The organism is Rhodococcus sp. B50, assembly GCF_013602415.1.
Classification (GTDB): Bacteria; Actinomycetota; Actinomycetes; order Mycobacteriales; family Mycobacteriaceae; genus Rhodococcus.
In genome coordinates, this window is sequence record NZ_WPAG02000002.1 from 57,672 (window position 1) to 115,342 (window position 57,671).

Here is a 57,671-nt window from a genome sequence, read left to right on the forward strand (position 1 = left end):
CATCTCCCGCGCACGACCCGCGAGCCCCGGACTGCTCGCCGCCGTACCGGAGGTACCGAAGCTGACGGCACCTCCCATCGCCGGAGCGGGAGATCCTCCGCTCGTGCCGATCCCGGGTGCGCGTGTCGGGTCGGTCGTCGCGGTGTCCGAACCCGACGGCCAGAGTTTCCATGTGGTGCTCGAGAAGGGTGTGCAGGAGGTCTCGCCGGCCACCGCACACCTTATCCACTTCTCCGATTCGCAAGGGGCACCGGAGATTCCGGTTGTACCGCCCGACATCCTCGCGGCCGCGCCGACGGTGCACGAACTCCCGGTCGACACGTTTCCCGAGGTCGTCCCGCGGATCGTCGATCCGGGGGACAGACCGGTGGCCTGCTCGACCTGGCACCCCGACGCGGGTGAGGACGACCGGCATCGGTCGGCCCTGCGGCTCTCCGCGGGGACCGCGCTGCCCACGGGGAAGGACGCCGTTCCCGTGACCCCGGCACAGGCCGACGGCGCGGGACCACAGGTCGACGCGATTCACATCCCGCCGGGCCGTGGCCGATACGTGCAGGCCACCTCGTTGACATCCGGCACCGACCGCCTCGGGTCGTTGTTCTTCGTCGCCGACACCGGTGTGCGATACGGCATCACCGATGCGGACGCCGCTGTGGCACTCGGCTTCACGGATCCACCCGTCCGGGTCCCGTGGCCCGTCCTGCAGTTGCTCGCCCCGGGACCCACGCTCGGCCGGGAGCAGGCGCTGCTCGCACACGACGGTGTCGCCGCCGACCCGGGAGCGGTCCCGGTACGGGCGGGCAACTGAGGCCTTCAGGTCCGTGACCGGGTGAGGCGTCGTGCCGGTGCGGTGAGGACGAGAACGAGGACGGTCGCGACCGCCACAGCCGCAGCCGAGGCCAGCGCGATACTGCGCGGCCGGTGATCCGGCACCGGGGCGGGGCTCGGTTCGTCGACGGGCACCGCCGGCACCGGCTCCGCGCGATCGGTCGGAAACGGCGCGGTGACGGCCGCGAGCGGATCCACGACACCATGCCCCACCTGCGGATTCCACCCTTCCGCGGGGGAGTGGGCGGTGCTCTCGACGCGCGCCATCACCTCCCGAGCGGACAATTGCGGATGCCGAGACCGCACGAGCGCGACCGTCGCCGCGACGAGTGGTGCCGCGAAACTCGTTCCGGACACCGGCCGGCCGCCCTGCGGGCCGGGAATCAGATCGGCCAGGCCGTCGGTACCGGGATTGAGCGACACGAGCCCGCTCCCCGGTGCGGCGACATCGACCCACGGACCGGGAAGGCTGTACTCGGCGGGTGTGCCGTCGTCCTCGACCGCGCCGACGGCGAGGACGTACTCGTCGTACCAGGCGGGAGACGCCAGGGTGACGACCGAATCCCACGTATCGGCAGCGGGATCGACCGGATCCACCGAGGCCGGATTGCCCTCGCGGCAGGTGTCGGTGTTGCCGGCCGCCGCGACGACGACCGCGTCGTGCACATCCGTCGCGTACTGCACCGCTGCTCCCAGTGGACCGTCGGCGAGGCCCTCGGCGACGGTCCGGCACGCGACCTCCGAGATGTTGACGACGGTGGCGCCGAGATCCACAGCGCGACGGACGGCCGCGGCGAGGGTCCGCACGTCGCCGTACCCGGTGGCGTTGCGCGCGGCATCGTCGTCCGACCGGGAGCGATCGGCGAAATGGCCGCTGGACTGACGGATGGCGATCACCTCCACCTCGGGGGCGCCGCCGGCGAAGCCCGAGCCGGGTGCCGTGCGCGCCGCGATCAGTCCGGCGACGAGGGTGCCGTGCGCATCGCAGTCCTCGGTGCCGTCGCCCGTGGACACGTAGTCGCCGCCCGGCATCGGAGCCGGCAGGCGCGGGTGCGGATGGACTCCGGTGTCGATGACGGCGACGACCTGTCCGGCCCCGCGTGTGATCGGCCAGACCGACGCGAAGTCGAGGATCCGTTGTGCCCGGGGGATCTGCGGCCCGTCGGGGGCGTCGGGGAGTTCCGCGCACAGCACCCGTAGTTCGGTGGCCTCGGGAGGGGCGGGTGCCGCTCCGGAAGGCAAGTGCGCGGGGTCCGGTACCGGCGGCGCGGCGGCCGCGACACCCGACGTGGCGGATGCCAGCAGGACGGCCAGGAGGAGGACCGCGAACCGACGTGGCGGATGCACCGTCACAGTCCGCGGATCGCCGCGTACACGCCGGCGACCCAGCACGCCAGTGGCACGACGGTTGCGATGGTCGCGTACTCGACGATCTCGGCGATCCGGCGTTGCACCGGGGTGAACGTCCGTCGTGGTGCGACCACACCGAAGAGAAAGCCGGCACACGCGAGTCCGGCGGCCGCCGTGAACACCGCCCACGGGGGCAGCACCCCACTCGCTGATGCACCCGCAAGCAACCCGAGCAGAAGCACCGCGCCGCCTGCCACGAGCGGAGCGGCCTGTGCGGTCGCGGTGTAGGTACGTCCCCGGAAGACCAGTACGACGGCCGCCACGACGGCCAGGGCCACCGCGGGAACGAAGACCTCTCCGCCCCAGGGGTATGCGGCGCACCACGCTCCGCCCGCCGTGAGCACGACCACGGCGTGGACGATCCCGGTGAGGGCGCCCCGCGCGCGGTCGGCGCGGTGTTCGAGCTCCGCCGGTGACGGCAGCCCCGACATGTTCCCGTCCTCGGCGGTCTCCGATTCGAGCGGGGCGCCGGGTGCGGGGACCGGTGGGATGGGCAGTTTCGCGAGCATCCCCGCCAGGCGAGGTGCTGCCCCGGCGAGCAGCAGTGCCGTCGCCACCGTTCCGGCTCCGAGGGCGCGCGCATCGAGACCGGTGGTCGAGGCGAGGACGGCGTTCACGACGACACCCGCAGCGGTCGCGGCGACCGCCGTGCACGACGCGAGGCCGATGCGGGTGACGCGAACGGCGATCACCGCGACCGCGCCGGTGAGTGCCGCCGCGAGAACGAGGCGAGGCGCCGGCGAACTCCCGGGGACGAGCAGCGCGCCGGCCGTCGACGCGAGCGGGAAGGCGCACCACAGCAGCGCGGTGGCGGTGCGTCGATCGTCGTGGAGTCGCGCGAAGATGCCCGCGGCGAGCAGCAGCAGGAGCGGCAGCACCGCGCACATCGCACCCAGGACGAGGCGGCCCGCACCGTCGGGCAGGAACAGCAACGGCAGGCATCCCGCAGCGAGGGCGACCGGGCCCAGGACCGCTGCGACGAGACCCGACGGACCCGCACCCCACGGCGTCGCCGTCCGGTCCGAGGACGCGACGCTGTACATGACGTCGTCGAACAACGGTGGAGGAGCGGGTGACCCGGCGTCCTCCAGGACGAGGATCTCACCGTCGCGGACGCCGTGTTCGTCGAGGCTCAGCGCACCGGACAGGGGAGCCCGGCCGACGCGTGCGAGCGCCCAGCCGTCGGGTTCCGTGCGCTCGGGTGTCGCGTCGAAGTCGTTGTCCGGCCGGTGCCCGGCGACGAGATCCACGATCCCCGGCAGCAGCAGCGCCACCGGAACGTCGAGGGGCAGCGCGAGATCGACCTCGGTGTGGCGGGCGAGCACGGTGATCCGGCACAGATCCGGGGCTCCCACCTGCCCCGGGGTCTCGGATCGCGCACGCACAGATGTCATCGGCCTCGGTTCCCCCCGTCACTGCAGTCCGAACGACGCAGACCATACGACATCGTCCCGGCCGGTGTCCCGTCCGAGTTCCCCGTCGAGGGACCGCCTGACGAGGAGGGGTACGGAAGGTCGCAGCTGTAGGTGGGGACGGACGCAGCCGTAGGTTAGTCTTCCACGACCGTAGGGCCGTAGGGGGCGGCCGACGGCCTTCCGGGGGGTGGCGAACGTGAGCACCGTACGTTTCGTGCGCAGAGCACGGCGGGAGGCACCGCGCGTGCCCAGCGGCGAAGTGAGTGTCCAACCGCCGCCGGACATCCCCCGGGCCACACCCGGCAACCTGGTGACCAAACTGCTCCCGCTCGTGATGGTCGCGGCGATGATCGGGATGGTCGCGTTGATGTTCACCACGGGAGCCGCGCGCAGCCCCATGGCGATGATCTTCCCGCTCATGATGGTCGTATCCCTGGTGGGCATGCTCGCCAACGGTGGTCGCGGCGGCGGGACGAAGACCGCCGAGGCGAACGAGGACCGCAAGGACTATCTGAGATATCTCGATCAACTCCGGCGCGAGGTCACCGAGACGGCGCACGAACAACGTCGGGCGCTCGAATGGACGCATCCCGATCCGGCCCTGCTGTGGACCCTCGCCGGCACCGTCCGGATGTGGGAGCGGCGCACGGCCGATCCGGATTTCGGTCATCTCAGGGTGGGGCGCGGCGGTCAGCGACTCGCGACCCGGCTCGTGCCACCCGACACGGGACCTGTCGAGGATCTCGAACCCGTCGCCGCCGTCTCGCTGCGCCGGTTCGTGCGCGCACACTCGGTGGTGCCGGCACTGCCCACGGCCGTGTCGCTGCGAGGTTTCGCCGCGATCGGTATCGACGGTGACCGTGAGGCGGCACGCTCGCTCGCGCGGGCGATGCTCGCGCAGGCGTGCACCTTCCACGGACCCGACATGCTGCACGTCGCCGTCGTGTGCGGGCCCGACACCGCCGCGGAATGGGAGTGGATCAAGTGGCTGCCGCACGCGCAGAACCCGGTCCTGCGCGACGGTGCGGGCAGCGCCCGTACGGTGTTCGGCTCGGTACTCGAACTCGAGACGGATCTCGCGGTGGTCCTGGCCGGTCGCAGCAGGTTCGTCCGGAACGCTCCGGCCGCCGAGGGAGCAGCGCACCTCGTCGTGGTCGTCGACGGCGGGGTCACGGGTTCGGGTTCGGGCGTGCTCGACGACGGTCTCGACGCGGTGACCGTGCTCGACCTCTCCGGATACGCCGCACGGCTGAGCGCGACACGCGGCCTGCGTCTGGTGGTCGAGGAGGGACATGTCGGGGTCGCGACCGGCACCGCCGTCGACGTCTTCGCCGATACCGACGGCATCGCCGCCGCGCAGGCACAGACGCTGGCGAGGCGGCTCGCCCCGTATCGGGTGACGAGCGGCGCGGTGGACGACAGCGCCGTCGACGACCGGCCGTCGAGCTGGCAGGAGTTGCTCGGGCTCGGGGACGTGGCCCGATTCGACCCCGAGCAGGCGTGGGTTCCGCGCCGCGGACGCGACCGTCTGCGGGTGCCCATCGGCGTGGGCATCGACGGTGCGCCCGTCGAGCTCGATCTCAAGGAGGCGGCCGAGAACGGTATGGGTCCGCACGGATTATGCATCGGCGCAACAGGGTCGGGGAAGAGTGAGTTCCTGCGGACACTGGTCCTGGGCCTCGTGGCGACGCACCCACCCGAGGCGCTCAACCTGGTCCTGGTGGACTTCAAGGGCGGCGCGACCTTCCTCGGTCTCGAACAGATCGAGCACGTCGCGGCGGTGATCACCAATCTCACGGACGAGATCGCGATGGTCGACCGCATGAAGGACGCCCTCGAGGGTGAGATGAACCGCCGGCAGGAACTGCTGCGGACCGCGGGGAACTTCGCCAACGTCGGCGACTACGAGAAGGCCAGGGCGGCAGGTGCCCCGCTCGATCCCCTGCCCGCGCTGTTCATCGTGGTCGACGAGTTCTCCGAACTGCTCTCGCAACAACCCGAATTCGCCGATCTCTTCGCGGCGATCGGACGACTGGGACGATCGCTGCACATGCACCTGTTGCTGGCGAGCCAGCGACTCGACGAGGGCCGGCTCCGCGGCCTCGACAGTCACCTGTCGTACCGCATCGGCCTGAAGACGTTCTCCGCCAACGAATCGCGGAGCGTCCTCGGCGTTCCCGACGCATACCACCTGCCGTCGACGCCCGGCGCGGGATACCTCCGGACCGATTCCGCCGACATCCAGCGGTTCTCCGCGGCGTACGTCTCCGGACCGTACGAACCCGGCCGTCCCTCCCGGCGCACCCGTTCGGCAGCGCCGGCCGGTGCGTCCCGGCCCCGCGTCTTCACGGCCCGGGCGGTGCCGATCGAGTCCGGCCCGCCCGCTCCGGTCACCGAACCGCTCCCGGTCCCCGCCGCGGGCGACGGACGGAGCGTTCTCGAGGTGGTCGTCGACCGGATACGGGGACACGGCGCACCGGCACACGAGGTGTGGCAGCCCCCGCTCGACGAATCCCCGTCGCTGGACATGCTCCTGCCCCGGTCGGTGCTTACCGGCGACGTGCCGCGTCACGCTGCGCTACGCACCGTCGTCGGTGTCGTGGACCGGCCGTTCGATCAACGCCGCGACCCGCTGGTGGTGGACCTGTCGGGGTCCGCCGGCAACGTCGTGGTCGTCGGTGGCCCGCAGTCCGGCAAGTCCACCCTGGTGCGCAGCCTCGTCCTGTCGATGGCCCTGACGCACACCGCCGAGCAGGTGCAGTTCTACTGTCTCGACTTCGGCGGCGGCACGTTGTCGGGTCTGGCCGGCCTGCCACACGTCGGTTCCGTCGCGGGACGGCACGACACCGATCGGGTGCGCCGGACCGTCGCCGAGATGATGTCGCTGCTGCGCCGCCGCGAACGGTCCTTCGCCGAGAACGGCATCGAGTCCATGGCCCAGTTGCGACGAATGCGCGCCGACGGAATCGCACTCGCCACCGACGATCGGTTCGGCGACGTCTTCCTCGTCGTCGACGGGTGGCCCAGCGTCCGGCAGGATTTCGAAGCGCTGGAGCAGACGATCGGGATCCTGGCCGCGCAGGGCCTGTCCTACGGCATCCACGTGGTGCTCAGCGCACCGCGCTGGGGTGACGTCCGGCCCGCCATGCGCGACCTGCTGGGTACACGACTCGAACTCCGGCTCGGCGATCCGTCCGACTCCGAGTACGGCCGCAAGAGAGCGGCGACGGTGCCCGAAGGGCGACCCGGACGCGGCATCGACCGCGACGGTCTGCATATCCTGGGCGCGTTGCCCCGGGTGGACGGTAGCTCCGATCCGGCCGATCTCGCGGTCGGTGTCGCCGCGGCGGTCGAGGCCGTCCGCGCTACCGCGCCCGGGCGGTCGGCGCCGCCGGTCCGCATGCTGCCCGAGCGCATCGACCGGTCCGATCTCCTTGCGGCAATGCCCACCGGATGGCCGCCGCCGGTCGACGCCTCCCGGCCCGCCCGGCTCTGCATCCCGATCGGCATCGACGAATCCGAACTCGCGCCCGTATCGGTGGATTTCGCCGACAGCCCACACCTGCTGATCTTCGGCGACTCGGAATGCGGCAAGACGAACCTGCTCCGGGGACTGTGCCGCGGGTTGACCGAATCCGGCAGCGGCGCCGAGATCAGGATCGTCATCGGCGACTACCGCCGGACCATGCTCGGTGTCGTCGGCGGCGACCATCTCGGGGGATACGCGCCGTCGGCGACGGTCCTCGCCGCCATGGTCCGGGAACTCGCCGCCATCTGCGAGCGGCGGCTGCCGGGCCCGGACACCACACAACAACAGTTGCGCGACCGATCGTGGTGGACCGGGCCCGAGGTGTTCGTGGTGATCGACGACTACGACATGGTCGCGACGTCGGGTCAGAACCCTTTGCTGCCGCTGCTCGACTACCTTCCGCAAGGGCGGGACATCGGACTGCACCTGGTGGTCGCGCGCCGCTCGGGCGGCGCGGGACGGGCGATGTACGAGCCGATCCTGGGACGCCTGCGGGAGCTGTCGAGCCCGGGTCTGATCATGAGCGGAAGCCGCGACGAGGGAACGCTCGTCGGCGCGGTGCGCCCGTCACCGATGCCACCGGGTCGCGGCACGCTCGTACGACGTGGCGGCACGTCGCTCGTCCAGACTGCATGGGCGCCGGAGGCGTGATGACGAGTCGGGACGAGGCGGTGGTTGCTGCGGTCGCGTTCACGCTGACATCCGGGTCGATCCACGTCGGATGGCCCGGAACGACGCGCAGCGTGCCCGCTCTCGCGGCAGAGGTGGGCGACCATCGGGTATTCGGAGCCCCCGCCGGGGAGGCGCCGGGGCCGCTCGACGTCGCAGGGCTCGTGGATGCGGCGGCGGTCGGAACGGAACGCGAACTCGGAGAGCTGCTGACCGGACTCGTCGCGTACGCTGCGGCGACCGCGGGTGCGCCCGGCATGGGTGGGCCGGCGTGCGCGATACACCCCACCTGGTGGAACGAGCGGCGACGCGATCTTCTCCGGACCGCCGTGCGGCAGGTCGCGGGGGACACGATCCTGCTCCCGGTCGCGGTCGCCGCCGCGCGTGCCGCCGCCACCGCTCCGCACGAACGGTGCGCGGTGCTCGAATTCGCCGCCGGCGGAGTCACCGCGGTGAGTGTCGCTCGGTCCGCCCTCGACGGGCCGACCGTCGAGCGCGTTGCGCGGGACCCGGATCTGTCGCTGCACGCTCCGGACGCCGCGGCGTGTCTCGAGAGCCTGCTGACATCGGTGTGCGGTGGGGCCGGGCCCGAGGTCGTGGTGGTGACGGGCGGTCCGGGCGAACCGTCCGGTGTCGAACCGCTCGCCCTCGCAGTCGATCTCGTGGGCCCGGGCCGGCGGGTCGTGCCCGTCGCGGCCTCGGAGATGCTCGTCGCGGTGACCGGTTCCCCGTCTGCCCCGACTACCAGCGGCTCGGATGCACAGGTCACGCCGGCCGCACCGACGATCGACGGACCCGACCGGGCGTTACCGTGGCTGAACGAGGTACGCGCACGCCCGGATTCCGGTCGTCCCGGGCGGGACGGCATGGTGCGCACACTGTTCGTGGCCGGCGCGGTGGTCCCGGCCCTGCTCGCCGCCGCGATATTCCTGTGGCCGCTCCTCTCGAGAGGAGGCGACGAGGACTTTCGGAATCCGCCCGAAGTCGTTGCGGCGGAGGAGATACCGAGAACTGTCGAGTCGCCCGCGGTGGTGCCCACCGGTAACCCCGGACCTCCGGCGTCGACTCGGGTCGACGTCGGTCCGATGAATCTCGAACTGCCCGTCGGCTGGCGCATCCGGGATCCCGAGACCGTGATCGACGGTCGTGCGGAACTGATACCGGTCGGCGGGGCCGATCGTCGGATCCTGGTCGTGTATCGGAATCTTCCCGAGGAGGCGGACGAGGGTGCCGTCGCATCGGCGTTGGCTGCGCGGGCTGCCGAACGTGCACCCGTCATCCGCGATCTCGACGTCGACACCACCTTCGCCGACCGCAAGGTCGTGGCGTACACGGAGGTTCCCGACGACTACTCGGTGGTGCGGTGGTCGGTGCTCGTCTTCCCCGGCCTCCAGGTCTCGGTGGGATGCCAGCACCTCGAGGAGGAGTGGACTCGTATCCGCAGTGAATGCGAGCAGGCCGTCCACACCCTCCGGGTCGGCTGACGAAGAAGATCTGCACATTTCGGGAATCCGTGGAACCGATACCGCACCGGGCGCGTCCAACCACATGTAGGAGCGAAGACCGGCTCGACGCCGAGCCGGGTGATCCACGCACGAGCGAAGGAGTACGCCGTTGAGCCAACCGACCGGCAATTCGAATCAACTCACCACCGATGTGGCGACCATGGAGGTCGTCGCGGGACAACTCCAGGACTCCCGCGCCGAACTCGATGCGATCCTCGGGCGGCTGACGGGTGTGGTGCAGTCCGCGCCGGCAGTCTGGCGGAGCCGTTCGGCGGAACAGTTCGCCGGAATCATGGAGCGCTGGAACGTCAACCACACCAAGCTGTCCAACGCGCTGGACGAACTGGCCGAGGCCGTGCGCACCAGCGGACGGTCGTACGCCGCCGCCGAGGATCACCAGGCTCGGTCCCTGTCGGCGATCGACCCCGACGGCGGTTCGGTGCTCAACGGCTCGTTCACCTGATCCCCGGTCTTTCCGGCACACATTCGAGAACAAGGAGAACGATCCGTGTCCGAGATCTATCAGAACTTCGCGGGCGTCGCCGACCTGCACGCCCAGCTCGTGTCCGGTCAGAAGGCGATCGAGGCGACGCTCGACCGCATCGAGGGGCAGGTCGTGCCTCTCGTCGCCGGCTGGGACAGCGACGCGAAGGAGCGTTACGCCGCCACGCAGGCCCGCTGGAACGAGGCCGAGGCCGGTCTCATCCAGGTGCTGCACGACATCGGCCGGGTGGTCTCGACCGGTAACGACAACATGCAGGAGGTCGAGCGACTGAACCAGCAGCGCTTCCCGGGCTGATCCGGGTTCGTCGGATCCGACGCTGTCACGTCCCGGTGGTGGAGAGGCCACCGGGACGTGACGCGTCTCCGGGGCAGCGTGCTCCCTGCACAGGGGGAGTGCCGAGGCGCTTTGACCCGTCCGGTGTCGGCCCGGTAGAGTGTCCCCTCGGCGTGTCGCACGTCGTCGTGCCCTGTGGCGCGACGAACATCTCTCCCGGGTCTCAACTGGCCGCCGGGCGTGACCATCGTCGACATGCAGGCCAGCAGCGAAACGATAGACGAGGAAGATCTGTGTCTACGTACACACCGAAGGCCGGCGACGTGACCCATCAGTGGCACGTCATCGACGCCACCGACGTGGTGCTCGGCCGCCTCGCGGTGCAGGCGGCAAACCTGCTCCGCGGCAAGCACAAGCCCACATTCGCGCCGCACGTCGACGGTGGTGACTTCGTCGTCATCATCAACGCCGACAAGGTTGCCATCTCCGGCAACAAGCGGACCGACAAGTTCCTCTACAGCCACTCCGGTCACCCGGGCGGTCTGCGGGCTCGTTCGGTCGGCGAGGTTCTCGAGAAGAACCCCGACCGCCTCGTGGAGAAGGCCGTCACCGGCATGCTCCCGAAGAACAAGCTCGGTCGCGCCATCGCGAAGAAGCTGAAGGTCTACGCGGGCCCGAACCACCCCCACGCCGCGCAGCAGCCGGTGCCGTTCGAGATCAAGCAGGTGGCACAGTGACGACGCCCGAGGAACAGAACGTGAACCCCGAAGAGTACGTCGAGAACGTCGAGGTCGCTGCCGAGGAGTACGTCGAGGACGTCGTCGAGGCACCCGCTGCCCCGATCGTCTTCGACCGTCCGGTCCAGACCGTCGGTCGCCGTAAGGAGGCCGTCGTCCGCGTCCGCCTCGTGCCCGGCACCGGCAACTTCACCCTCAACGGCCGCACCATCGAGGACTACTTCCCGAACAAGGTGCACCAGCAGCTCGTGAAGTCGCCCCTGGTGACGGTCGAGCGCACCGAGTCGTTCGACATCCACGCACGCCTGCACGGCGGCGGCCCGTCCGGCCAGGCCGGCGCGCTGCGTCTCGCCATCGCGCGTGCACTCACCGAGGTCACCCCCGAGGATCGCCCCGCGCTCAAGCGTGCCGGCTTCCTCACGCGTGACCCGCGTGCCGTCGAGCGCAAGAAGTACGGCCTGAAGAAGGCCCGTAAGGCATCGCAGTACTCCAAGCGCTGATGTGCCGCCGACGCTGATTTCGTCAGAGTCGGCACCTGTTCCACCACGAGAGCAGGCGTCGGTAGACATTTCCTACCGGCGCCTGCTTTCGTGCATTCTGTCCTCTATCGACACCCGCGGCGGGGCCGCACACGACTGGGAGGCTGTGTACATGGGTCGGTTGTTCGGCACCGACGGAGTCCGGGGCTTGGCCAATGCCGAGCTCACAGTGGAGCTGGCAGTGCGCCTCGCAGGCGCTGCAGCAGCGGTCCTGGCCCGTCGGGCCGCCGAGCGGCGACCGCTGGCGGTCGTGGGTCGCGATCCCCGTGCGAGCGGCGAGATGCTCGAGGCGGCCGTCACGGCCGGACTCACCGCCGCCGGAGTCGACGTCCTGTCGGTGGGCGTGCTGCCCACCCCGGCCGTCGCATTCCTCACGGGTGACTACGAGGCCGACCTCGGTGTGATGATCTCCGCGTCGCACAATCCCATGCCCGACAACGGCATCAAGATCTTCGCGGCCGGCGGGCGCAAGCTCGAGGACGAGGTCGAGGATCGGATCGAAGCGGTGCTGCACGGCGACGCCGAGACGGCCGCACGCCCGACCGGTGCCGGCATCGGCCGCGTCCGCGCCGTGTCCGACGCACTCGACCGTTACCTCGCGCATCTCGCGACGGCCGTGCACCAGCCCCTCACCGGTACGACCGTCGTGGTCGACTGCGCGCACGGTGCCGCCTCCCAGGCAGGCCCGGCCGCTTACGCCGCCGCAGGCGCGACGGTGATCGCGATCAATGCCGAACCCGACGGACTCAACATCAACGACGGGTGCGGCTCCACGCACCTGTCCGTGCTGCAGGAAGCCGTGCTCGAGCACGGCGCCGACCTGGGCCTTGCGCACGACGGCGACGCCGATCGCTGCCTCGCCGTCGACGCGACCGGCACGGTGGTCGACGGCGACGCCATCATGGCGATCCTTGCCCTCGGCATGCACGAAGCCGGTGAACTTCCCGACGACACCCTCGTCGCCACGGTGATGAGCAATCTCGGTCTGCACCTCGCCATGCGGGCGGCGGGGATCGAGGTGCGCACCGTCGGTGTGGGCGACCGCTACGTGCTCGAGGAGCTCCGGCGCGGTGGCTACGGCCTCGGTGGTGAGCAGTCGGGTCACATCGTCCTTCCCGCACACGGCACGACCGGCGACGGCGTGCTCACCGGCCTCCGCTTGATGGAACGGGTCGCGACGACGGGTTTGCCCCTCGCGAAGCTCGCCTCGGTGATGACCTCGCTCCCGCAGGTCCTCGTGAACGTGCGAGTCCACGACAAGGTCGCCGTGGCGAACGATCCTGCGGTGGCGGCTGCGGTCGCGGAGGCCGAGAGCGAACTCGGTGAGACCGGCCGGGTGCTGCTGCGTCCGTCGGGCACCGAACAGCTCGTGAGGGTCATGGTCGAAGCCGCCGACGACGATCACGCTCGCGCCGTCGCCGACCGTCTCGCGGAAGTCGTCGCCGCCGTCTGAGCGCAGGCGGAACCGGATCGCCGCTCGCTGCGTCCAAACCCTTCGAGAGGGTTCGTCGGGACGGAGAGCGGACATGGACATACGGCACGGCACGGACGCCCGGCAGGGCAGGATCCGGTTCGACGGTGACGCGGTGCGCGTGGTCGCGGCACGTCTGGCGGAGGTGGCGGAGGACTCCGACCGCGAGATCCGTCGCAGGTTCGGCGATCTCGGGTTCGACGGGTCCGGTGCCGGATCGCTGCACCGCTCGCCCGGCGTCTCCGTCGAGACCGGCTACCGCAGGATGCGTGCTGCGTGCGAGAGCTGGGTGGCCACCGTGCAGGCGCACGCCGATGCGCTGCGCGTGGTGGCGGACGGCTATCTGAACGAGGACCACACCGTCGAGATCGCACTCACCGCTGCGGCGGCGCGTGCCGAACTCGACGACCCGGGAGACCGGCGGTCGTGAGGAACCCTTCCGAGGAGGCGGCCGACATCCTCGATGCGGGGGCGCCCGGCCTGGCCCGCCTGACCGACGACCTGCAATGCCTGCACGCTCTCGGCTGTGCGACCGGCCGTACCGTCGCGGACGTCCGGTCCCGGTACGACGAGCACCGTGCCCTCTCCCTGCCGGCGCTCACCGACGATGCGGCCGCGACGCGTTCGCTCGCGGCATCCCTCGGTCGTCGGACCGACGAACAGCGTCGCCTCCTGCTGCGACTCGACGAGGCGTGGGACGGCTCCGCCGCGGAGCATGCCCGCACGGATTTGGCATCCACCATCGCCGGGGGAATCGGATTGTGCGCGTCGCTGGCCGATCTCGCGGTCGCCCTCGACACGGCCGCCACGGAGATCGCGGACACGCTGCGCGAGAAGGCCCGCGTCGTCGGGGATCTCGCGGAGCGCACCGTGGACGGCCGTACGAGAGACGAGATCGGCACGATCGTCGCCGGGGCGAGCGGTGGCCCGCACGGACCGACCCCGGAGGAGAGGTCACGCTGGTTCGGCGACCAGCCCGGCGGGGAAACGACCGACCCTGCCGTCGAGTGCCGGCGGTGGATCGAGGAACGACTGGTACCGGCCGTCCGGGACGCCGTCGACGCGCTGGTGCAGGTGTGCGACGATGCCGGCCGCCGGATCGCGGCCAGTCTCACCGGCCTGTCGACCGCCACGGAACGCGCGGCAGACGGTGCCGAGGCGGCCGCCGGCGCGTCCGGTGCCGAAGCGGCCGCCCGTCCTGGCGCCGAGGACGGGTCCGTGCAGGACGTACCTGCCACACAGGACATATCGACGACGCAGGACCGCGCCGAACACGGTTCGGCCGTGCCGATTCCCGGTGCCCGGCCGGGCGAGCGGAAACGCGAGCACACACCCGCATCCGTCCAGGAGGGCCGTCCGCAGGACGAGAACGACGAGAGAGGTGACGGCGTCGTGCTCGCCGAAGCCGGACCGCTGTGACGCGAACGACGAGGCGCCGCGCTGTCAGCGTCCGAGGAGCAGATTGACCTGCGTACCGAGATCGCGGTCGACGGCGTCGGGATCGGTGATCACCGTGGAGCCGGGCAGCTCGGTGGTGGGGTCGGAGAAGATCGCGTACGTCTTGTCGCCGGTCAGGCGATGGAGCAGGAAACCGGTGAGCACGGCGCGGGTGCGTTCCTGTGTGCGGCGCTCCGCACCGCCCACACCGAGGGCGCCGAGCAGCCGACGACCCTCGACGAGCCCTTCATCGTCGGCCTTGTCGACCACACGCAGCTGCACGTCGTCGCTGCCCCAGCCCTGGGCCACCGCGACGGCGTCGCTGGTCATCGAACCGATGCTCTTCTCACCGACGAGGACGAGGCCCGGTGCCCGGACGCGGGCGGCTGCCTCGGATGCGGTGGGGGAGACGGGCGAGGGATAGAGCGCGGCGACGGCCGCGACCTCGCGTCTCGCGGCGGCGAGAACTGCCGCACCCGCGCCCGAGCCGTGGCCCACCAGCGCGAGCTTCGACGGGTGGACACTGATCCGTCCGGTGCCGAGACGTACACCGGTGCAGATGTCGAGGGTGGTGAGCAGGTCGGTCGACAACCCGATCGCCGACGGCATCGGTCCGCGCTCGGTGTTGGGAGCCCCGACCACGATTCCCCAGGACGCGAGGTGCTCGAAGAGCTTCGTGTACTTGGTCACCCCGGTGAGCCAGCCGTGCCCGAATGCGATCGCGGGCAGGTCGAAACCTTCCGCGGGGGTGTACACGACACCGGGCTGACCGGCGAGCGCCAGGTCGCCGCGCAGCACCGTGTGCGGGCCGCGCCGGGAGAGTTCCTGAGCTAGTTTCTTGGGGTTCGCCGCCACGGGCTGAACGTTAGCGGATGGCGCTGTCCGCCGGGGTCGGTGCGTACCGGACGGCGTGCCTCGATGCAGGTGCGCGGCCCCACCGGTGTGTTGTTCCCGGCCGGGGGTCGACCAGTACCCTGCTAGGCATGTGCGGAATCGTGGGCTATGTCGGGCACCGTCGTGCTCTCGACGTCGTGGTGGAGGCGCTGCGGCGGATGGAGTACCGGGGTTACGACTCGGCGGGCATCGCCATCCTGGACGGCAAGGGTGGTCTGGCCGTCGAGCGGAAGGCGGGGCGGCTGGTCAACCTGGAGGCCGAGCTCGCCGAGATCGGCGAGGAGCATTTCGCCGGTACCGCGGGGATGGGGCATACCCGGTGGGCCACCCACGGCCGTCCCACCGACCGCAACGCGCACCCGCATCGCGACGCGACCGGCAAGGTCGCGGTGGTGCACAACGGCATCATCGAGAACTTCGCGCCGCTGCGCGAGGAGCTCGAGAAGTCGGGTGTGGAGCTGGCCAGCGACACCGACACCGAGGTCGCGGTGCATCTGGTGGCCCGCGCCTACGCGGAGGGCCCGACGGCGGGCAACTTCGTCGACAGCGCTCGCAGTGTGCTGCGCCGGCTGCAGGGTGCGTTCACGCTGGTCTTCGCTCACTCCGACCATCCGGGCACGATCGTCGCCGCCCGCCGGTCGACGCCGCTGGTCGTCGGTGTCGGCGACGGCGAGATGTTCATCGCCTCGGACGTCGCGGCGTTCATCGAGTTCACCCGTGAGGCGGTCGAGCTCGGTCAGGACCAGGTCGTGGTGATCACGAACAATTCCTACGAGGTCACCGACTTCGAGGGCAACACCGATGTGGCGACGCGTCCGTTCACCATCGACTGGGATCTCGCCGCCGCCGAGAAGGGCGGCCACGACTACTTCATGCTCAAGGAGATCGAGGAGCAGCCGGCGGCGGTCGCCGACACCCTGCGCGGCCACTTCGTCGACGGCTGCATCGTGCTCGACGAGCAGCGTCTGTCCGATCAGGAACTGCGCGACATCGACAAGGTGTTCGTCGTCGCCTGCGGCAGCTCGTACCACTCGGGCCTGGTCGCCAAGTACGCGATCGAGCACTGGACCCGGCTGCCCGTCGAGGTCGAGCTGGCCTCGGAGTTCCGCTACCGCGACCCGGTGCTCGACCGGTCCACGCTGGTCGTGGCGATCTCGCAGTCCGGCGAGACCGCCGACACACTCGAAGCGGTCCGGCACGCCAAGGACCAGAAGGCGCGCGTGCTGGCGGTGTGCAACACCAACGGCGCCCAGATCCCCCGCGAGGCCGACGCGGTGCTCTACACCCGCACCGGCCCGGAGATCGGTGTTGCGTCGACGAAGGCGTTCCTGGCGCAGATGGCCGCGAACTACCTCGTGGGTCTGGCGCTGGCGCAAGCCCGCGGCACGAAGTATCCCGACGAGGTGGCCCGCGAGTACCAGGACCTGGCAGCGATGCCGGAGAAGATCGCCGAGCTGCTGACCGGGATGGAGCCGGTGCGGGCGCTGGCGCGGGAGCTGTCGGCTTCGCCGGCCGTGCTGTTCCTGGGCCGCCACGTGGGTTACCCGGTCGCGCTCGAGGGCGCGCTCAAGCTCAAGGAACTGGCGTACATGCACGCCGAGGGCTTCGCCGCCGGGGAGCTCAAGCACGGCCCGATCGCGCTGATCGAGGACGGCCTGCCGGTCATCGTGGTCATGCCGTCGCCGAAGGGCCGCGCCGTGCTGCACAGCAAGCTGCTCAGCAATATCCGGGAGATCCAGGCTCGTGGGGCGGTCACCGTCGTCATCGCCGAGGAGGGCGACGAGACGGTTCGTCCGTTCGCCGACCACCTCGTCGAGATCCCGTCGGCGCCGTCGCTGCTGCAGCCGCTGCTGTCGACGGTGCCGCTGCAGGTCTTCGCCGCGGAAGTCGCGCAGGCCCGCGGATACGACGTCGACAAGCCCCGTAACCTCGCCAAGTCGGTCACCGTCGAATAGCGGCCCCCCTGCCGCCGGTGCAGGAGGGACGGTGCAGGAGGGACGGTGCAGGAGGGACAATGCGCAGTTATCACCCGTCCGAGGTGGTCCGTGCGGCGGAGGCCCCGCTGCTGGCGTCCCTTCCGGAGGGGACGCTCATGCGGCGGGCGGCCTACGGGCTCGCGCGGGTCGCGGCCTCCGAACTGCGTGAACGCACCGGTGGGGTCGCCGGCCGGCGGGTGAGCCTACTCGTCGGGTCGGGCGACAACGGCGGCGACGCGCTGTGGGCGGGAACCTTCCTGCGCCGCCGCGGCGTGTCCGTCACGGCGCTGCTGCTCGACCCGGACCGCGCCCATCCTGCGGGCCTGCGGGCGCTGCGGCGGGCCGGCGGACGGGTCGTGCCGGCGAGGAGCGACCACCTCGGCGATCCCGACCTCGTGCTCGACGGGATCGTCGGCATCTCGGGCCGCGGGTCGCTGCGACCGGCCGCTGCCGCCCTGGTCGACGCGATCTCCGCGCCGATCGTCGCGGTCGACACACCCAGCGGCGTCGACCCCGACACGGGTGCGACGGACGGACCTGCCGTGACGGCCGCGGTGACCGTCACCTTCGGCGCCTACAAACCGGTGCATGCCCTCGCTCCGACGAGGTGTGGACGGGTCGAACTCGTCGATATCGGACTCACCCTTCCCGAAGCGCGGCTGGTCGCGGCCGAGCCGCCGGAGGTCGGCGCGATCTGGCCGGTGCCCGGCGCCGACGACGACAAGTACAGCCAGGGCGTGGTGGGTATCCGCGCGGGCAGCGCGAGATATCCCGGCGCCGGCGTGCTGTGCACGGGCGCGGCCGTCGCCGCGACCTCCGGAATGGTGCGCTACGCCGGGTCGGGCGCCCCCGAGGTGCTCGCGCGGTTCCCCGAGGTCGTCGTGTCACCCTCGGTGGCCGAGACCGGACGGGTGCAGGCCTGGGTCGTCGGCCCCGGTGCCGGTACCGACGAGGAGGCCTGCGCGACCCTGCGCGACATCCTCGCCACCGACCTGCCGGTGCTCGTCGACGCCGACGGACTGACTCTGCTCTCGCGCGTCCCCGATCTGGTGCGGGGACGATCCGCGCCCACGCTGCTCACGCCGCACGCCGGTGAGTTCGCACGTCTGACCGGGCATCGTCCCGAACCGGACCGGGTCGCCGCGCTCCGTTCCCTCGCCGCCGACTGGGGTGTGCACGTGCTGCTCAAGGGACGCGCGACGCTCGTGGCACGGCCCGACGGGCACGTCTTCGTCAACGACGCCGGCGGGTCATGGGCGTCGACCGCGGGGGCGGGCGACGTGCTGGCCGGCATCATCGGGTCGCTGCTCTCGTCGGGCATGCCGGTGGACCTGGCCGCGGCGGCCGGTGCGCGTGCCCACGCGCTCGCCGCGAACCTCGCGGCGCAGGACTCCGACTCACCCGGAGCGGCACCGATCTCGGCGAGCGCGATCCTCTCGCGCCTCGGCGACTCGATTCGCCTGCTGCGCACCCATATTGCCGAATCGTGACGTGGCACACGGGGACACGACGTCGGCGTCCGGCGGCACAGTGGCAGGATCGACAGACGTGACCACGACCCAACGCACCCCGCGACCTGCACGTACCGTCCTTCCCCAAGCGGAAGCCGTCATCGATCTCGATGCCGTGGCGGAGAACGTGCGAGTGCTGCGCGAGTACGCGGGTCCGGCCGCGGTCATGGCCGTCGTCAAGGCAGACGCCTACAACCACGGGGCCGTCCCGGTGGCGCGGGCCGCGCTCGCCGCGGGTGCCCGCGAACTGGGTGTGACGACGCTCGGCGAGGCCCTCGAACTCCGCGCCGCGGGCATCGAGGCGCCGATCCTGTCGTGGCTGCACACCGCCGACTCCGACTTCGCTCCCGCGGTGGAGGCCGGGATCGAACTGGGTCTGTCCTCACCGAGGCACCTCGCGGCCGTCGTCGAGGCGGTCCGGCGGGTCGGGGTCACCGCGACCGTCACAGTCAAGGTCGACACCGGCCTGAACCGCAACGGTGTGGCGGTCGACGAGTGGGGTGACATGCTCCGCGATCTCGGCCGGGCACAGGCCGAGGGCGTGGTTCGCCTGCGCGGTGCCTTCTCGCACCTCGCTCACGGCGACGAGCCCGAGCATCCGGGCAACGCCGAGCAGCGCGACCGGCTGAGCGAGGCCGTCGCGGATCTGCGGCGGCATTCCCTCGCACCGGAGGTGGTGCATCTGTCCAACTCCGCAGCCACTGTCACCCGCTCCGACCTGCGATTCGACATGGTTCGGCCCGGAATTGCGATGTACGGGTTGACACCGATCCCGGAACTCGGAGACATGGGCTTCCGGCCGGTGATGACCGTGCGGGCGAGGGTGGTGCTGGTGAAGAAGGTGAAGGCGGGGGACGGCGTGTCCTATGGGCACACCTGGACCGCTCCCGCGGATACGACGGTGGCGCTGCTGCCCATGGGATACGCGGACGGGATCCGCCGTAATCTCAGCGGGCGCATCGAGGTGCAGCTCGGCGGACGCCGGTGCCCGCAGATCGGCCGCGTGTGCATGGATCAGGTCGTCGTCGACCTCGGTCCCGACGGCGGCGGAGTAAGCGAGGGCGACGAAGCGTTGTTCTTCGGTGACGGGCGTCGCGGAGAGCCGAACGCCCAGGACTGGGCCGACGAACTGGACACGATCAACTACGAGATCGTGACCGGGATCGGCGGACGGACCGTTCGGACCTATGTCGGGAGCGAAGGGAGCGTGACGTCATGTCCCTCGTGAGCAGGATGGGACTCCTCGGTGCGAGCCTCGCGACGCTCGCATCGTCGGCGGGGCTGTACGCGGTCAGGACCGCGGGAGCGCCTGCCCCCGAGATCTATCGAAGCGAGGACTTCGACGAGATCCTCCGGCTCCCACGCCGCATCGTCACCACCGAGGACGGTATCCCGCTCGTGGTCCGCGAGAGCGGCTCGACCCTGGCTCCGCTCACCGTCGTGTTCGTCCACGGCTACTGCCTGCGGATGCAGTCCTGGCACCTGCAGTACCGGCATCTGCGCGAACAGTGGGGACGCGACGTGCGCGCCGTCTTCTACGACCAGCGAGGCCACGGCGAATCCGGCTTCTCCGGTTCGTCGAAGTGCACCATCGCGCAGCTGGGCCGCGACCTGGGCCGGGTGATCGACGAGGTCGCGCCCACCGGTCCGGTGGTCGTCGTGGGTCACTCGATGGGTGGCATGACCACGATCGCCCTCGCCTCCCAGCGACCCGAACTGTTCGGCGACCGCATCGTGGGGGTCGGACTCCTGGCGACCACCGCGGCAGGCCTCAGTAAGAGCGGCATCGGACGCAATCTCGAGAATCCGGTGATCGACGCGTTCCGTTACGCGGCGCGCACCGCCCCCGGTTTCGTGCAGTTCGCGCGCGGCGCGGCCCGTGCCGTCGTGACACCGATCCTGCGTGCGGCGTCCTACGGCACGGTCGTGAGCCCGCGACTGGTGCAGTTGTCCGACCGGATGCTCGACGAGACGTCGGTGCTGACCATCGTCAACTTCCTTCGCACCCTCGAACTTCACGACGAGTCCGCGGCGCTACCCGTCCTGGGCACCGTTCCCGTCCTGGTGCTCTCGGGAGACGCCGACATGGTCATCCCGTACACGAGTTCCGAGGCGCTGGCGGACGAGCTGCCCGACGTCGAACTCGAGCGGGTGCGAGGTGCCGGGCACCTGGTCCAGCTCGAGTTCCCCGAGGTGGTCGACCGTGCCCTCGATCGCCTGATCCAGCGCGGTTTCACGCGGGGAGTGACCGGAAGGCAGATCGCAAGTGGGTGAGTCGCAATCGGATGGGACGCAGGTGGGCGGGCAGAGCATCGAACTGCCGACCGTGGAGGACACCGAGGCCTTCGGCCGTCGTCTGGCGGCAGAGCTGCGTGCCGGCGACCTCGTGGTGCTCGACGGCCCTCTCGGCGCGGGAAAAACGGCGCTGACCCGCGGAATCGCCGCCGGACTCGGCGTCGAGGGACGCGTGACGTCGCCCACCTTCGTCATCGCACGCGAACACCGGCCGGGTAGTCCGGAAGGCCGCGAACCGGTGGGGCTCGTCCACGTCGACGCCTACCGTCTCGGCGACGGCCCGGACGCCCTCGACGAACTCGACGCCCTCGACCTCGACACCGATCTGACCGACACGGTCGTGGTGGTCGAATGGGGTGGTGGTCTGGTCGAACAGCTCGCCGAACGGCACCTGCGGGTCCGGCTCCGGCGCGATCCGGGGACCGACGTCCGGCGTGCGGCCTGGGAGTGGGTGGGCTGACCCAGCGGAAGCCTCCGGATCGCCCTGCCTGCCGGTGGCTTCGGTCACTGTGCGCCGACCGGGCAGGTCGCGCGGGGTAGGCTGGTACATCGTGCTCGTGCTCGCCGTCGATACCGCCACCCCCGCCGTGACCTCGGGAGTCGTCCGTCTCGACCGCGGTCGAGACGACGCCAGGCCCGAGGTGATCGCCGCGCGCGTCACCGACAATCCGCGAGCGCACGCCGAAGTCCTCACCCCGCAGATCCTCGAGTGCCTCGCCGAAGCCGGCGCCGCACCCTCGGATCTCGACGCGATCGTCGTCGGTGTCGGTCCCGGTCCGTTCACCGGTCTCCGCGTCGGCATGGCCACCGCGGCGGCGTTCGGTGATGCTCTGGGAATCCCTGTGCACGGTGTGTGCAGCCTCGATGCGATCGCCGCGGATGTCCACCGCGACCATGATCTCGACGGTGATCTTCTCGTGGTCACCGACGCTCGTCGTCGCGAGATCTACTGGTCGCGCTATTCCGGTGGTCGCCGCGTCGAAGGACCCGAGGTGCGCAAGCCCGCCGACGTACCCTCCGAGCCGTCGGTGCGTGCCGCCGGATCGCCGTCGCATGTCGCGCTGTTCGACCTTCCGGCCGTGGACGTGCAGACCCCGTCACCGGCAGGACTGGTGACCGTCGCGGCCCACGCCCTGCGCGCGGGTGCCGAACCGGCCCCGCTCGTGCCGCTGTACCTGCGCCGGCCCGACGCGGTGGAGACCGCGAACCGCCGAGCATGAACGCGACCCCCGAGGAGAACACGGCTGCGGGCGACGCGGTCGTCATCGACGGGCTGCGTCCGGAGGATGCGCCCCGCTGCGCGGAACTCGAGCAGATCCTGTTCCCCGGCGACGACCCGTGGAGTGCCGATGCCTTCCGTTCGGAGTTGGCGTCGCCGCACAACCGCTACTTCGCTGCGCGCGATCCGCAGGGACGGCTGATCGGGTACGCGGGGCTCGCGCGCCTCGGTACGGCGATCGACCCCGAGTCCGAGGTGCACACCATCGGCGTGGATCCCGCAGCGCGCCGCCGGGGAGTCGGCGGAGCCCTGCTGGGCGAGTTGCTGGCCGTGGCCGACCGCTGGGGAGGGCCGGTCTTCCTCGAGGTGCGCACCGACAACGAACCGGCGATCGCCCTGTACCGGCGCGAGGGCTTCGAGATCGTCGGAACCAGGAAGCGTTACTACCAGCCGAGCGGCGCGGACGCGTACACGATGCGTCGTCCGGATCCGCGAGAGGAGTCACCGGCGTGAGCACCACCAGTCCCCGATTCGAGCTGCCCGAGCGCCCCGTCGTGATGGGCATCGAGAGTTCGTGCGACGAGACCGGTGTCGGCATCGTCCGCTGGGTGGGCGACGGCACCCTCGAGCTGATGGCCGACTCCGTGGCGTCGAGTGTCGACGAACATGCCCGATTCGGTGGCGTGGTGCCGGAGATCGCGTCGCGTGCCCACCTCGAAGCGATGGTGCCGACGATGCGGCGCGCGCTCGACGAGGCCGGGATCGAGAAGCCCGACGCGGTGTGCGTGACGATCGGCCCGGGTCTCGCAGGGGCACTGCTCGTCGGTGTCGCGGCGGCCAAGGCCTACGCGGCGGCATGGAACGTGCCGTTCTTCGCGATCAACCACCTCGCGGGCCACGTCGCGGTCGACACACTCGAGCACGGGCCGATGCCGCCTTGCGTGGCGCTGCTCGTCTCCGGTGGCCACACCCATCTGCTGCACGTCGAACATCTCGGCAAGCCCATCGTCGAACTCGGCACCACCGTCGACGACGCCGCCGGTGAGGCCTTCGACAAGGTCGCCCGTCTGCTGGGGCTCGGCTACCCGGGAGGCCCCGAGGTCGACCGGTTGGCCCGCGAGGGCGATCCCACGGCGGTCGTCTTCCCCCGGGGCATGACCGGTCCGCGCGACGCACGCCACGACTTCTCGTTCTCCGGTCTCAAGACCGCGGTCGCCCGGTTCGTCGAAGCGAAGGAACGCGCGGGCGAGCCGGTGCCGGTCGCCGATGTCGCTGCGGGTTTTCAGGAAGCGGTGGCGGACGTGCTCACCATGAAGGCGATACGGGCGGCCCAGGATCTCGGCGTCGACACGCTCGTCCTCGGTGGTGGAGCGACAGCCAACAGCCGGCTGCGCGAACTCGCCGAGGAGCGTTGTGCCGCCGCCGGGATCACCCTGCGGGTGCCCCGACCGAAGCTGTGCACCGACAACGGCGTCATGATCGCGTCGTTGGGTGCGCACCTCATCGCGGCGGGCGCGCAGCCCTCCTCGCTGGGAACCGCGACGGATCCGGGCCTGTCGGTGTCGGTCTCGCAGGTGGTGGCCTGACCCGTTCCGACCGGGCCGTCCGGGCTCAGGTGGGGGCGATCTCCGAGGTGCCGGCGCCTGTCGTGGTGCTGGCGCCTGTCGTGGTCTCCGCAGTCGTGGTCTCCGCTGACGTGCTCTCCTCTGTGACCGACGCGATCGTCGAGGACACATCGGTCGGCGACGCACCGGTGGGGGACGCGGACGGCGACTCGACCGGCGGCGTGCTCGACGGTGGCGTCGGGCTCACACCGGGGCTCGGTTCGGTGGTCTCCGGATCGGTGGGAGCCGGGCTGGTGGTCACCGGCGGAGTGCTCGGTTCGGTGGTGTCCGGAGCTGTCGTGTCGGGAGTCGTCGTGTCGGGGGCGGTGGTGTCCGGGCCGGTCGGGTCCGGGCTCGGCGTGGTCTCGGAATCCGGCGTCGTCGGCGGCCTCGCGGGGTCGAATTCTTCCGCGGCGGACAAGCCGGGTGTCGGCACCTGATCGATCGGCGTGGGCGTCACGGTGGTACTCGACGATTCGGGCACGGTGGGCCACGCATCTCGGGTGGCCGGAGCGGTGGGTTCGACGGTCGGCAACGGCCACGGAACCGCCGTCGGTGCGGCTGGGACGTCGTCGGCGTCGCGGGACGTCACGGGTTCGGGCGGGGCGTGGGACGGGATGTCCGGCTCACCTGGGCCGGCCTCCTGTGTAGGAACGTCTCCGCTGGTGAAGCGCGGCGATACCTGGGCCTCGCTGCTCTCGCGTCCGGTGAAGTGCTGGGTGGCGAAGCCGGCCATGATCGCGCTGAGCACCAGCAGCCCGGCGACCGCGCCGGAGACGCGCCCCGAAGATCTGCTCACGCTGTTCGGCAGCGCGCCGACCACGGCGTATCCGGCAGAAGCGGGGGAGTCGCCCGACAGCGCCGCGCCGATCGCGGCGGCCGCTGCCGGCTCGGGAACGGTGACGACCTCGCCGTCGAAATCCGCGGAGACGGCTGCGGCGAGCGCGGGGGAGGCGGCCGCACCGCCGACGAGTGCCATCGTGTCGGGAACCGGATCGGTGCTCGAGCAGATGCGCCGCGTGAAGACCGCGGCTTCGGCGGCGAGCTCGGCGGTCAGTTCGTCCAGTTCCGCGCGGGTGAGGGTGACGGATGCGTCGGGTCCGGCCTCGGCAATGTCGATGCGGGTCGACGACGCGGTGGCGAGAGCTTCCTGGGCGCCCTGGCACCGGGCAGCGAGCAGTTCGGGGTCGATCTGCCGGCGGGTACGCATCCGTTCGGTGGCGTTGCGGACATGATCGAGTACACGGGCGGCCAGGGCGTCGCCGCCGACCGTCTCGGTGCGTGCGGACCGCAACAGGGTGCCGGTCTCCCGGTCGAGAACGGAGACGGTCGTGCCGGTGGCTCCGATGTCGACGAGTGCGATGGCGCCGGGTTCGCGTCGGACCCCCACGGTGTGGAGGTATTCGAGTGCAGCAGTGGTCTCCTGAACGAGGCGGACCATGTGGCCCGTCCTCTCCGCCGCCATGCGGATCTCGGTCGCCTGTTCCTCGGTGCGGTATGCGACGGTGATGACGTCGGGTGCACCGGACCCTCGGGAGGACGTGAGCGAGACGGCGTCGAAGACGAGATCGCCGAGATCGCGCCCGGGTTGGGACTCGGCCGCGAGTCTGCGGAATTCCGTTGTGGGCGCGGTTGCAGCATCGACGCGCAGGGCCGAGCCGACGCCGGAGGCGCCGACAGAGATGCCGAGCGACGTGGGCATTGTTCACCTTCCGTGCGTGATCGACGACCAGGCGGTCAGCGCCCTACCTCAGCTGAGGTCACCGAACGATCACGCTCATCGGTTTCCGTTATTCAACCGTAACATAGCGATGGGTTTCGTGCAGGTCGGCGTGTTTGCACCCGCTGCCCTTGAGCGCTGGCACTCGCATGTATAGAGTGCTAGTGACACCGAGCGCCGACCCGGCACCCGCGACGACGGGACGCGTGCGGAGTCACCGTGATGACTGAACACACCCGTGTTCGAGAACAACGATTCTCGGACCCCAATACCCCTGAAAGTGGAGGGCTCATCGTGGCGAGCGTGAACATCAAGCCGCTCGAGGACAAGATCCTCGTCCAGGCCAACGAGGCCGAGACGACGACTGCCTCCGGCCTGGTCATCCCGGACACGGCGAAGGAGAAGCCCCAGGAGGGCACCGTCGTCGCCGTCGGCCCCGGCCGCTGGGACGAAGATGGCGACAAGCGCATCCCGCTCGACGTCAAGGAAGGCGACGTCGTCATCTACAGCAAGTACGGCGGAACCGAGATCAAGTACGCCGGCGAGGAGTACCTGATCCTCTCGGCTCGCGACGTCCTGGCTGTCGTCGCCAAGTAGGCCGCGTACCTTCCGCCCCGGTGTCCCGCAACGGACCCGGGGCGGAGTCCGTTCGGGAACATCCGAGTCCAGGAGTAGTCGCAGAACATGTCCAAGCAAATCGAGTTCAACGAGACCGCACGGCGGGCTCTCGAGCGCGGTGTCGACCAGCTGGCCGACGCTGTCAAGGTGACACTCGGCCCGCGGGGTCGGCACGTCGTGCTCGCCAAGGCCTTCGGTGGTCCCACCGTCACGAACGACGGCGTGAGCATCGCCCGGGAGATCGAGCTCGAGGATCCTTTCGAGAACCTCGGCGCCCAGCTCGTCAAGAGTGTCGCGACCAAGACCAACGATGTCGCGGGTGACGGCACCACGACGGCGACCGTTCTCGCGCAGGCGCTCGTCAAGGTCGGCCTGAAGAACGTTGCCGCAGGCGCCAATCCGATCACGCTCGGTGCGGGTATCGCCCAGGGTGCGGAGAAGGTCACCGAGGCTCTGTTCGCAGCCGCCACTCCCGTGGAGGGCAAGACCGCCATCGCGCAGGTCGCCACTGTGTCCTCGCGCGACGAGGAGATCGGTGAGATGGTCGGCGAGGCGCTGACCCGCGTCGGTGAGAACGGTGTGGTCACCGTCGAGGAATCCTCCACGCTGAACACCGAACTCGTCGTCACCGAGGGTGTGCAGTTCGACAAGGGCTTCCTGTCGCCCTACTTCATCACCGACATCGACGCGCAGGAAGCCGTCCTCGAGGACGCGCTCATCCTGCTCTATCGCGAGAAGATCAGCTCGCTTCCCGATTTCCTTCCGCTCCTCGAGAAGATCGCCGAGTCGGGCAAGCCGGTTCTGATCATCGCCGAGGACATCGAAGGCGAGCCGCTGTCGACCCTGGTGGTCAACGCGATCCGCAAGACCCTCAAGGCCGTTGCCGTCAAGGCTCCGTACTTCGGTGATCGCCGGAAGGCGTTCCTCGAGGACCTTGCCGTCGTCACCGCAGGTACGGTCATCAACTCCGATCTGGGTCTGTCCCTCAAGGAAGCCGGACTCGATCTGCTCGGTTCGGCCCGGCGCGTCGTCGTGACGAAGGACAACACCACCATCGTCGACGGTGCCGGCACCGCCGAGGACATCGAGGCGCGTGCGGCCCAGCTGCGCCGGGAGATCGAGGCGACCGAATCCGACTGGGACCGCGAGAAGCTCGAAGAGCGTCTGGCGAAGCTCGCCGGTGGCGTCGCGGTCATCCGCGTGGGTGCGGCGACCGAGACGGAACTGAAGGAACGCAAGTTCCGCGTCGAGGACGCCGTCAACGCTGCGAAGGCCGCCATCGAGGAGGGCATCGTCCCCGGTGGTGGTTCGGCTCTCGTGCAGGCCGCGCGCTCGCTCGAAGAGCTCCAGGCATCCCTCTCCGGTGATGCCGCGACGGGCGTCGCTGCGCTGCGTACCGCGCTCGCTGCCCCGCTGTACTGGATCGCCACGAACGCAGGCCTCGATGGTGCTGTGGTCGTGAGCAAGGTCGGAGAGACGGGACAGGGCTTCAATGCCGCGACCCTCTCGTACGGCGACCTCGTGGCCGAGGGCGTCGTCGATCCGGTGAAGGTGACGCGCTCGGCCGTCGTCAACGCCGCGTCGGTGGCGCGCATGGTGCTCACCACCGAGAGCGCCGTCGTCGACAAGCCGGAGGAAGCAGCCGAGGCCGGACACGGCCACGGGCACGCCCACTGAGCGACCGGCTACGCCTACGGACCCGTCGTCCGGGTCCGTAGGCCGCACCGGACGCGAAAGTCGTTCCGGTCGGCACGAATACAGCGAGGCCCCGCAAGGAATGTTCGCATTCCCTGCGGGGCCTCCGTCATGTCGGCGCATGGTCGCAATCGCATCGTCACCGGTCGCACCGTCACGGTCCTGTCAACGCACGGTCACGACCGTGTCGGCGTTGTCACGGAACCGGTGACGGTCTCACACCGCAACCTTCCGCCGTCGTTGCCTCGTGTACATCTCGCGCTCGGTCTCGGACATGCCGCCCCAGATCCCGTACGGTTCGGCGACGGCCAGAGCATGGTCGCGGCAGCGGGCCAGTACAGGGCAGGTGCGGCACAGCTCCTTCGCGCGGTTCTCCCGCTGGGCACGGGCGCGACCGCGCTCACCGTCGGGGTGGAAGAACACCGAGGAGTCCACACCACGACACTTGCCGTGCATCTGCCAATCCCAGAGGTCGGCGTTGGGGCCGGGCAGTGTGTGTGGTGCAGGCATGTGGCACTCCTTTGCAGCAAGCTCGCGTGAGTGGGGCGAGCGGACCGTGGACACATCGGGATTCCCGCTGTGATCCGAATCAAACAAACTCACCGTAGGATCTGTATCGATTCGTCGTCAATATTTTCGATGAGTGGGATAGCACATAACCGAGCGGGCAAGATTTAACCGCGGAAATATTTACTTTCACAAGAAGTCGTGCCTTCGCCCTGCGAACAGGGGTGATCCGGAGTACTCTCCGCCGACGATACGGGTAGAAGGGCCCTTACTTGCTGGTAACGGGGCTTCCAGGGGGTGGACGAGGTCCCCTCTCGTGCTCGGAGGGCCGCGACGGCACCCTACATGCAGCACGCATGTTTTAACCCGATGTTTAACAAAATGTTCGGAAATCTCTTCCGGGGAGCGTGTGTTCCAATAGCCAAGACTATTTGCGCTCAGGGTGAGAATTTCTCCGGCAAATGTCCGGCTCCGCCCCGGAGGCTCCGTGTTCCGCCGGGATACGGGGGTGCGATGATTCCGCGATGGCATCTCCCGACCGCCGGTCGCATACGACATCGAGCACGTCCGACCGCCACGCGGTCCTGGTCGCTGCGGCCTTCGGCCCCACACCGGGGCTGCATCCGTTGCCGGCAGCGCACGGACCCGAACAGAGTTGGTTACGCGCTGTCGCGCTGGGTGGTCAGGGACGCTATGCCGCTGCACGGGCCGAGCTCGCCCGAGTGCGGAGAAGCGGGGGAGTGTGGTCCTCGTCGGGAGCGAGCACCGAGGCCTCCCTGCTCCGGCAGCTGGGCGGACACCGCGTCGCCTCCGTATCGGACGGGCGTGCACTCGCCGAGGCGAGTGCGCTGCGGACCGGGTCCGAGCGGGTACTCGGCGCCTGGTGCGATGCCGCGACCGGACTGGCCGCCGATGCACTCGGACGGGGTCGCCTCGCCGTATGTGGATCTCTCCTCGACCGATGCGCGTCCGCCCTGGACGCCGCCGAAGCAGAGGTCGGCGAGCGGGCCTTCGTGCGGCAACGGATCCGGCTCTCGTGGGTCGGGGCCGAATCCGCTCTCGCCGCAGGGGACTTCACCCGTGCCCGCAGTCACGCGGACCGCGCTGTGGAACTGGCGGACGGATTCGGGTCGATCCGGCACGAGGTGAAGTCCGATCTCGTCAGGGCGGCATCGCTGACCGGACTGCCCGACCGTGGCCCGGCGACGAACCTGGCCGCCGATGTCCTCGCGCGCGCGCAGGAACACGGACTGATCCCGTTGCAGTGGGCGGCGGCGATGCTCCTCGACGGACTGGGCGCCGGAGACGATGCGGGTCGCATCCGTGATCTCTGCGCGACCACCATCGGGCGGCGTGGTGGTCGGTTCGTGACCCCGCCTGCCTGCTGAGTTCCACTCGCGCGCGGGGGGTGACCCGATAGGTCGGTCACTGTAGTTACTCTGGGGGTGTTCCACGGTCAGGTGGAAGCCCGCCCGGGGGGGTGGTGCCGACTGTAACGCCAGGACTTGCGCAATCGATGACTGTTATGGGTGAGGAGTTGGACTCCGCGGTTGCTGCGGCTGCACAGGGCGACCGGGCGGCTCTCGCTCAGGTTCTTGCAAGTGTCCGGCCCCTCGTCGTGCGGTACTGCCGCGCACGGGTCGGATCTGCAGAGCGCGGCCAGCTCTCTGCAGACGACGTTGCACAGGAGGTGTGCCTGGCCGTGATGACCGCTCTGCCGAGATATCAGGACCAAGGCCGCCCCTTCATGGCATTCGTATACGGAATCGCTGCTCACAAGGTCGCCGATGCGCACCGCAGTGCAGCCCGCAACCGTGCGGAACCGGTGGCGGATGTGCCGGAAGTGATGTCGCTCGACGACAGCCCGGAGGAACACGCGATCAACTCCGAGGCGGGCCGGCAGATGAAGCAGTTGCTGGCCATCCTGCCCGAGAAGCAACGCGAGATTCTCATCCTCCGTCTCGTCATGGGGTTGTCGGCCGAGGAAACGGCCGCAGCGGTGGGTAGTACTGCAGGAGCGATCAGGGTGGCCCAGCACCGGGCCATTGCGAGACTCAAGAAGGAAGTCACGAGAGCAGGTGAGCGGAATGGGTAGGGGGCGTTTTTCGGGCGACGGCTTCGACGACGAGTTTCCCGACGACGAAACCTCCGTGGACCTCGCCGCCGTGCGTCGTGACAACGCGCTGATAGACGCGATCGCCGGCAACGGCCTCGTCGAGACGAAGGACACCGAGGAATACGAACTTGCCACTCTGCTCGCCGACTGGCGTGCGGAGATCCTGGCCGATCCGATGCCCGCAGGCCCCGACCTCGACGAAGTGGTGGCCGCCGTCCATCGCGAACTGGGGACGCGGGAAACGCTCACTGCAGCGCCGGAGGTCACTCCGCTGCGCCCGAGATCGAAGGGGCAACTCCGGTTGCTCCGTCCTCTCGCAGGTGCAGCAGCGCTCGTCGCGGTCGCCGTCGGCACCGCGACCGCGGTGTCCTACGGAGCCGAACCCGGCGACCCCTTGTGGGGCGTCAAGCAGGTCGTCTTCAGTGAACAGGCGCAATCCACCGAGGCCCGGATCGACACCACATCGACCCTGCAGCGTGCCGAACAGCTGATCGCGGAGGGCAATGCGGAGGAAGCACGCGAGTTGCTGACCTCCGCGGAGTCCCGCTCGGGCGATGTCCGGGACGCGGAGGAGCGCGACGCGCTCGGAGACTGGTTGCATCGTCTCGCCGATGAGATCGGCAAGATGATACCGCAGCTGCCTCCGCCGCCGGTCGCCGCGGTGCCTCCGGCGCCGGCGCCCGGTACTGTGGTTCCTCCGCCGGCCACGACTCCCGGCACGGAAGGGCAGCTGCCTGCCCCGACGACCGGTGCGGAAACCGGCACGACCGTGCCGCCCACTTCCACGACGGTGGATCCGACGATCCTGCAAGCGCCGCAGCCTCCGGTTTCGGACACCACGACGCCGTCGCAGACCGCACCCCCACCGCCACCACCGCCCCCGTCGAGCACGCCGCCTCCGTCGGTGCCCAGCGAGCCTCCTCCGTCCACCTCCGATTCTCCGACTCCCGCTCCGACGACGGCATCGTCGCCGCGGTCGACGCAGGACGGACCGGGAGCGGATCTCGCTCCGGGGTCCGTGACCACGTCGGAAGGCGGCTAGAAGAACCGAACGACCCGGGCCCGGCAGCACATGCTGCCGGGCCCGGGTTCGTTTGTGGAAGTGCCGTGATGCGTGGTCCGCGTGGGACGGTCGGTCAGGAGTCCAGACCGTAGGGGTCGACGGGCAGGGCCTCGTTCATGGACGCGTCCGCGTACCCGCGGCAGTAGTCCCAGGTGACGTAGGCGTCGGGGGAGGGGTCGAAGGCCGGCTCGTGCGGTCTGACGGTGCCGTCGACGAGCAACTGGAGCAGGTTGGCTCGCAGCATGTCCCAGTCGTGGTAATGGTCCTGGTGGCAGTCCTCGCAGCACACCACGAGTCCGCGGACGCCGCGGGGAGCCAGCAGCGCCTCGTAGACGGCCAGGTCTGCGAGGTCCTCTTCCACCGCGAGTCGCTCCGCAGGATCCAGGGGCTGGCCCGGCTCGATCGCGTCCAGTGCTGCGGACGGATCGTCGGGGTCTCCTGCGAACGGGTCCGGTGGGAGTCCGGGAGGCAACTGATCACGCACGACTCCACGGTACGCAGACCGAGGGGGTCTGCGCCAGCGGTCGCCAGGGGACACGCCGGGAAATCACAGGACGTGATGTGACGAACATCGGGGAACAGGGTGGGAGCCGAGCTTGTTCCCTGGAACAGATAACATGGACAGGTGCGTGCCGCTCTCCATCCGCCCGTCGGTACGACGAGCGTGCACAGCCTTCATTCATTCCCGCTGCCGGACGGTTCTCCCGTCCGCTCCCATCGACTGTCACGGAGGGTCCGAACCGCATGAGTAGTACCGGAGGGCGCGTGCACACCGGCGGTGACGACCCGAACAAGGTCGCGATGCTGGGTCTGACCTTCGACGACGTGCTGCTGCTTCCCGCGGCTTCCGACGTCGTCCCGAGTCAGGTCGACACGTCGAGCCAGCTCACCCGCGAGATCCGCCTGCGGATCCCGCTGGTCAGCTCGGCAATGGACACCGTCACCGAGTCCCGAATGGCCATCGCGATGGCGCGGGCCGGCGGCATGGGCGTGCTGCACCGCAACATGCCCGCCGAGGTGCAGGCTGCGCAGGTCGAGACCGTCAAGCGCTCCGAGGCGGGCATGGTCACCGATCCGGTGACCTGCAAGCCCACTGACACGCTTGCCGAGGTCGACGCCAAGTGCGCCCGCTTCCGCATCTCGGGTCTGCCGGTCACGGACGACGAGGGCCAGCTCGTCGGCATCATCACCAACCGCGACATGCGGTTCGAGGTCGACCAGAACCGCCCGGTCGTCGAGGTCATGACGAAGGCCCCGCTGGTCACCGCCCGTGAGGGCGTCACCGCGGAGGCCGCGCTCGGTCTCCTGCGTCGCCACAAGATCGAGAAGCTGCCGATCGTGGACGGGCAGGGCAAGCTCACCGGCCTGATCACCGTCAAGGACTTCGTCAAGACGGAACAGCATCCCGATGCCACGAAGGACCGCGACGGCCGCCTGCTCGTCGGTGCTGCCGTGGGGGTCGGGGACGACGCCTGGACCCGCGCCATGACGCTGGTGGATGCGGGTGCCGACGTCCTCGTGGTCGACAGCGCCCACGGACATTCGGCCAACGTGTTGTCGATGATCTCCAAGCTCAAGAGCGAGGTCGGCGACCGCGTGCAGGTCATCGGCGGCAACGTCGCGACCCGCGCAGGCACCGAGGCGCTCATCGGCGCCGGTGTGGATGCCGTCAAGGTCGGTATCGGCCCCGGTTCGATCTGCACCACGCGTGTCGTCGCCGGTGTCGGTGCACCGCAGATCACGGCGATTCTCGAGGCGTCCGCGGTGGCTCGTGCCCACGGCGTGCCGGTCATCGCCGACGGCGGTATGCAGTTCTCCGGCGACGTCGCGAAGGCCCTGGCAGCCGGTGCGTCCACCGCGATGCTCGGTTCGCTGCTCGCCGGCACCACCGAGTCCCCGGGCGAGCTGATCCTGGTGAACGGCAAGCAGTTCAAGAGCTACCGCGGGATGGGTTCGCTCGGCGCGATGCAGAGCCGTGGCGAGGCCAAGTCCTACTCGAAGGACCGCTACTTCCAGGACGACGTGCTCTCGGAGGACAAGCTCGTGCCCGAGGGCATCGAGGGACGCGTGCCGTTCCGCGGCCCGTTGCAGCAGGTCACGCACCAACTCATCGGCGGTCTGCGCGCAGCGATGGGGTACACCGGTGCCACGACGATCGAGCGACTGCAGGAAGCACAGTTCGTGCAGATCACTGCTGCCGGTCTCAAGGAGAGCCACCCGCACGACATCACGATCACCGCCGAGGCACCGAACTACGTGGTCCGGTAGTTTTCGCGTCCGCAGCAGGGTCCCGTCCCGGGTAGGGCGGGAGCATCGTCCAAGAGGAGAAAGGGGCGCGCGTGCGCGACCTCGTTGAAATCGGCATGGGTCGCACGGCCCGACGTACGTACGAACTGGGGGACGTGGACATCGTCCCGTCGCGCCGGACGCGTTCGTCGAAGGAGGTGTCGACGGCCTGGCAGATCGATGCCTACCGTTTCGACATCCCGGTGCTGGCGCATCCGACCGATGCACTGGTGTCGCCCGCATTCGCGATCGAGCTGGGCAAGGCCGGCGGCTTGGGCGTGATCAACGGTGAGGGCCTGTGGGGTCGTCATGCCGACGTCGACGCCGTCGTCTCCCGTCTCGCGGAGATCGCGAGCACGGATCCGCGCGCTGCGGTCCGTCACCTGCAGGAACTGCATGCGGCTCCGCTGCAGGGCGATCTGCTGGCCGCGGCCGTTGCGCAGGTGCGCGACGCCGGTGTCACGACTGCGGTCCGGGTGAGTCCGCAGAACGCCCGGACGCTCACGCCCGAGCTGGTGAAGGCGGGCATCGATCTCCTCGTCGTCCAGGGCACCATCATCTCGGCCGAGCACGTGGCCCACGGTGAGGGCGAGCCACTGAACCTCAAGACGTTCATCTCGGAGCTCGACGTGCCGGTCATCGCCGGTGGCGTCAGCGACCACCGCACGGCCCTGCACCTGATGCGCACGGGTGCGGCCGGGGTCATCGTCGGGTTCGGTTCCGCGAAGCAGGCGACCACCACGAGTTCGTCGCTCGGAATCGGCATCCCGATGGCCACGGCGATCGCCGACGCTGCTGCGGCCCGGCGCGACTACCTCGACGAGACCGGGGGACGCTACGTCCACGTGCTCGCCGACGGCGACATCGAGACCGCGGGCGACCTCGCGAAGGCGATCGCGTGCGGCGCCGACGCAGTCGTGCTCGGAGCGCCGTTGGCCCTCGCCGAGGAGGCAGCGGGCCAGGGCTGGTACTGGCCGTCCGTGGCCGGACACCCGTCGATGCCGCGCGGTGCTGCCGTCCGGATCGCCCAGGACGGACGTCCGGACCTCGGCCGGGTCCTGTTCGGACCGTCCGACGATCCGTCGGGCTCTCTCAATCTCGTCGGCGGTCTGCGTCGATCGATGGCGAAGGCCGGATACTCGGATCTGAAGGAGTTCCAGAAGGTCGGTCTGTCGGTCCGCGGATAGGACATTCTCTCCTCGGCACTTCCTGGTGGCCGGTCACAGCGTCGGAGGGCGCGGTGACCGGCCACCGGCGTTCGTGCAACTCTTTTTCATGCAACTTCCCGTAACGGGTAGAGTCGGATCTGTGCCTGTAGTCACACCGCCGAGGTGCATACTGGCCGGTAACAACTTTCGTCGCTGGAGGTTCCATGAGTAAGCAGCGGGTCACGGACTACGACGTCCTGATCGTCGGTTCGGGTTTCGGTGGGAGCGTCACGGCGTTGCGCCTCATCGAGAAGGGCTACAAGGTCGGCGTTCTCGAGGCCGGTCGCCGTTACGCCGACGCCGACTTCGCGAAGACGAGCTGGGACCTGCGACGCTTCTTGTGGGCTCCGAAGTTGGGCTGCTTCGGCATCCAGCGCGTCCACCTGCTGCGCGACTGCCTGATCCTCGCAGGCGCCGGGGTCGGCGGAGGGTCGCTGAACTATGCGAACACCCTCTACAAGCCCCCGACACAGTTCTTCGAGGACCGGCAGTGGGCCCATATCACCGACTGGCACGACGAACTGAGCCCGTACTACGACCAGGCGAAGCGGATGCTCGGCGTGGTGCAGTACGGCCGGATGACCGACGCCGACAAGGTGATCAAGTCGGTGGCCGACGACATGGGTGTGGGCGACACATTCATCCAGACGCCCGTGGGCGTGTTCTTCGGTGAACCCGGCCGCACGGTGGCCGACCCCTACTTCGGTGGCGCGGGCCCCGACCGCACCGGCTGCATCGAGTGCGGCGAGTGCATGACGGGATGCCGCCACGGCGCGAAGAACACCCTCGTGAAGAACTATCTGGGTCTCGCCGAGCGGGCGGGAGCCGAGATCGTCCCGTTGACGACCGTCACCGATCTCCGCCAGGCCGCCGACGGCACATGGGACGTGATCACCGAACGCACCGGCGCCTGGGTTCGTAAGCGGCGGCGCACCTACACGGCCGCACACGTCGTCCTCGCAGCCGGAACGTGGGGGACGCAGCACCTGCTGCACCATCTCAAGGACACCGGGGCGTTACCCGAACTCTCCGACAAGGTCGGCGAGCTGACCCGCACCAACTCCGAATCGATCGTCGGCGCAGGCAAGATGAGCGTCGATCCCGATATGAACCTCACCGACGGTGTAGCCATCACCTCCTCGTTCCACCCGACGCCCGACACCCACATCGAACCGGTGCGCTACGGCAAGGGCTCCAACGCGATGGGGCTGTTGCAGACGCTCATGACCGACGGCGACGGTCGCACCCCGCGCTGGGTGAAGTTCCTCGTGCAGGTCGTGAAGAACCCGGTGAAGATGCTGCGGATGCTCTCGGTGCACCGGTGGAGCGAGCGCACCATCATCGCTCTGGTGATGCAGAACCTCGACAACTCCATCACCACCTACACCACCAAGGGTCTGTTCGGTCGGCGCAAGGTGACCAGCAAGCAGGGGCACGGCCAGCCGAACCCCACGTGGATCCCGGCCGGAAACGAGGCGACGCGCCGCATGGCCGAGAAGATCGACGGCGTGGCGGGCGGTACCTGGGGTGAGATCTTCAACATTCCGCTCACCGCGCACTTCCTCGGCGGCGCGGTGATCGGATCCGATCCCGAACACGGGGTCATCGATCCCTACCAGCGCGTGCACGGCTACCCGACGCTGAGCGTCGTCGACGGCGCGGCGGTCTCCGCGAATCTCGGTGTGAACCCGTCGCTCACCATTGCGGCGCAGGCCGAACGCGCTGCGGCGTTGTGGCCCAACAAGGGTGAGGACGACCAGCGTCCCGAGCAAGGGCAGCCCTACCGTCGGATCGCGCCGGTCGAGCCGAAGAACCCCGTGGTGCCCGTCGACGCGCCCGGTGCGCTGCGTCTGCCGGTCGTAGGGATCACGCACAGCGGCGTCGCGTAGCGACCAGCAGAAAGACCGGATGAGCGGCCGCGTCGGGATCACCCGGCGCGGCCGCTTAGACTGTTCGGGTGTCGTCGCAAAGCCAGCAGTCCAGACCGGTCGTCGTCGTCGATTTCGGAGCTCAGTACGCGCAGCTGATCGCTCGCCGCGTGCGTGAGGCCAACGTCTACTCGGAGGTCGTGCCGCACACGGCCGGTGTCGAGGAGATCGCAGCGAAGAACCCGCGCGCAGTGGTGCTGTCCGGTGGCCCTGCGAGCGTGTACGAGGAAGGCGCACCGCGCCTCGATCCCACACTGTTCGACCTCGACGTCCCCGTCTTCGGCATCTGCTACGGCTTCCAGGCCATGGCGCAGGCGCTCGGCGGCACGGTCGCGCACACCGGTTCGCGCGAGTACGGCCGGACCGAACTGTCGGTGGCCGGCGGCGTGCTGCACGACGGCCTGCCCGAGACTCAGCCCGTGTGGATGAGCCACGGCGACGGTGTCACCGAGGCGCCGGAGGGCTTCGAGGTCACGGCGACCAGCGCCGGTGCTCCGGTCGCGGCGTTCGAGGACCGGGCCCGCCGGCTCGCCGGCGTCCAGTACCACCCCGAGGTGCTGCATTCGCCCCACGGCCAGCAGGTGCTCAGCCGATTCCTGCACGACATCGCCGGGATCCCGGGCGACTGGACCGCCGCGAACATCGCCGACGCGCTCGTCGAGCAGATCCGTGAGCAGATCGGCGACGGTCGTGCCATCTGCGGCCTGTCCGGTGGTGTCGACTCCGCCGTGGCTGCCGCGCTGGTGCAGCGTGCCATCGGCGACCGTCTGACCTGTGTCTTCGTCGACCACGGCCTCATGCGCGAGGGCGAACGTCAGCAGGTCGAGAAGGACTTCGTCGCCGCGACCGGTGCCCGTCTGATCACCGTCGACGCGTCCGAGACGTTCCTGCGCGAGCTCGCCGGTGTCACCGATCCCGAGACCAAGCGCAAGATCATCGGCCGCGAGTTCATCCGCTCCTTCGAGGGCGCGGTCGCCGAGGTTCTCGGCGAGGGTGCCGACAAGGGCGAGACCGTGAAGTTCCTCGTGCAGGGCACTCTCTACCCGGACGTCGTGGAGTCCGGCGGAGGCTCCGGTACCGCGAACATCAAGAGCCACCACAACGTCGGTGGGCTTCCCGAAGACCTCGAGTTCGAGCTCGTCGAACCGTTGCGCCTGCTGTTCAAGGACGAGGTGCGTGCGGTCGGGCGTCAGCTCGGCCTGCCCGAGGAGATCGTCGGACGCCAGCCGTTCCCCGGCCCCGGTCTGGGCATCCGCATCATCGGCGAGGTCACCCGCGAGCGCCTCGAAATCCTGCGCCGCGCCGACTCGATCGCCCGCGAGGAGCTCACGTCCGCCGGTCTCGACGGACAGATCTGGCAGTGCCCGGTCGTGCTGCTCGCCGACGTCCGCAGCGTGGGCGTGCAGGGCGACGGCCGCACCTACGGTCACCCGATCGTGCTGCGCCCGGTGTCGAGCGAGGACGCGATGACCGCCGACTGGACGCGCCTGCCCTACGAGACCCTCGAGCGGATTTCCACCCGTATCACCAACGAGGTGGCGGAGGTCAACCGCGTGGTGCTCGACGTGACGAGCAAGCCCCCGGGAACCATCGAGTGGGAGTGATCCTCGCTCGCGTGTGACCGCGTGGGAGTGATCCTCGCTCGCCGGAAGCGGTGAGACGACGACGTTCCCCGGACCGATTCGGTCCGGGGAACGTCGCGTAGGTGGGGTCGCTATCTCCGGCGGTTGGGGAGGAAGACCAGCACTGCTCCGATCAGCAGTGCCGCGCCCACCAGGACCCACCCGAGGTCGACGGCAGCGAGGAAATCGACCGAGAACGGTCCGATCATGGCCCATCCGCTCACGACCAGCGCTGCCAGTGCGGCCAGCAGGAGCAGGAGCGACGGTCCCTTGCGGGTGCGCTCGGTCCGATCCTCGGTGTGGGTTCCGGTTTCGTGATCAGCCACGACGCACCTCCAGAGATCCGAATTCCATGTTCGCGTTCAGGTTCAGGACCGGCCCGTCGTCCACTCCGTCCGCACCGCCGTCGATGCCGGGACCGGGGCATCCCTTGATCTCACCCGGGCCGATCGTGCAGTCGGCGCGGACGTCGAGGTTCTCCGGCAGCAGCACCTCGACGCTGCCGAACCGGCCGTCGACCTGCACCGTGCGGTCCTCGGTGAGTTCGAGTCGTCGGAGGTCGAGGGTCATTGCACCGAACTGAGAGCTGTACTCGGCCTGCAGCTGGTCCGCGTTCGTCGGCGCCCAGGTCCGGCTGCCCCAGTTCGAGGTGTCGACCGGTCCGGCGATCGATGCGAGCACGACGAAGCCGAGCAGAGGCCCGGTCACCACGAGAAGTCCGTGACCGCGGTGCAGGAACGCGCCGACCAACAGGCCCAGACCGATGACCGCGAGGGCCACGGCACCCACCCGGGCCGGGGTCACCCAGGCCAGGTCGGCGGCGGCGCCGAGGGCGCCGGTCACGGCAGCGGCGATCACGGCCAGACCGAGGACCGTGGTGGTCAGACGCGAACGCCGGTTCGTGACGACCGCAGGTTCGTGTTTCGGTGCGGGTTCGGGCAGATCCCACGCGAACGGGGCGACCCCGAGGGGATCCCATGCCGGCGGGGACGGTCGTTGGGGCGAGAGCGCGTCGACACCCGGCAGCGGAGCGTCGGTGTCCTTGCGTAGGTCGGGCATCGGGGACGTCTGCCTCTCCGTGGGGTCGGTTGCGCCGGTGATGTTCACGACCTCCGTCGTGTCGGCGGTCTGCGAAGGCGTGGTCGTCTCTGTGCCGATCGTCTCGGGGCCGGTCGCCTCACCGGCCGGTGTCTCCGCGGCTGTCGGACCCGTGTGCATGTTCCATGCACCGGTGTGTGCGCTCCACGGGGAGTGGTACGGGTTCGTCACCGGAGGCTGAGGAAAGGCCGGTTGGGTCGAGAAGGACGATCCTTCCGGTGCCGGCAACAGGGGCGGCTCCGGACGTCGCTGGTAGAGCAGCCACCATCCGCCGAGCATCAGCAGTGTTCCGATGAACCCGGAACCACCCGAGCCTGCGCCCACCGGTCCGATGGCACCTGCCGCGATCGCGAGGGCCACGAGGATCACGACGACCTTGGTGGTCGAGTCCGAGCTCGCACCCCGCCCGACGAGCGATTCGAGTGGGGCGACCTGGTCGCCGTGACGGGGGAACAGCAGCCAGGCCGCCAGATAGAGGACCAGACCGCCACCGCCGAACAGCGCCGAGGCGACGAAGACGACACGGATCAGCACGGGATCGACGCCGTAGCGCACTCCGATACCCGAGCACACCCCCGCGATGTGTCCCTCCTTCGGCAGACGCACGGGGCGGGTCCGCCACATGTCCGCCACCTGGTCCTGAAAGCTCCTCGTGTCCATGGCACCCATCCTGCTGGGCTTCCACGCGCGGCACATCAGGGACCGACCCTGATTTCCGGGACCCGATCGGAGTCCGGACATCAGGGTCCGTCCCCGATGCCGGGCCGGCGATCTCCGTGCCAGTATCGAAGTGTGCAACCGGTACCTGGATTACCCGTGACCGTTCCCCGCCTCGAACGGCGGGTGGGCGGTCGCATCGTGGGTGGTGTGGCCGGCGGTGTCGCCGACCATCTCGGCATCGACGCCACCAAGGTGCGGGTCGCGTTCACGGTGCTCGCCGCCCTCGGCGGATTCGGGATCGCGGCCTACGGCCTGCTGTGGATGTTCGTGCCCCCGGGCTCCGACACCGATCGCCCCACCGGCCCCGAACGTCGTCGCGCCATCGGCCTCGCCTTCATGGGTGTCGGACTGGCGGTGGGTCTTTCGTGGCTGTTCAGCGGTGGTGCCGCCGGTGTGGTGTTCCCGATCGTCGTGGTCGTCGTGGGTGCGGCGCTCGTGTGGCGCGAGTTCGACATCGAAGGACCCAGATCGGTGCTCGGGCTGCCCGCCCACCCGACGGTCCTCACCTGGGCTCGCGTGCTCGGTGGCCTGACCCTCGTCGTCACCGGACTCGGGGTGATGGTCATCGCGCAGGTCGACGTCGCGGCGCTGCGCTCGTCGCTGGTGGCGGTGGTGGTCACGCTGGTCGGTGCCGCGCTGCTGTCGGTGCCGCTGTGGATCCGGATGTGGCGTGCGCTCGAGACCGAGCGCGCCGCCCGGGTGCGCAACGAGGAGCGCGAGGAGATCGCGTCGCACCTGCACGACTCGGTGCTCCAGACGCTCGCACTCATCCAGAAGCAGGCCGGCGACCAGCAGGAGGTCGTGCGACTGGCGCGCAGTCAGGAACGCGAACTGCGCCGCTGGCTGTTCGGAGGGGACGAGACGCCGAGCACCTCGCTCGCCGAGACGTTGCGCACCATCGCCGGTGAGGTGGAGGACCAGTACGGCCTGTCGGTCGAACCCGTCATCGTCGGCGACATCGCGCCGGACGACAGCGATCTGACCCCCGAGGCCGCGACCGCCGTGCTCGGCGCGACCCGCGAGGCGCTCGTCAACGCCGCCAAGCACGCCGCGGTGGAGAGTGTGGATCTGTTCGCGGAGGTGGAACCGCACCAGGTGAGCGTGTTCGTGCGCGATCGCGGCGTCGGGTTCGATCCCGACAACGTTCCCGCCGACCGACAGGGGCTGGCCAAGTCGATCCGGGCGAGGATCGAACGTCGCGGTGGCCGCACCGTCGTGAAGTCGAGTCCCGGAAAGGGAACCGAGGTACGCATCCACGTGCCGCGCGCAGGCCGGACGGACGCCGAACGCGAACAGGACACCGAGTCGACCTTAGAGTGGGGGGTGACCGACCCCCACCCCGAGGAGCAGACACAGTGACTTCGATTCCGGCGACATCGTCCGATGCCACCGAGAACAACCGTCCCTATCGTGTCTTCCTGGTGGACGACCACGCCGTCTTCCGCTCCGGCGTGCGCACCGAACTGGGACGCGAGGCCGACATGGAGATCGTCGGCGAGGCCGGAGGAGTCGCCGAGGCCGTGGCCGGGATCGAGGCGACCAAGCCGGATGTCGTGCTCCTCGACGTCCACATGCCGGACGGCGGCGGTGTCGCCGTCCTCCAGCGGATCCCCGACGGCCCGGTGTGTCTGGCGCTCAGCGTGTCCGACGCGGCCGAGGACGTCATCGCCGTCATCCGGGCCGGGGCGCGCGGGTACGTGACGAAGACGATCTCCGGTCCGGATCTGGCCGATGCCGTGCGACGGGTCGCCGGGGGAGACGCCGTGTTCAGTCCGCGCCTGGCCGGTTTCGTGCTCGACTCGTTCACCGGTCGGTCCTCCGCGCCGGAACCGCCCCTCGATCCCGAACTCGACTCGCTGACCCCGCGAGAACTCGAGGTGCTACGTCTGCTGGCTCGCGGTTACACCTACCGCGAGATCGCCGAGGAACTCGTGATCTCGGTGAAGACCGTCGAGACGCACGCGTCGAACGTCCTGCGCAAGACGCAGCAGTCCAACCGCAATGCACTGACACGCTGGGCGCACCGGCGGCGTATCGACTGAGCGTGACGTCGGAAGTGCAGTTCTCGTCGCTCGTGCGCGGGATCGCCGGCGAGAACTACTCAGCCGTCGCGGCGCAGTGAGATCGGATGCGGTGGCGTCGGATCAGACGACCAGCGCGATGACGACGGCGACGAGCAGTGCCACCAGGATCACCGCGACCATCGCCGCCATCGCCAGGGGCGCATAGGCGACGATGCGGTCCTGCGGGTTGTCGGGGACCGGGCCCTTCGGGAGCAGGCGCTCGAGCAGGGCGGCCGGGGCGAAACCCTGTGCCGATCTCTTCGCGCCCCCGTGGGCCTGCGTCGCGGCGCCGAGGGACCGGTCGGCGAAGGAACCGCGGGGGCGCGAGGGTTCGACGAAGTGGGCGGAGCGTTGCGCCCACGACGGGATCGTGCCGTCCTCGTTCTGGATGGGACGGCCGCGCAGGGCTGCTGCGGATCCGCCCGGTCCGAGGACCACACGGGCGAGGAGATCGCGTGCCTGCGCCATCGTCGGGCGCCGCGACGGATCGGGTTGGAGCATCTCGAGCAGGGGTTCGGTGAGCGGACCCGTGTGCCTGGGCATGATGATCTCGGCCCGGGCGACCCGGTGCAGCAACGCGATCGAGTCGGTCTCGAAACCGAAGGGCGGCTGCCCCTCGACCGCGGTGTAGAGGGTCGCGCCGAGCGAGAACACGTCGCTGGCCTCGGTGGGGTCGTTGCCGCGTGCGACCTCGGGAGCGAAATAGGCCGGGGTTCCGATGATCACGCCCTCGGGATCGTTGTCGCCCTTCGCGCGGGCGATACCGAAGTCGCTGATCTTCACGATGCCGGCGTCGCGGCCACGCTCGGCGATGAGGATGTTGCCGGGTTTGACGTCGCGGTGGACGATTCCGGCGGCGTGCGCGGCGGTGAGGGCGTCGGCGACGTTCGCGCCGATCTGCGCCACCACGTACGGCGGGAGGGTGTCGACGACGTTCATCACCTGGGCCAGGCTGCGGGACGGCAGGTGTTCCATGACGAGCCACGGCTCGCCGTAGTGCAGTGCCATGTCGTACATCGAGATGGCGTGCTCGTGGGCGAGCTGGGCGGCCGCCCGGCCTTCCCGGAGCGCACGGCGACGGAGATCCTCGGCTTCGTCGGGATCGAGGTCGGCGGTGGAGATCACCTGTTTGACGGCGACGTCCCGGCCCAGGCGGTTGTCGCGCGCGAGCCAGACGGCACCCATGCCGCCACCTCCGAGCTTGGAATCGAGCCGATATCGACCGGCCACCAAGTGATCCGGCCCTACGGCCCGTCCTGCCCACGCCTGCTCCGCCACTCGATCGAGAGTAGTCGATCGGAGGTGGTCGGCCCGGCCGAAAGGCGTGTGAGCTGCACTGTAGTCCTCGCTCGGGAGGATGGCGTGTCGACTTGACGGAAGGGAGTGGAGTCGGGTCTACTTGATGAAGATCGAAAGTATGTTCGAATAGAGTTCGAGCCGGGCCACGACTTCCCCGTGGTCGGCCGGTCGTGTGTGTCAGGCGGCAGGCGGATGACAGGGGTGACAGTGGGTGAGGTGGCCGAATTTCCGGTGGACGACGAGGAAGCGGGTCGCGCGAAGCGGATCGAGGCGTTGCGGCGTCGTATCGCGGCAGTGCCGGCACGCGGCGAGGAACAGTCCGTCGCGCGAGGCCGGGTCGAAACCGCCTCCGACCGCATCCTGCCCGTCCCGGATCCTCTCGCGGAACTGTTACCGCAGGGCGGCCTGGCGCGGGGGAGCATCGTCTCCGTCTCCGGTGCAACCTCGCTTCTCCTCGGGATGCTCGCGTCCGTGACGGCCTCCGGTGGGTACGCCGCCGTGATCGGTCAGCGCCGGTTGGGTCTGCTCGCCGCCGCGGAGATGGGCGCCCGATTGCACCGGTTGGCGGTGATCCCCGATCCGGGACCGGATCCCGTGGAGATCGCCGCGGTGCTGCTCGACGGGATCGACCTGGTGGTGCTGGGACTCGGCGGAGCGTCGGTTCCTCCTTCCCGTGCTCGCGCGGTCGCCGCCCGGGTGCGGAGCAAGCAGTCCGTTCTCGTGGTCACGGACGGTCGCTGGGAGGGGGCCCACGTGCGACTGGAGGCGCGGGTCGACGGTTATCGGGGTGTGGACGGTCCCGGCAGGGACCGGCTGTGCGCGACCCGGCTGTCGGTCCGGGCCCACGGACGGGCATTCCCTCCGAGTGCCACCCGCGTCGAGGTGTGCGCCGACCGCAGTGCCGTCGAGTGGACGAGCGCCGAGCGGAACCGGCTGGAGGACGGACGTTTCCGTAAAGCGGTCCGGTGAACGACTCGCCCCCTCGATGGGCGCCCGCGCGGGTCGTGGCCCTCTGGTGCCCCGACTGGCCCGCGGTGGCCGCTGCCACCGCCGCGGAGTTACCCGCGACCGTCCCGATCGCGGTGGTCTCGGCGAATCGCGTCGTCGCCTGTTCGGCCTCGGCGCGGGCCGCGGGGGTCCGGCGCGGCCTGAGGCGGCGTGAGGCCCAGGCCCGCTGCCCGGAACTGCATGTGGCCCGCTCGGATCCGGATCTGGAGGCGAGGGCGTTCGAGGCGGTGGTGGTCGCGATCGATGCGGTGGCCCCGGGCGTGGAGGTGCTGCGTCCGGGTCTGGTGGTGCTCGCCGCGCGCGGTGTGGTCCGGTGGTTCGGTTCGGAGGAGGTCGCCGCGGAAGCCCTGATCGACGCGGTCGCAGCGACCGGAGTGGAATGCCAGATCGGTCTCGCCGACGAGTTGTCCACCGCAGTGCTCGCCGCGAGACGGAATGCGCTGATACCGCCGGGACGGTGCGCCGAGTTCCTCGCACCGCTACCCGTCTCGTATCTCGCGGTGGAGCCGGCGCTGGCAGCTCCCCGACGGGCCGACACGGTGGACCTGTTGCGCCGCCTCGGTATTCGCACCATCGGAGCGTTCGCCTCATTGTCCCCGGTCGACGTGGCGTCACGGTTCGACGCGGACGTCGTCGCTGCGCACCGGAGCGCGCGGGGGCTGCCGGAACGTCCCCCCTCGGCGCGGCCGATCCCTCCGGATCTGACGGTGGAGCATCCCTGCGACCCGCCGGTGGAACGGGTCGACGTTGCGGCCTTCGCCGGTCGCGCTCTCGCCGAACTGCTCCATACCCGGCTCGCAGCAGCGGGAGTCGCGTGCACGCGGCTGCTCGTGACGGCGCGCACCGGGGCCGGGGAGGAACTCGCACGCACCTGGCGCTGCGCCGAGCCACTCACCCCCGAGGGCACGGCCGATCGTGTGCGGTGGCAGCTCGACGGGTGGCTCACAGGTCGCAACACGAACCGGCCCACGGCGGGAATCGTGCTGCTGCGGCTCGAACCGGTCGAGGTCGTGGCCGCCGGTGCGCTGCAACTCGGCTTGTGGGGCGGTGTCGGCGACGAGGACGAACGGGCACGTCGGGCACTCGTCCGGGTGCAGGGTCTGCTCGGTGGGGATGCCGTCCGGATCGGAGTGCTCGGCGGTGGCCGGGGACCCACCGAACGGATCGTCCTCGTGCCCGTCGGCGACGAGGCGATACCGCACTCCGACCCGGACGCACCTTGGCCGGGCCGGCTGCCGCCCCCGGCTCCCGCGCTGGTGTTGCACACACCTCCCGCGATCCGTCTGGACGACGACGTGGGGAATCCGGTCTCGGTGACCGAGCGCGGTCTGCTCAGCGGGTCACCCGCTCGGCTGCGATGGGGAAGTCGCAGCTGGGCGGTGATCGGATGGGCCGGTCCGTGGCCGGTGGACGAGTACTGGTGGGATCCGACCGCAGCTCGGTGCGCAGCCCGCCTGCAGGTGCTGCTCGAGGAATCACGGGCGTTGCTGGTGTTCTTCGGCGCCGACGGCTGGCGGGTGGAAGGCGTCTACGACTGAGTAGGCTCGAACATCATGAGATCTCCGGTCCTCACCGCCGCGCCGAACGGGGTCGCCGTCGCATATCGCGACTTCACGATGCCCGCTGCCGCCCGTTCCGTGCCCGTACTGTTGGTGCACGGTCTGGGTGGCGACGGGCGTACGTGGACCCGCTTCGCCGCGTCTCTGGTGAAGGCGGGCCGGCGGGTGATCACCGTCGACTTACGCGGACACGGACGTAGTGGCCGGGCCGCCTCGTACCGCTTCGGTGAGTTCGCCGCCGACGTCGCCGGACTGTGCACCCATCTCGGCGTCGATGCCGTCGACCTCGTCGGGCACTCGTTGGGCGGTCACGTGGGGTCGCTGGTCGCGCAACAGCATCCCGGACTCGTCCGGCGGCTGGTCCTGGAGGAGACACCCCTGCCGTTGCGGGAGGGGGATCCGGTGCCGGAGGTGCCCGCGCACCGTCCGACTCCCGTGGAATTGTGGCACGCCGCGACCAGCATGGCACTCAACCCTCGCGCGGTCACTGCATTCGACCGTTCGATGACGCCCTCGGTCGTCGCCCAGTTCCACACGCCGAATCCGACGTGGTGGCAGCATCTTCCGTCCGTCGCCGCCCCGACCCTGCTGTTGCGCGGTGTACGGCGCGGCAGCATGGTCGACCCGCGACTCCTGACGGCGGCAGTCGAGGCACTGCCCTCGGCATCCGTGCGGGAGATCGGGTGCGGGCACAGCATCCACCGCGACCGTGCCCGCGATTTCGCAGTCGCGGTCGTCCCGTTCCTCACGGATCGATCGGTTGCCTAGACTCGACGATCGTGCGCATCGCGACCTTCAACATCAACGGAATCCGTGCCGCACAGCGACGTGGGTTCGAGGACTGGCTGCGTGAGCGCAACCCCGATGTGGTGGCCCTGCAGGAGGTCCGCGCCCCCGCGGCCGCGATCCCGCAGGGCGTCTTCGGCAAGTATCACCTCGCGTACGACGAGGGCATCCTGCCCGGCCGCAACGGCGTCGGGATCCTGACGCTCCACGAGCCGGCCGCCGTGCGCACCTGGAGCGGCACCGCTCTGCTGCGGCTTCCCGGTGAGGAACACGTCGACCGGATCGACTTCGATCGGGGACCGCTGGCGCGCGGACTGGCCGAATTCGCCCACGAGGGACGATACGTCGAGGTGGACCTCGCCGACGCACCCGTCACCGTGGCGTCGCTGTACCTGCCGAAGGGTGGGCTCCCGGCGCACCTCCAGAAACCCGGACGCATGCGCGACGAACCGGACGGCGGGGTGCGTTACCAGCGCAAGATGCGGTTCCTGTCGGCCTTCGCCCGGCAACTGACCCGCACCCGACTCGCGGCGCGCGCCCAGGGCCGGGAGTTCCTCGTCATGGGCGATTTCAATGTCGCTCACACCCGTTACGACGTCCGCAACTGGCGGCGTCGCGGGCAGGCGGAGGGTTTCCTGCCGGAGGAACGCGCCTGGTTCGATTCGCTGCTGTCGCCGCGGACGCTCGTCGACGTCGTCCGCCGGCAGCATCCCGAGGTCGATGGCCCCTATTCGTGGTGGTCGTGGTTGGGGGACTCGTTCGCGTCCGATTCCGGGTGGCGGATCGACTACCACCTCGCCACCCCGCAGCTGGCCCGGACCACGATCTCGGCGGGGACCGATCGTGATCCGGCGCCGGACCGGAGGATCAGTGATCACGCGCCGGTAGTCGTGGACTACGACATCTGAGACGCCGTGGTGGACTACGACATCCGACACACGTGATCAGTCCATGGTGAGGATCTGGCGCAGGGCGGCCCCGTCGGCCAGCGCGTCCATCGCCTCGTTGATCCGGCGTAGCGGCAAACGGTCGGTGACGAGTCGCTCGACCGGCAGTCGTCCCTCCCGCCACATGTCCACGAACCGGGGGATGTCGCGGGTCGGGACCGCGGAGCCGAGATAGCTGCCCACCAGCGAGCGGCCCTCGCCCACGAGGGCCGCGGGCGACACCTCGAGCCGGGCGTCGGGTGCGGGCAGCCCGACGGTCACCGTGGTGCCTCCCGGTCCGGTGAGCGCGACCGAGGTGGCGAGCGCGGGCACGCTTCCCGCGGCCTCGATGACCAGCCGTGCCTTCACACCCTGCTCGACGGCCTCGTCCGGCGAGAAGACGTGCTCGGCGCCCAGCGCGCGGGCCGTGGCCCGCTTGTCCGGGGACGTGTCCACGGCGATCACGGTGACGTCGTCATGGGCCAGCGCCACGAGCAGCGCGGCCATGCCCACTCCGCCGAGACCGACGACGACGAGCGTGTCCCCGGCCTGGGGGCGAGCGGCATTGACGACCGCGCCACCGCCGGTCAGCACGGCGCATCCCATGAGCGCGGCGACCTCGGCGGGTACGTCGTCGCCGACACCGACGAGGGACCGCGTGTCGACGACGGCATGGGTCGCGAAGGCCGAGGCTCCCAGGTGGTGGTGGACGTCGCTCCCGTGTCGGTGCAGTCGCCGGGCACCCGACAACAGGGTTCCTGCCGCGTTCGCGGCCGATCCCGGGATGCAGGGACGGATGCCGTTGCTCGCGCAGCCCTCGCAGTCACCGCAGCGTGGCATGAAGGTCATGACGACCCGCTCGCCGACGGAGAAGCCGGTGGTCTCGTCACCGAGTTCGACGATGCGACCGGCCGCTTCGTGCCCGAGAAGCATCGGTACCGGCCGGGGCCGATTGCCGTCGACCACGGACAGATCGGAGTGGCACACACCGGCGCATTCGATCTCGACCAGCGCCTCACCCGGTCCCGGTGGGTCGAGTTCGAGAAGGTCGACACCGAGCGGAGTGGACTCCTCGTACCGCCGCCGACGTCCGATTTCCTCCAGGACTGCTCCGGTGATCTGCACGGGTCTCCCTTCCGTAGAGTCGCGAATTCCGCTACCCCTAGCATCACGAGCATGACACTCACCCGGGCGGATCGCTTCCTCATCGGTGCCGCCGCAGTCTTCCTCGTGTCCCAGGCGAACATCGGCCGGGTTCTCGGCTCCACGGCCTCGACGGTGGGCACCGTCCAGACCACCTTCTCGGCCTCGAAGTACCGGAAGGTCCTCGACAACCTCGGTCCCGACGAGATCGAGCGCTACCGGCGGCACTACTACTGGGACATGGTGCACCCGGTGACCTTCGCCGTCGCGCTGCGGGCCGGAGCACGATCACTCGACACGCATCGTCCGCTGCCGCCGCGCACGCACCGGATCCTGATGACCGCACCGGTCGTCGCCGCGGCGGGTGACTACGTGGAGAACGTCGTCGGCCTGTACCTGCTGGAGCACCGCACCAGGATCGACGACCGGACGGTCCGGGCCACCTCCACCGTCAGCGTCACCAAGTGGGTGCTGGCGCTGGGCAGCTTCGCGTACCTGTCGCAGGGGTTCTTGCGCATGTGGGGTGGCGCGGCACTGCGACGCCTGCGTCGCGGCCGACCCACTCGTGGGGTGCCGAGCCGTCCCACGAGTGTCCGGGCCACAATGTCCGCGTGACCACCATTCCCGCCACCACCTGTTCCGCACTGTCCGCCCTCGACGAGCCGCTACCCGGAACGGCCGCCACCGCGCCGGGCTACGTGTGCCTCGAGGTGCCGTCGGGGTGGGGCCGCGACGTGCTGGACGGCACCTTCCTCGGCACCGACTTGTCGGACGAGCTGTCCGCCCGGGCGCAGGCTGCGGACGTGCGGATCCTGTTCATCCGGAGACCCGGCCGTGACGTGGAGCGCGAGACCCGGACGGTCCTTCTGGCCCGCACCGAACCGGAGGACACCTGGTGCGAGCGGCTCGAGATCACCGAGCCGGCGGAGCTGCTCGACATCGTTCCTCGCGTGGTCGCGGGTCCGGCCCCCGGTATCGGGGCCGCGGTGCAGGATCCGATCGTCCTGGTGTGTGCTCACGGCAAGAGGGACCTGTGCTGCGCTGTGCTGGGGCGTCCGATCGCGGCCGCTCTCACCGCCGAGTTCGGGCAGGACGTGTGGGAGTGCTCGCACACCGGCGGACATCGTTTCGCGCCGTCGATGATCATGCTGCCCACCGGCTACACCTACGGACGGCTCGACGCGGATCACAGTATCGCCGCGGTACGCGAGGCCCGGAAGGGACACGTGTACGCCGGCGGGTTACGGGGGCGCAGCACGTGGAGTGCGTTCGGGCAGGCCGCCGAGATCGCGGTACGCGAAGAGCTCGCCGGTTTCGCGATCGATGCCGTGACGGTCGAGGACGGCGACGAGCCGATCGTGCGCCATCGCGACGGCCGGGCGTGGCGTGTCGGGGTGGAGACCTCGGAACTACCGGCCCGGCCGGCGAGCTGCGGTGCCGCCGCCAAGCCGGCGCGTCCCGTCGTTGCGACGATGATCACGCCGCTGCAGTAGACGCCCCGAACAACGACCCGGCATTCTGCGGTCTCAGTGACCCAGCCCGACCTTCGCGTGCACGCGCTTCATCCAGGCCGGTGCCCACCAGTTGGCCTCACCCATGAGCTTGACGAGCGACGGCACGAGCAGCATGCGCACGATCGTCGCGTCGATGATCAGTGCGACGATCATGCCGACGCCGAGGAACCGCATGATCGACAGGCCGGAGATGGTGAAGGCCCCGGTGACGACGATCAGCAGCAGCGCGGCGGCGGTGACGACGCGTCCCGTGCGGGAGATGCCGTACTCGACGGCGTCGACCGTCGACGCCCCGGCGGCGCGGGCCTCCATCATGCGCGACATGAGGAACACCTCGTAGTCGGTGGACAGGCCGAATACGACCGCAAGGATGAGGACGACGAAGGTCGGCTCCATCGCCGAAGGCACGACGTGCAGCCACGAGGCGCCGTGTCCCAGCTGGAACACCCAGGTCAGCACACCGAAGGTCGCGGCGAGGCTCAGTGCCGCCATGAGCACCGCCTTGATCGGCAGTGCCACCGACCCGAATGCCAGGAACAGCAGCACCAGGGTCGAGAGCACCATGATCGTGATCATCCAGGGGAGCGAATCCGAGACTGCCTGGTTGGCGTCGTCGACGAGGGCCCGGCCGCCGCCGACGAGCAGATCGGTGCCGTCCGGCACGTCCAGGGCACGCAGTTCGCCGGTGATCTCGCTCGCCCGTGCGGTGCCGTCCACGCCCTGCGCGTAGAGCGCCTGGAGAACCACGACGTCGGATTCCTGCCCGACGATGACGGTCTGCGAGATGCCGTCCATCTTCGCGATCTCGGTGGACACCGTGCGGACCGCGATGCTGTCCGGGGCCTGCCCGTTCTCGCCGCGCAGAACGAGTGTCGCGCCGTTGCCGGTGCTCGGGAACTCGTCGAGCAGGGTCTGGGTGGCTGCGCGCGCCTCGCTGTCCTCGGGCAGCGCGGTGTACTCGATCTCGCCGAACCTGGCCTCGACCACGGGTGACGCGAGCACGAGCAGACCACCGGTGATCACCACGGCGATCAGGGCGGGACGACGCACAACCTTGCGCACGACCCCGCCCCAGAAGCGGCGCGCCCGCGCTTCGGCGCGTGTGGAGGTCTCGCGGTCCCAGGTCCACGCGTTGATGCGGTGGCCGAGCATCGCCAGCAGCGCGGGGACCGCGGTCAGCGACAGCACGGCAGCACCGAGGACGGCGGCCATGGCGCCGAGACCGAGCGACCGCAGCACCGTCTGCGGGAAGACGAGCATGCCCGCGAACGCGCAGACCAGCAGGGCGGCGGAGAACATCACGGTGTGACCGGCAGTGGCCATCGTCCGCTTGACCGCCGATGCAACGTCCGAGCCGGCCGCGAGCTCCTCGCGGTAGCGGCTGACGATGAACAATCCGTAGTCGATGGCCAGACCCAGGCCGATCAGCGAGGTGATGTTCAGTGCGTACGACGACACCTCGGTGAAGTTCGACAGCAGGCGCAGGGTGGCGAGGGACGAGAAGATCGCGAGCACGCCCACGAATACCGGAACCGCGGCGGCGATGACACCGCCGAAGATGAACACCAGCAGCACCAGCGTGATGGGTATCGCGATGAGTTCGGATCGGACGAGGTCGCTCTCCAGGGTGTCGGTGAACTCGATCGCGACCACGGTGTTGCCGGCGAACTGCGACTCCACGCCGGGGACCTCGAGCAGGTCGAGTGCGTCGGGGAAGGTCGAGGCGTTCAGCCCGGAGTTCGCGCCGAGGGTGATCGATGCGCCCACGCTGCGCTGGTCGGTCGACAGCAGCAGCTGGTTCATCGGAGGAGGAGCGGTCCAGTAGGTCTGGATCGACTCGGCGGGGACCGCGTCCTGGAACTCGGCGAGGGTTCTCTCGATGTCGGGACGGATGTCGTCGATCGTGCGCCCCTCGGGCGCGGTGTACAGCGCGATGATGTCCGCGGCCTGCGAGCCGAAGTTCTCGTAGATGATCTGCTCGACCTCGACGGCCTCGCTGTTGGGGTCGTAGTAACCCGTGCCGGTCAGCTTGCCGAAGATCCCGACGCCCCACGCTCCGGCGAAGAGCACGACGAGCAGCACGATCGCCAGTACCCATCGGCTCCTGGTGACGACGACCTCGGCCCAGCGACTCATGCCCACTCCCGGTTCCGCTGACGATTGTGACGATCGGCAACTGTACTGGCGTGGAACGGGAGGGCTTCACCCTGCTCGGCCGGAGTGCAGGGGGGAAGTAGGTGGACCGACGCGCCGGATGCCTCACGGCACGGTGCGCAACGTGGCTCCAGCCGGACGGTATTCCACGAAGGCGGTTTCTCATTGGCTCCGGGGCGTACGCGACGCGCCGATCCACACTCCTCAACAGGGGTGGTCGCCGATCCATTCCCGAAGCGGTGGAAGTGACGGGGTTCACCCGCCGTCGTGGGCATGGTGCGCGGCACCGGCCGCGTGCGTCACCTCGTGCACCTCGTCGGCGCCGACCACCACGAACTGTCCCATCATGCCGCTGTCCTCGTGTTCGAGCAGGTGACAGTGGTACATGTACGGCATCGCCGGATCGGTGTGACGACCGAACGGTACGAGCAGTCGCACGGTCGCCGCCGGTGGGATGAAGACGGTGTCCTTGCGGCCGGCCAGGGACGGATGGTCGGGACTCACCCCGGTCATGTCGAGGATCTCGAACTGCACGTCGTGGATGTGGAAGTTGTGGATCGTGCCGCCGGCATTGCGTACCTCCCACAGCTCGGTGGTTCCCGCGACGACCACCTCGTCGATCCGGGCCATGTCCATCTCGCGACCGTTGATGGTCGTCGACGATGTCAGGTCGATGCGGCGGGTGTTGCTCGGTTCCCCGAGTTCCGGGAGGGTCGTCAGTCTCTCCGGGATCGCGGCCGACGAGGCCAGGACGGGTGCTGCCCGCAGTTCGAGGACGTCCATGCGGTCGTCGCCGCCCGAGAAGCGGTCCTGCCAGAAGCCGGCCTTCAGCGCGGGTGGGGTGCTGCGCAACACGTGCCGCGAACCCGCTTCGGGCCGGACGACGATCTCGGCGCGCTCGCCCGGCGACAGCTGGAGGCTGCGGACGGCCCGCGGCTCTTCGAGCAGACCGCCGTCGCTGCCGACGACGAGGAACGGCATCCCGGTGTCGAACGAGAAGTTGTAGACACGCGCGTTCGACGCGTTGAGCACCCGGAGCCGGACCGTCTCGGTGCCGACGTCCAGGAACGGTCGTGGGGTGCCGTTGACGAGGATCTCGTCGCCGAGCGTGCCGACGTCGGCGAAGATCGCGTTGCTGTCGTCGAGCTGGTCGCCGTCGAATTTCCTGTCCTGCACGATGACGGGGATGTCGTCGACGCCGTAGTCGTGGGGGAGCGGTGACGTCCCGGGTTCGTCGATCAGGAACATGCCCGCGACACCCCGGTACACGTGGGCGGCGGTGGAACCGTGCAGGTGTGGGTGGTACCAGAGGGTCGCGGCCGGCTGGTCGATCGTCCAGTGCGGCGACCATGTCGTTCCCGGTGCGATCGGCTGGTGCGGGCCGCCGTCCATCACCGCGGGCAGGTGCATGCCGTGCCAGTGCATGCTGCTCGTCTCGCCCAGTTCGTTGGTGACGTTCACTCGCACTGTCTCGCCGCGCACGGCCCGCAGGGTCGGCCCGAGATAGCTGCCGTTCACTCCCCACGTCCGAGTGCCGGAACCGTGCCCGAGGTCGGCCGTGCCGCGCTGCATGGTCAGGTCGAACACGCGCGTGCCCTCGGGGCCGACACTGCCGGACTCCACGGGAGGAATGCGCAGGGCGGTGTCGAACTCGACGCGCCCGGTCGTATCCACCGCGCGGGTGGTCCAGGCGTGGACTGCCAGACCGCCGATGACCGCCACGAACGCGATGACGAGCACGAACGGTATGGCGAGCAGGCGTACCAGGAGTTTCACGACATTCATGCTCGTGCTCCCACACCGTCGGCGCATCCGGCGCGGCACCTGATCTCGCGGTGGGGGAGAACCCCGACCCGGCCCTCAGGATGTGCTGTGCAGGCGCGCGGCGCGGCGCACGAGATGCTCGCGCTCGGCGACGCTCGTCGCGAGGTGCGCGGCCTCGGCGTAGAGCCGTGCCGCCGTCGCCGTGTCGCCGGCGCGTTCGTGGAGGTACGCCGCGGCCGCCGTGTAGCGGGGCAGGCCGGGATCGAGTTCGGCCAACGCGGCCAGACCGGCGTGCGGTCCGTCGGCTTCACCGAGCGCGACGGCGCGGTTGAGGCGGGCCACGGGATTGTCGGTGAACCGTAGGAGTTCGTCGTACCACTCGACGATCTGCACCCAGTCCGTCTCTTCCGCGGTGCGGGCATCGGCGTGCAGAGCGGCGACGGCCGCCTGTGCCTGGAACTCCCCGAGCCGATCGCGGGCGAGTGCGGCCTGCAGGATCTCCACGCCTTCCGCGATCATGCGTGTGTCCCACAACCTGCGGTCCTGTTCGGCGAGGGGGACGAGACTGCCGTCCGGCCGTGTTCGTGCCGGCCGCCGGGCGTGGTGGAGCAACATCAATGCGAGCAGGCCCGACACCTCCTCGTGTTCGATCACCGCCGCCAGCCGACGCGTGAGCCGGATGGCCTCGGTTGCCAGATCGATGTCGCCCGAATAGCCCTCGTTGAACACGAGATAGAGCACGCGTAACACCGTCGCGACGTCGCCCGGTCGGTCCAGCCGGACGTCCGCGACCGTGCGTTTGGCCCGGCTGATGCGCTGCGCCATCGTCGCTTCCGGGACGAGATAGGCCTGCGCGATCTGCTTCGTGGTCAGCCCGCCGACGGCGCGCAGGGTCAGCGCGACCGCCGATGCGGGTGTGAGCGACGGATGGGCGCACAGGAAGTACAAGGCCAGCGTGTCGTCCACCGATCCGACCGCCTCCGGCCGGGGCTCGGCATCGACGAGGAGCTCGCGGCGTCTACGGGAGCTGTCGGCGCGCACGGTGTCGAGGAACCTGCGCCACGCCACCGCGACCAGCCAGCCCTTCGGATCGTGCGGTGGATCCTCCGGCCACACCCGAAGGGCTTCGAGGAGGGCGTCCTGCACGGCATCCTCGGCCGTCGCGAAATCCGATCCGCGGCGGACGAGGATGCCGATCACGGCGGGAACCAGCGTGCGCAGAAGATCCTCGTCATCGACGGTTGCCGCCACAGTTCTCACTCCGTGATGGTGGGAGGTGCGGTGAGGAACGGCCGGACCTCGATCCACTCGTGGATCGGCTTTCCGGCCGCCCCCGGAGCGGCGGAGAGCTCGCCGGCCAGTTCCACCGCCCGGTCGTAGCTGTCGACGTCGATCATCATCCAGCCGGCGATGAGGTCCTTCGTCTCCGGGAACGGTCCGTCGGTGACCGGTGGACGTCCCTCACCGTCGTAGCGGACGAAGGTTCCCTCGGGTGAGAGCGCCTGGGCGTCGACGAACTCGCCGGTGCTCTCGAGGCGAGCGGCGAAATCCTGCATGAACCCGATATGGGCCGACACCTCGTCCGGCTCCCACTGATCCATGGGTACGTCGTTCACCGCGGCCGGGGCGCCTCGGTAATGCTTGAGCAGCAGGTACTTGGCCATGATGTTCTCCTCCGTGCGGTACGGCCCATTGTGGCCGCGTTCATGAAGGAGACGGAGTCGCTTCCGGATTCTCGACATCGCTCCGCGAACGATTCGACGTTAGGGTCGCGACATGCGTATTCATCTCGGACCCGGCCACGACGACCACCTCGCCGCCGCGATCGTCTCCGGCGGCGGAACCCTCTCCGAGCTGGACGAGGCCGACGCCCTGGTGTGGGACGGCGGCGCCGAGGAATTCCCGGATCTGCCCGACCGGGTGCGCTGGGTGCAGCTCACCTACGCGGGGATAGAACCGTTCTTCCGGGCGAGCGTGATCGACGACCGCCGGCTGTGGGCGAACGCATCCGGTGTGTACGCCGACAACGTGGCCGAGTACGCGGTGGGGGCGCTGCTCGTGGGGTTGCGGCAGTTCCACGCCTCGGTCGCCGCGAAGCGGTGGAGCAAGGACGTCCTCGACCCGCGGGTGCGGACCCTCCACGGATCGACCGTCGCCATTGTCGGGGCCGGCGGCATCGGCCGGGCGATGATCCCGCGCTTGCACGCCTTCGGCGCGGACGTCGTCGCGGTCAACCGTTCGGGCCGTCCCGTCGACGGCGCGAAGGTGACACTGCCGGCCGACCGCACCGCGGAGGTGTGGTCGATGGCCGATCACTTCGTCATCGCCGCGCCGGCGACCGCCGAGACCGACCGTCTCGTCGATGCCGCGGCGCTCGGGGCCATGCCCGATTCGGCGTGGCTCGTGAATGTCGCGCGCGGCAATCTCGTCGACACCGACGCGCTGGTGAAGGCGCTCGGGGACGGCGCGATCGCGGGGGCGGTCCTCGACGTGACCGATCCCGAACCGTTGCCCGACGGTCATCCTCTGTGGGATCTCGACAACGCCGTGATCACGCCGCACATCGCCAACACGCGCAGTCGGCTGACACAGACGTTCGCACCGACCCTCGAGGAGAACGTGCGCAGGTTCATCGCGGGCGAGGAACTGATTGCACAGGTCGATCCGCACGCGGGTTACTGAAGCCGCTCGGCGGCGTCCTTGATCGCGGACAGGCGACGGTCCCAGCCCGCTCCCACCGCGTCGATCGCGCGCCCGACGGCGCTGAGCCGGGATCCGACGGCGGAGAAACGGATCTCCCGACCTGTCCGCTCGGCCGTCACGAGGCCGCACCGTTCGAGCACCGCCAGGTGCTTGGCGATGGCCTGACGAGAGACGGTGAACTCGGCGGCGAGGCCGGATGCCGACGCCGGTGACCGGCCCAGTCGTTGCAGGATGCGCCATCGGGTGTCGTCGGCGAGGGCGGCGAAGACGGGATGCAGATCGATGGAGATCTCGTCAGCGTTCGGCAACGCTTCGGCCCTTCTCGAGTCGGCCCTTGGCGATCTCCAGTTCGGT

At 69.7% G+C, this 57,671-nt stretch carries 52 protein-coding genes (2 of these 52 cut by a window edge); 36 read left to right on the top strand and 16 right to left on the bottom strand.

Features of this window, described 5'->3' with window-relative positions:
* Nucleotides 1-808, top strand: the 3' portion of a protein-coding gene (gene eccB, locus GON09_RS00550) for a type VII secretion protein EccB (RefSeq protein ID WP_213930139.1). 647 nt of this gene lie to the left of the window's left edge; the window shows 808 of its 1,455 coding nt (coding positions 648-1,455); its start codon lies beyond the left edge, outside the window; the stop codon is at nucleotides 806-808.
* 5 nt (nucleotides 809-813) lie between these two features.
* Here the strand turns inward: eccB and mycP are convergent, their stop codons facing one another.
* On the bottom strand, nucleotides 814-2,175 hold the full coding sequence (gene mycP, locus GON09_RS00555; RefSeq protein ID WP_213930140.1) for a type VII secretion-associated serine protease mycosin: 1,362 nt from the start codon (nucleotides 2,173-2,175) through the stop codon (nucleotides 814-816).
* 2 nt (nucleotides 2,176-2,177) lie between these two features.
* On the bottom strand, nucleotides 2,178-3,632 hold the full coding sequence (gene eccD, locus GON09_RS00560; protein ID WP_244865325.1) for a type VII secretion integral membrane protein EccD: 1,455 nt from the start codon (nucleotides 3,630-3,632) through the stop codon (nucleotides 2,178-2,180).
* Between the two features lie 217 nt (nucleotides 3,633-3,849).
* On the opposite strand from eccD, the gene eccCa reads away from it, so the two are divergent.
* From eccCa to GON09_RS00605, 9 genes are all read left to right on the top strand, one after another.
* Nucleotides 3,850-7,833 carry a type VII secretion protein EccCa gene (eccCa, locus tag GON09_RS00565; RefSeq protein ID WP_213930141.1) on the top strand — a complete coding sequence of 1,328 codons (3,984 nt, stop codon included), beginning with the start codon at nucleotides 3,850-3,852 and terminating at the stop codon, nucleotides 7,831-7,833.
* Nucleotides 7,833-9,335: a type VII secretion-associated protein gene (locus GON09_RS00570; protein ID WP_244865326.1), complete on the top strand. Its 1,503-nt coding sequence runs from the start codon at nucleotides 7,833-7,835 to the stop codon at nucleotides 9,333-9,335. Before eccCa ends, GON09_RS00570 begins: the two co-directional genes overlap by 1 nt.
* A 130-nt stretch (nucleotides 9,336-9,465) precedes the next feature.
* Nucleotides 9,466-9,819: a WXG100 family type VII secretion target gene (locus GON09_RS00575; RefSeq protein ID WP_232284691.1), complete on the top strand. Its 354-nt coding sequence runs from the start codon at nucleotides 9,466-9,468 to the stop codon at nucleotides 9,817-9,819.
* A 45-nt stretch (nucleotides 9,820-9,864) separates the two neighbouring features.
* Nucleotides 9,865-10,155: a WXG100 family type VII secretion target gene (locus GON09_RS00580; protein ID WP_213930143.1), complete on the top strand. Its 291-nt coding sequence runs from the start codon at nucleotides 9,865-9,867 to the stop codon at nucleotides 10,153-10,155.
* A gap of 272 nt (nucleotides 10,156-10,427) precedes the next feature.
* The gene (gene rplM / locus GON09_RS00585) at nucleotides 10,428-10,871 is read left to right on the top strand and encodes a 50S ribosomal protein L13 (RefSeq protein ID WP_213930144.1); all 444 of its coding nucleotides are present in this window, start codon (nucleotides 10,428-10,430) and stop codon (nucleotides 10,869-10,871) included.
* Entirely contained in the window at nucleotides 10,868-11,371 is a 504-nt protein-coding gene (rpsI, locus tag GON09_RS00590; RefSeq protein WP_085470052.1) for a 30S ribosomal protein S9, read from the top strand. The genes rplM and rpsI overlap by 4 nt, the downstream gene beginning before the upstream one ends.
* Before the next feature lie 151 nt (nucleotides 11,372-11,522).
* Nucleotides 11,523-12,863 carry a phosphoglucosamine mutase gene (gene glmM / locus GON09_RS00595; RefSeq protein ID WP_213930145.1) on the top strand — a complete coding sequence of 447 codons (1,341 nt, stop codon included), beginning with the start codon at nucleotides 11,523-11,525 and terminating at the stop codon, nucleotides 12,861-12,863.
* A gap of 73 nt (nucleotides 12,864-12,936) precedes the next feature.
* Complete coding sequence (locus GON09_RS00600) at nucleotides 12,937-13,311, top strand: hypothetical protein (protein ID WP_213930146.1); 375 nt, start codon at nucleotides 12,937-12,939, stop codon at nucleotides 13,309-13,311.
* Nucleotides 13,308-14,300 (top strand): WXG100 family type VII secretion target, encoded by a 993-nt coding sequence (locus tag GON09_RS00605; RefSeq protein WP_213930147.1) that lies wholly within the window; start codon nucleotides 13,308-13,310, stop codon nucleotides 14,298-14,300. Before GON09_RS00600 ends, GON09_RS00605 begins: the two co-directional genes overlap by 4 nt.
* A 24-nt stretch (nucleotides 14,301-14,324) precedes the next feature.
* Here GON09_RS00605 and GON09_RS00610 read toward each other — a convergent pair whose 3' ends face one another.
* A complete protein-coding gene (locus GON09_RS00610; RefSeq protein ID WP_213930148.1) occupies nucleotides 14,325-15,173 on the bottom strand; it encodes a hypothetical protein in 849 nt (282 codons plus the stop codon).
* A 128-nt stretch (nucleotides 15,174-15,301) separates the two neighbouring features.
* Here GON09_RS00610 and glmS point away from each other — a divergent pair, with 128 nt between their 5' ends.
* From glmS to tsaD, 8 genes are all read left to right on the top strand, one after another.
* The gene (glmS, locus tag GON09_RS00615) at nucleotides 15,302-17,167 is read left to right on the top strand and encodes a glutamine--fructose-6-phosphate transaminase (isomerizing) (RefSeq protein ID WP_213930149.1); all 1,866 of its coding nucleotides are present in this window, start codon (nucleotides 15,302-15,304) and stop codon (nucleotides 17,165-17,167) included.
* Nucleotides 17,168-17,226: 59 nt separating this feature from the next.
* A complete protein-coding gene (locus GON09_RS00620; RefSeq protein ID WP_213930150.1) occupies nucleotides 17,227-18,678 on the top strand; it encodes an NAD(P)H-hydrate dehydratase in 1,452 nt (483 codons plus the stop codon).
* Nucleotides 18,679-18,736: 58 nt separating this feature from the next.
* Nucleotides 18,737-19,927 (top strand): alanine racemase, encoded by a 1,191-nt coding sequence (gene alr, locus GON09_RS00625; RefSeq protein WP_213930151.1) that lies wholly within the window; start codon nucleotides 18,737-18,739, stop codon nucleotides 19,925-19,927.
* Nucleotides 19,915-20,973, top strand: coding sequence for an alpha/beta fold hydrolase (locus tag GON09_RS00630; protein ID WP_213930152.1), 1,059 nt, complete (start codon nucleotides 19,915-19,917; stop codon nucleotides 20,971-20,973). Before alr ends, GON09_RS00630 begins: the two co-directional genes overlap by 13 nt.
* Before the next feature lie 22 nt (nucleotides 20,974-20,995).
* Nucleotides 20,996-21,454 carry a tRNA (adenosine(37)-N6)-threonylcarbamoyltransferase complex ATPase subunit type 1 TsaE gene (tsaE, locus tag GON09_RS00635; RefSeq protein ID WP_213934196.1) on the top strand — a complete coding sequence of 153 codons (459 nt, stop codon included), beginning with the start codon at nucleotides 20,996-20,998 and terminating at the stop codon, nucleotides 21,452-21,454.
* Between the two features lie 91 nt (nucleotides 21,455-21,545).
* On the top strand, nucleotides 21,546-22,214 hold the full coding sequence (tsaB, locus tag GON09_RS00640) for a tRNA (adenosine(37)-N6)-threonylcarbamoyltransferase complex dimerization subunit type 1 TsaB (RefSeq protein WP_213934197.1): 669 nt from the start codon (nucleotides 21,546-21,548) through the stop codon (nucleotides 22,212-22,214).
* On the top strand, nucleotides 22,211-22,726 hold the full coding sequence (gene rimI, locus GON09_RS00645) for a ribosomal protein S18-alanine N-acetyltransferase (RefSeq protein ID WP_213930153.1): 516 nt from the start codon (nucleotides 22,211-22,213) through the stop codon (nucleotides 22,724-22,726). Before tsaB ends, rimI begins: the two co-directional genes overlap by 4 nt.
* A gap of 44 nt (nucleotides 22,727-22,770) precedes the next feature.
* Nucleotides 22,771-23,799 (top strand): tRNA (adenosine(37)-N6)-threonylcarbamoyltransferase complex transferase subunit TsaD, encoded by a 1,029-nt coding sequence (tsaD, locus tag GON09_RS00650; RefSeq protein WP_213934198.1) that lies wholly within the window; start codon nucleotides 22,771-22,773, stop codon nucleotides 23,797-23,799.
* Nucleotides 23,800-23,824: 25 nt separating this feature from the next.
* Here tsaD and GON09_RS00655 read toward each other — a convergent pair whose 3' ends face one another.
* A complete protein-coding gene (locus GON09_RS00655) occupies nucleotides 23,825-25,519 on the bottom strand; it encodes an Hsp70 family protein (protein ID WP_213930154.1) in 1,695 nt (564 codons plus the stop codon).
* A gap of 312 nt (nucleotides 25,520-25,831) precedes the next feature.
* Between GON09_RS00655 and groES the strand changes: the two genes are divergently transcribed.
* Complete coding sequence (groES, locus tag GON09_RS00660; protein WP_006550071.1) at nucleotides 25,832-26,134, top strand: co-chaperone GroES; 303 nt, start codon at nucleotides 25,832-25,834, stop codon at nucleotides 26,132-26,134.
* An 87-nt stretch (nucleotides 26,135-26,221) separates the two neighbouring features.
* Nucleotides 26,222-27,832, top strand: coding sequence for a chaperonin GroEL (gene groL, locus GON09_RS00665; RefSeq protein WP_213930155.1), 1,611 nt, complete (start codon nucleotides 26,222-26,224; stop codon nucleotides 27,830-27,832).
* A gap of 234 nt (nucleotides 27,833-28,066) precedes the next feature.
* Here the strand turns inward: groL and GON09_RS00670 are convergent, their stop codons facing one another.
* Complete coding sequence (locus GON09_RS00670) at nucleotides 28,067-28,360, bottom strand: WhiB family transcriptional regulator (RefSeq protein WP_006550073.1); 294 nt, start codon at nucleotides 28,358-28,360, stop codon at nucleotides 28,067-28,069.
* A gap of 521 nt (nucleotides 28,361-28,881) precedes the next feature.
* Between GON09_RS00670 and GON09_RS00675 the strand changes: the two genes are divergently transcribed.
* The 3 genes from GON09_RS00675 (at nucleotide 28,882) to GON09_RS00685 (ending at nucleotide 31,515) form a co-directional block, all read left to right on the top strand.
* Nucleotides 28,882-29,745, top strand: a complete 864-nt coding sequence (locus GON09_RS00675) for a hypothetical protein (RefSeq protein ID WP_213930156.1) — start codon at nucleotides 28,882-28,884, stop codon at nucleotides 29,743-29,745.
* A gap of 128 nt (nucleotides 29,746-29,873) precedes the next feature.
* On the top strand, nucleotides 29,874-30,452 hold the full coding sequence (locus GON09_RS00680; RefSeq protein ID WP_213930157.1) for a sigma-70 family RNA polymerase sigma factor: 579 nt from the start codon (nucleotides 29,874-29,876) through the stop codon (nucleotides 30,450-30,452).
* The gene (locus tag GON09_RS00685; protein WP_213930158.1) at nucleotides 30,445-31,515 is read left to right on the top strand and encodes an anti-sigma-D factor RsdA; all 1,071 of its coding nucleotides are present in this window, start codon (nucleotides 30,445-30,447) and stop codon (nucleotides 31,513-31,515) included. Before GON09_RS00680 ends, GON09_RS00685 begins: the two co-directional genes overlap by 8 nt.
* Before the next feature lie 94 nt (nucleotides 31,516-31,609).
* Here the strand turns inward: GON09_RS00685 and GON09_RS00690 are convergent, their stop codons facing one another.
* On the bottom strand, nucleotides 31,610-32,020 hold the full coding sequence (locus GON09_RS00690; protein WP_006550077.1) for a DUF5319 domain-containing protein: 411 nt from the start codon (nucleotides 32,018-32,020) through the stop codon (nucleotides 31,610-31,612).
* 260 nt (nucleotides 32,021-32,280) lie between these two features.
* On the opposite strand from GON09_RS00690, the gene guaB reads away from it, so the two are divergent.
* The 4 genes from guaB (at nucleotide 32,281) to guaA (ending at nucleotide 38,562) form a co-directional block, all read left to right on the top strand.
* On the top strand, nucleotides 32,281-33,804 hold the full coding sequence (gene guaB, locus GON09_RS00695; protein ID WP_213930159.1) for an IMP dehydrogenase: 1,524 nt from the start codon (nucleotides 32,281-32,283) through the stop codon (nucleotides 33,802-33,804).
* A gap of 71 nt (nucleotides 33,805-33,875) precedes the next feature.
* The gene (locus GON09_RS00700) at nucleotides 33,876-35,009 is read left to right on the top strand and encodes a GuaB3 family IMP dehydrogenase-related protein (RefSeq protein ID WP_213930160.1); all 1,134 of its coding nucleotides are present in this window, start codon (nucleotides 33,876-33,878) and stop codon (nucleotides 35,007-35,009) included.
* A 185-nt stretch (nucleotides 35,010-35,194) separates the two neighbouring features.
* Nucleotides 35,195-36,919, top strand: a complete 1,725-nt coding sequence (locus tag GON09_RS00705; RefSeq protein ID WP_213930161.1) for a GMC oxidoreductase — start codon at nucleotides 35,195-35,197, stop codon at nucleotides 36,917-36,919.
* 68 nt (nucleotides 36,920-36,987) lie between these two features.
* Nucleotides 36,988-38,562: a glutamine-hydrolyzing GMP synthase gene (guaA, locus tag GON09_RS00710; protein ID WP_213930162.1), complete on the top strand. Its 1,575-nt coding sequence runs from the start codon at nucleotides 36,988-36,990 to the stop codon at nucleotides 38,560-38,562.
* Between the two features lie 110 nt (nucleotides 38,563-38,672).
* Here the strand turns inward: guaA and GON09_RS00715 are convergent, their stop codons facing one another.
* Nucleotides 38,673-38,906 carry a hypothetical protein gene (locus GON09_RS00715; RefSeq protein ID WP_213930163.1) on the bottom strand — a complete coding sequence of 78 codons (234 nt, stop codon included), beginning with the start codon at nucleotides 38,904-38,906 and terminating at the stop codon, nucleotides 38,673-38,675.
* On the bottom strand, nucleotides 38,899-40,338 hold the full coding sequence (locus GON09_RS00720) for a PspC domain-containing protein (RefSeq protein ID WP_213930164.1): 1,440 nt from the start codon (nucleotides 40,336-40,338) through the stop codon (nucleotides 38,899-38,901). Before GON09_RS00720 ends, GON09_RS00715 begins: the two co-directional genes overlap by 8 nt.
* Before the next feature lie 96 nt (nucleotides 40,339-40,434).
* Here GON09_RS00720 and GON09_RS00725 point away from each other — a divergent pair, with 96 nt between their 5' ends.
* Both GON09_RS00725 and GON09_RS00730 read left to right on the top strand, forming a co-directional pair.
* Complete coding sequence (locus tag GON09_RS00725) at nucleotides 40,435-41,757, top strand: ATP-binding protein (RefSeq protein ID WP_213930165.1); 1,323 nt, start codon at nucleotides 40,435-40,437, stop codon at nucleotides 41,755-41,757.
* The gene (locus GON09_RS00730; RefSeq protein WP_213930166.1) at nucleotides 41,754-42,440 is read left to right on the top strand and encodes a response regulator; all 687 of its coding nucleotides are present in this window, start codon (nucleotides 41,754-41,756) and stop codon (nucleotides 42,438-42,440) included. Before GON09_RS00725 ends, GON09_RS00730 begins: the two co-directional genes overlap by 4 nt.
* Before the next feature lie 102 nt (nucleotides 42,441-42,542).
* On the opposite strand, the gene GON09_RS00735 is transcribed toward GON09_RS00730, so the two are convergent.
* Entirely contained in the window at nucleotides 42,543-43,691 is a 1,149-nt protein-coding gene (locus GON09_RS00735; protein ID WP_213934199.1) for a serine/threonine-protein kinase, read from the bottom strand.
* A gap of 276 nt (nucleotides 43,692-43,967) precedes the next feature.
* Between GON09_RS00735 and GON09_RS00740 the strand changes: the two genes are divergently transcribed.
* From GON09_RS00740 to GON09_RS00755, 4 genes are read left to right on the top strand one after another with little or no spacing between them, the layout of a single operon-like run.
* A complete protein-coding gene (locus GON09_RS00740; RefSeq protein ID WP_213934200.1) occupies nucleotides 43,968-44,729 on the top strand; it encodes a hypothetical protein in 762 nt (253 codons plus the stop codon).
* Nucleotides 44,726-46,306, top strand: coding sequence for a DNA polymerase Y family protein (locus GON09_RS00745; protein ID WP_213930167.1), 1,581 nt, complete (start codon nucleotides 44,726-44,728; stop codon nucleotides 46,304-46,306). Before GON09_RS00740 ends, GON09_RS00745 begins: the two co-directional genes overlap by 4 nt.
* Before the next feature lie 15 nt (nucleotides 46,307-46,321).
* Nucleotides 46,322-47,095, top strand: coding sequence for an alpha/beta fold hydrolase (locus GON09_RS00750; protein ID WP_213930168.1), 774 nt, complete (start codon nucleotides 46,322-46,324; stop codon nucleotides 47,093-47,095).
* An 11-nt stretch (nucleotides 47,096-47,106) separates the two neighbouring features.
* Complete coding sequence (locus GON09_RS00755; RefSeq protein WP_213930169.1) at nucleotides 47,107-48,021, top strand: exodeoxyribonuclease III; 915 nt, start codon at nucleotides 47,107-47,109, stop codon at nucleotides 48,019-48,021.
* 36 nt (nucleotides 48,022-48,057) lie between these two features.
* Here GON09_RS00755 and GON09_RS00760 read toward each other — a convergent pair whose 3' ends face one another.
* Nucleotides 48,058-49,164 (bottom strand): alcohol dehydrogenase catalytic domain-containing protein, encoded by a 1,107-nt coding sequence (locus GON09_RS00760; RefSeq protein WP_213930170.1) that lies wholly within the window; start codon nucleotides 49,162-49,164, stop codon nucleotides 48,058-48,060.
* A 51-nt stretch (nucleotides 49,165-49,215) separates the two neighbouring features.
* On the opposite strand from GON09_RS00760, the gene GON09_RS00765 reads away from it, so the two are divergent.
* Both GON09_RS00765 and GON09_RS00770 read left to right on the top strand, forming a co-directional pair.
* Entirely contained in the window at nucleotides 49,216-49,797 is a 582-nt protein-coding gene (locus GON09_RS00765) for a hypothetical protein (protein ID WP_213930171.1), read from the top strand.
* 5 nt (nucleotides 49,798-49,802) lie between these two features.
* Nucleotides 49,803-50,675, top strand: coding sequence for a sucrase ferredoxin (locus GON09_RS00770; RefSeq protein WP_374195371.1), 873 nt, complete (start codon nucleotides 49,803-49,805; stop codon nucleotides 50,673-50,675).
* A gap of 33 nt (nucleotides 50,676-50,708) precedes the next feature.
* Here GON09_RS00770 and GON09_RS00775 read toward each other — a convergent pair whose 3' ends face one another.
* The 4 genes from GON09_RS00775 to GON09_RS00790 form a co-directional block, all read right to left on the bottom strand.
* Nucleotides 50,709-52,832: an MMPL family transporter gene (locus tag GON09_RS00775; protein ID WP_213930173.1), complete on the bottom strand. Its 2,124-nt coding sequence runs from the start codon at nucleotides 52,830-52,832 to the stop codon at nucleotides 50,709-50,711.
* A gap of 273 nt (nucleotides 52,833-53,105) precedes the next feature.
* Nucleotides 53,106-54,635, bottom strand: coding sequence for a multicopper oxidase family protein (locus tag GON09_RS00780; RefSeq protein ID WP_213930174.1), 1,530 nt, complete (start codon nucleotides 54,633-54,635; stop codon nucleotides 53,106-53,108).
* Nucleotides 54,636-54,710: 75 nt separating this feature from the next.
* Nucleotides 54,711-55,865, bottom strand: coding sequence for an RNA polymerase sigma factor (locus tag GON09_RS00785; protein ID WP_213934201.1), 1,155 nt, complete (start codon nucleotides 55,863-55,865; stop codon nucleotides 54,711-54,713).
* Between the two features lie 5 nt (nucleotides 55,866-55,870).
* Nucleotides 55,871-56,278, bottom strand: a complete 408-nt coding sequence (locus GON09_RS00790; RefSeq protein WP_213930175.1) for a YciI family protein — start codon at nucleotides 56,276-56,278, stop codon at nucleotides 55,871-55,873.
* Nucleotides 56,279-56,390: 112 nt separating this feature from the next.
* Here GON09_RS00790 and GON09_RS00795 point away from each other — a divergent pair, with 112 nt between their 5' ends.
* Nucleotides 56,391-57,296, top strand: a complete 906-nt coding sequence (locus GON09_RS00795) for a D-isomer specific 2-hydroxyacid dehydrogenase family protein (protein ID WP_213930176.1) — start codon at nucleotides 56,391-56,393, stop codon at nucleotides 57,294-57,296.
* Here GON09_RS00795 and GON09_RS00800 read toward each other — a convergent pair.
* Nucleotides 57,290-57,625 carry an ArsR/SmtB family transcription factor gene (locus GON09_RS00800; protein WP_213930177.1) on the bottom strand — a complete coding sequence of 112 codons (336 nt, stop codon included), beginning with the start codon at nucleotides 57,623-57,625 and terminating at the stop codon, nucleotides 57,290-57,292. The genes GON09_RS00795 and GON09_RS00800 overlap by 7 nt on opposite strands.
* On the bottom strand, nucleotides 57,612-57,671 hold the final stretch of the coding sequence (locus GON09_RS00805) for an ATPase (RefSeq protein ID WP_213930178.1). Its footprint extends 399 nt past the window's final position; the window shows 60 of its 459 coding nt (coding positions 400-459); its start codon lies off the right edge, out of view; its stop codon occupies nucleotides 57,612-57,614. The genes GON09_RS00800 and GON09_RS00805 overlap by 14 nt, the downstream gene beginning before the upstream one ends.

Coding starts and splice junctions, on each gene's coding strand:
- GON09_RS00630 (WP_213930152.1), top strand. CDS start 19,915: ATGTCCCTCGTGAGCAGGATGGGACTCCTCGGTGCGAGCCTCGCGACG.
- GON09_RS00780 (WP_213930174.1), bottom strand. CDS start 54,635: ATGAATGTCGTGAAACTCCTGGTACGCCTGCTCGCCATACCGTTCGTG.
- GON09_RS00765 (WP_213930171.1), top strand. CDS start 49,216: ATGACACTCACCCGGGCGGATCGCTTCCTCATCGGTGCCGCCGCAGTC.
- rimI (WP_213930153.1), top strand. CDS start 22,211: ATGAACGCGACCCCCGAGGAGAACACGGCTGCGGGCGACGCGGTCGTC.
- GON09_RS00795 (WP_213930176.1), top strand. CDS start 56,391: ATGCGTATTCATCTCGGACCCGGCCACGACGACCACCTCGCCGCCGCG.
- GON09_RS00790 (WP_213930175.1), bottom strand. CDS start 56,278: ATGGCCAAGTACCTGCTGCTCAAGCATTACCGAGGCGCCCCGGCCGCG.
- GON09_RS00670 (WP_006550073.1), bottom strand. CDS start 28,360: ATGCCTGCACCACACACACTGCCCGGCCCCAACGCCGACCTCTGGGAT.
- GON09_RS00685 (WP_213930158.1), top strand. CDS start 30,445: ATGGGTAGGGGGCGTTTTTCGGGCGACGGCTTCGACGACGAGTTTCCC.
- GON09_RS00570 (WP_244865326.1), top strand. CDS start 7,833: ATGACGAGTCGGGACGAGGCGGTGGTTGCTGCGGTCGCGTTCACGCTG.
- GON09_RS00620 (WP_213930150.1), top strand. CDS start 17,227: ATGCGCAGTTATCACCCGTCCGAGGTGGTCCGTGCGGCGGAGGCCCCG.
- GON09_RS00705 (WP_213930161.1), top strand. CDS start 35,195: ATGAGTAAGCAGCGGGTCACGGACTACGACGTCCTGATCGTCGGTTCG.
- guaB (WP_213930159.1), top strand. CDS start 32,281: ATGAGTAGTACCGGAGGGCGCGTGCACACCGGCGGTGACGACCCGAAC.
- GON09_RS00720 (WP_213930164.1), bottom strand. CDS start 40,338: ATGGACACGAGGAGCTTTCAGGACCAGGTGGCGGACATGTGGCGGACC.
- groL (WP_213930155.1), top strand. CDS start 26,222: ATGTCCAAGCAAATCGAGTTCAACGAGACCGCACGGCGGGCTCTCGAG.
- GON09_RS00675 (WP_213930156.1), top strand. CDS start 28,882: ATGGCATCTCCCGACCGCCGGTCGCATACGACATCGAGCACGTCCGAC.
- glmM (WP_213930145.1), top strand. CDS start 11,523: ATGGGTCGGTTGTTCGGCACCGACGGAGTCCGGGGCTTGGCCAATGCC.
- eccD (WP_244865325.1), bottom strand. CDS start 3,632: ATGACATCTGTGCGTGCGCGATCCGAGACCCCGGGGCAGGTGGGAGCC.
- tsaD (WP_213934198.1), top strand. CDS start 22,771: ATGGGCATCGAGAGTTCGTGCGACGAGACCGGTGTCGGCATCGTCCGC.
- GON09_RS00750 (WP_213930168.1), top strand. CDS start 46,322: ATGAGATCTCCGGTCCTCACCGCCGCGCCGAACGGGGTCGCCGTCGCA.
- GON09_RS00680 (WP_213930157.1), top strand. CDS start 29,874: ATGACTGTTATGGGTGAGGAGTTGGACTCCGCGGTTGCTGCGGCTGCA.
- GON09_RS00725 (WP_213930165.1), top strand. CDS start 40,435: ATGCCGGGCCGGCGATCTCCGTGCCAGTATCGAAGTGTGCAACCGGTA.
- glmS (WP_213930149.1), top strand. CDS start 15,302: ATGTGCGGAATCGTGGGCTATGTCGGGCACCGTCGTGCTCTCGACGTC.
- GON09_RS00775 (WP_213930173.1), bottom strand. CDS start 52,832: ATGAGTCGCTGGGCCGAGGTCGTCGTCACCAGGAGCCGATGGGTACTG.
- GON09_RS00600 (WP_213930146.1), top strand. CDS start 12,937: ATGGACATACGGCACGGCACGGACGCCCGGCAGGGCAGGATCCGGTTC.
- GON09_RS00655 (WP_213930154.1), bottom strand. CDS start 25,519: ATGCCCACGTCGCTCGGCATCTCTGTCGGCGCCTCCGGCGTCGGCTCG.